Origin of the sequence: Mycobacterium sp. (genome assembly GCF_019247635.1) — a bacterium.
GTDB lineage: Bacteria > Actinomycetota > Actinomycetes > Mycobacteriales > Mycobacteriaceae > Mycobacterium.
The window spans coordinates 1-57,671 of record NZ_JAFBAR010000107.1 but is presented as its reverse complement, the minus strand read 5'-3'; the positions used below and the strand labels follow the sequence as shown (position 1 = coordinate 57,671).

Below are 57,671 nucleotides of genomic sequence, written 5' to 3'. Positions count from 1 at the left end.
GGCGTCAGGCGCTACGCGTGATGCGTTCCAGTGCAATTGATTTGGAAAAGCGATGGCGGGAGATTCTCGGACAGCGCCGGCTTGCCGAGCTGCGCAAGACTCTGGAGCTGTTGCTGGCGGCGTCCGACGACGCGACGGGATGAAAGGGCACGGCCGTTGACTCTGCGTCCAGGGTGGAGAAGTTCGAGTAGACCCCGCCGTCAGCGCAGAGCCAACGCCACGCCCGGCGGGATAGGCCCGCCGCGCAGGCGCACTAGGGCGTTTTGAGGAAGATGTCGTTGAGCGTGGCGGTCCGCAGGTTGCGCGACCGGATGACGTCGATGAGTTGCGGGTAGACGTGCGTGACGGGCAGGTGGTTGAGGTGTCCGATAACGATGGCCTGGGGGGTGAAGTACTCGTTGGCCATCTTCACAATGTAGTCCTCGGTGATCAACGTCGAGTCCGACAGCGATCCCGACCACAGCACCGGGACGGTATAGCCGAGGTCGGCGGCCACCGCATCGACGGTCGCGTTGTGCTTTGCGTAGGGGGGCCGCCAGTACGGTTTCGCGCCGATGCCGTAGGTCTTCTTCAGGAACTCGTCGTTGCGCGCCAGCTGCTGGGCGATGTCGGTCTTCGACAGCGTCGTCAAATCCGGATGTGACCAGGTGTGGTTGCCGAGCTGGATCTGCCCGGAGTCCACCAGTGGCCGCAGCAACGCGAGGTTGTCGGTCCAGGAGTTGTAGGTCCCGTTGACGAAATACGTCAGCCGCACGCCGGTGTCTTTGGCGAACTGTGTGTAGGCCCGCACCACCTCGCTGTTGACGCCGTCGTCGACGGTCAGCGCGAGCAGATCGCCCTGACCGGGGATCTTCATCAGGGCCCCACCGCCGGGCAGCGGGATGCGGGCGCTCTGCGGCAGCGGAGGGAGCATGGCGGATGGGGCCGTGGGCCCGGACGTCGGGATGGCGGCGGTAGGCGTCTGGGCGAATGTCCGCGGTTGCGGGTCGACCACCACTCGGGCCAATCCCACACCGGCGACTACCGCCGCGGCCAGGCCACCGAGGAAGCGACGACGGTTCAGTTCGGACCCGGCAGGATCCCGTCTGCGGGAGGGAGCGGCGTGGCGTCCACGAGACGAACCCGCGGACGGGGTTCCCCTGTTGATAGGTGACGCGGCCACGACAGCGAACCGTACCATGAGCAGCCACGATATGCCGGATGCCCCTGCGTAGCCTGGGTCTCGGTTAGGTAACGGCGGACGGGACCGGACCAGAAACCGGATCAGTGCGGTGTGCCGCCGCCGCGCTGCGGCAACGGCACGGGCTCGGTGTTGGGTGTGCGCACCGCCGCGGCCAGCCACGGCAGCGACGCGGCGAACGCCCGGCCCGCGAACGGCCAGTCGTGCTTGCCCGGGTGACTGGCCACCGCGCAGCTGATGCCATTGGCGGTGGCCAGATCGCACAACGAGTGGGCGGCGGCGTTTTCGCGTTCCAGGGCCGCGGGCGGCTCCGCACCGGCAACGGGTGAGGGACCGGCCGCCTGGGCGACGTTGCGAGGACCAGTGGCTGCTACCACATCGAACCATCCCGATACCCCGGCATAGTGACCATGCCGGGTGATGACGCCGATTGGGTCGAAAGCGGCCCAAGCGGCGGGGTTGCCCCCGAACAGCCGCGCGATGGTTTGGTCCTTGGTGCCCAGGTTGGGCCGCAGATCGCCAGCGATATCGACGAACGCGCCGAAGAGGTCCGGGTGCATGACGGTCAGGTCGACGGCGCACGTGCCGCCCATCGACCATCCAGCCACGCCCCAATTGGCCCGCTCAGCGCTGATCCCGAAGTTGGAGACCATGAAGGGCACGACGTCTTTGGTCAGGTGATCGGCGGCGTTGCCGCGGCTTCCGTTGACGCACTCGGTGTCGTTGTCGAATGCGCCGGTGGCGTCGACGAAGACCAGCGCCGGGGCATAGCCCTGATGACCAGCGGCGAAAGCGTCGACGGTGTCCACGGCGTCGCCGGCTCGCAGCCAGTCGGCGGGGGTGTTGATAGCGGCGCCGATCATCATCACCGCCGGCAGCCGCGGCGGTGGATTGGAGGAGAACCACGCCGGAGGCAGATACACCAGCTCCTGGCGGTGCGGAAATCCCGAGGCACCCGCGTCGATCGTCACCGGCACCACGACGCCCGTCGTGGGCCTGGTCCCGGCGAGCTGCATGGCGGTGACCGTCAGACGATCCGTCTGGTGCGGCAGCGGGCCGGCGGTGAGCTGGTTCCACGCGGCGTGCACGGTGGGGAAGTAACCGACCCAAAGGTTCAAGGCCAGCGCCGCGCACAGCCCGCACAGGGGCACCGACAACACGGCCAGACCGCGGCGCCACCAGTGGGCGCGTGGCCAACCCAGCGGGACCACGGCGATCGCAAGGCCGCTCATCGCTAGCCACAGCCACAGCGACGCCGGCGCGGGGTCTCCGGCCACCCCCACCGAGGCGATGTACCAGTACGAGAGCGATGTCACCGCGGCCGCGACGGCCAGCGCCACGGGCAGAGCAAACCCGCGCCAGCGCCGCCGGCGCCAGTCAATCGCGCCGAACACCACCAATAGGGCGCACACCTGGGCCGTCGCGGGCAGCCAGCCGTGCAACAAGGACAGCTGTCCGATCAAGTGACGCAACAATGCTGCTTTCCGTTGAAAATCCGATGGCCGCGCGGATGTGGCCCCGGAACACGATAGACGGAATCGTGACTACCGCCAACGGGATCCGGCTGGGTCTCGCCGGGCCTTGTGGCCGGCTAGCTTCGTGTTGTCGCGGAACGGGGCTACCCTGGGCACCATGACTGTTACCGTCGTCGACGCCGGACCGCGACGGGTGAGCCGATCGGTTGAGGTGGCCGCGCCGGCGGCCGAGCTGTATGCGATCGTGGCCGATCCTCGCCGCCATAGCGAACTCGACGGCTCGGGCACCGTGCGCGCCAACATCGAAATGCCTTCGGAACTGGTTGTGGGATCGAAGTTTTCGACGAGGATGAAGGCATTGGGAGTGCCCTACCGCATCACCAGCACCGTGACGGCCCTCGAGCCGGGCGAATTGGTCGAATGGCGCCACCCGTTGGGCCACCGCTGGCGGTGGGAATTCGAATCGCTTTCCCCGACACGGACCCGGGTCACCGAGACCTTCGACTACAGCGATGCCGGCGCGGTGAAGAACGCGCTCGGGTATTACCACCTGATCGGTGCCACGAGGTCCAACGCGTCCGGGATCGAAGCCACGCTGGCCAAGCTGCGCGATCGCTGCGGTGCGACGTAGCTCAGGACCGATCGTCGGCGTCCCACGGGACCACGCCGGACACCCAGTGGCTCAAGCCCTCGACCTCGTCGTTGCGGTGCAGGTGGCGCGGCGGCGTCGCGAAGGTGGAATAAGGGCGGCACCGGATTACGACGCGGTTCTCCCGGTCGCACATCGCTGCGACGGCTGGGCGTGCCTCGTCGTCGAGAGGTTGACCGGACATCCGGCCGGCCACAGCCATCATCACGTCGATGGCCAGTTCCCGGTCGCGCTCCATCGTCGCATCGGTATAGACCTGCAGGTAGCTGAAGGGCCACCGCTCGTCGAGGACGCACAGGCTGACCTTGCCGTCGCGTTCGACGATACGGGCTTTGCCGCGCCCGGCCATCGTGGCTACCAACAATTCGTCGTCATCGGTCGGGATGTAGTAAACGATCGACATTGCCGGGCCGTCGTTGCGGCGACGGTAGCCGTACACGCAGGTGCGATGCGTACGCACGAATTCGCGCCGCTCGGAGGGGAGCATGTCGCGATCGGTGGGGGCCGTGAACGGCTCGGCAGACAACGGCAGGAGCATAGCGAAACATCCTTGGTTAACCGGGGACGTTGATCCTATGCCTAACGATGCTGCTGGACAACGGGTTTCCACCGGCCGTAGCCGCACGCAGCTTCGCCGCCCTGTCCCGTTGGTTCGCGGTCGGGCTGCGGCTCATCCTCGCCGGGTTTGGAGACCAGCTTTCGCCGAGCGTGACGCCGCTGCGAAGATCCGCCGGCGATTTTTTCGCAATGGCGTTACGGCCGTGGTCCCACCGTGGGTAATCGGGCACGCTGTTCGCACACCTATCCCGTTGCTAGGATCAACCGATCGATTACGGAGTCGGGGATGGCTTGACCGAGACTGTTCGACTGACATTGAACGTCGATGCGTTGCGCCAGAAATACGCCGAAGAGCGGGCACGGCGCCTGCACCCGGATGGGATCGCGCAGTATGTGGAGATCGCCGGCGAGTTTGCGCGCTTCGCCGAGGATCCTTGGGCGGACAAGGATTTCACGCGCGAGCCACTCACCGACGAGGTCGAGGTGGCGATCGTCGGCGCGGGCTTCGGTGGATTGTTGACCGGCGCCCGGCTGCGTGAGCGCGGTGTCGAGAGCATCCGGCTGATCGACCGCGCCGCCGATGTGGGCGGCACCTGGTATTGGAACCGATACCCGGGTATCGCGTGCGACGTTGAGTCGTATGTGTACTTTCCGCTGCTGGAAGAACTCGGTTACGTGCCCACTGAGAAGTACGCCAAGGGTGCCGAGATCTTTGCGCATTGCCGGCGCATCGCCGAGCGTTACGACCTGTACCGCGAGTCGTGCCTGCAGACCGATGTGCATGAGATTCGCTGGGACGCCGAGGATTCCCGCTGGATCATCCGCACCGACCGGGGTGATGAGATGCGCGCGAGGTTCGTGTCGATGGCCAACGGGTATCAGGCCAAACCCAAGCTACCCGGCATCCCGGGGCTCGGTTCGTTTGCCGGCAAGACGTTTCACACCAGCCGGTGGGACTACGAGTACACCGGCCAGAACCTGGAGAACCTGAGCGGTAAGCGCGTCGGCATCATTGGCACCGGCGCGACAGCGGTCCAGTGCGTGCCGCGGCTGGCCGCGGCGGTGAGGGAGCTCTTTGTGTTTCAGCGCACGCCCTCCTCGGTGGATGTGCGCGCCAATCGGCCGACAGATCCGCAGTGGGCCAATACATTACAGCCGGGTTGGCAGCGTGAGCGCATCCAGAACTTCCAGATCCTCACCGCCGGCGGGCAGGCGGACCAGGATCTGGTAGCCGACGCCTGGACCAGCATCACACGCAAGCTTCCCGTCATGCGGCATGACGGTGACGGTACGGCCAACCCCGAGGAGCGAACGCGCACAATCGAACTCGCTGATTTTGCCAAGATGGAGGAGATCCGGGCCCGGGTCGAGGGGATCGTCACCGACCCCGCCACGGCCGAGGCACTCAAACCGTGGTACGGCTACTTCTGCAAGCGGCCCTGTTTCCATGACGAGTACTTGCAGACATTCAACCGCGACAACGTCATGCTGGTCGACACCCGTGGGCGGGGAGTGGAGCGCATCACCGAGTCCGGGGTCGTCGTCGACGGGACGGCTTACGAGCTCGACTGCCTGCTCTTCGCGACGGGTTTCGAGGTGGGCACCGACTACTGCCGTCGTGCCGGGTTCGAGCTGATCGGGCGCCACGGCGTCACCCTGACCGAGCAGTGGCGTGATGGCGTGCGAACCTTTCAGGGCTTGTGCGCCAATGGGTTTCCGAACTGCTTCATCGAGAGCATTGCGCAGGCGGGGTTGACGGTGAACTTTCCGTACCTGTTGGACGTCCAGGCCACCCACGCCGCGTGGATCATCGCCTGGGCACTGGAGCGCGGCGTCACCGAAATCGAGGCATCGTCGGAAGCCGAGGCCGCCTGGGTCGACACCGTCGTGCAGCGCTCCGCCGTGAGCGCCGAGCGGGCCAAGACATGCACCCCCGGCTACTACAACCGGGAGGGAAAGGCGGACGCGAAGACGCGGCAGGGCAGCTTCTTCTTCGGCGCCCCCACCGAGTACGCCGACATCTTGGAGGCTTGGCGGGCCGCGGGCGATATGGCGGGATTCAATGTTCGCGGTGGCGGGGGTGGTCCGTGAAGTACCTCGTCGGTCGGCTCAGAGCGACCACCCGGCGTCGCCCCTCGCCAAAGGTGGCGATCGTCGGCGCCGGCTTCGGAGGTCTGGGTGCGGCGGTCGCGCTGCGCCGGGCCGGCGTCGACGACCTGATCATCGTCGAGGCCGACGAGGGCGTCGGAGGAACCTGGCGACGCAACACCTATCCCGGAGCGGCCTGCGACATCCAGAGCCACCTGTACTCGTTTTCGTTCGCCCTCAACAAGTCCTGGACCCGCACCTACGCGCGGCAGCCTGAAATCCTGGCCTATCTGGAGTCGGTGGCCGACGATTTCGATCTGCGCCGGCACCTCATGCTCGGCACCCGGCTGCGCACGGCGCGCTGGAACGACGACACCTGGCAGTGGGACCTACAACTGCATCGCGGCGACGAAAACGTCACGCTGGCAGCAGATGTCGTTGTCTGCGCGGCCGGCTTGTTCGGCGCGCCGAAGCTACCCGACATCGCCGGCCTCATCGATTTCAGCGGGATCCTGATGCACACCGCGCACTGGGATGGCCGCGCCGATCTCACGGGTAGGCACGTCGCGGTGATCGGCACCGGGGCCAGCGGGGTGCAGGTTGTCCCCGAATTGGCGAAGATTGCCGAGCACGTCACGGTGTTCCAACGCACCCCGCCGTGGATGGTGCCCAAGGACGACCGCCCGTACAGCGCAACCGAATTAGCGCGATTTCGAAACAACCCGGTGGCAATGCGCCGGGCCCGCTGGCAGATCTGGAAGTTCCAGCACGACAACACCGCGACGATAGCTGACGACCCGGTGGTCGCCGCCCGCAGTCAGATCGCGACCTCGTTTCTGGAGCGCACCGTGGCCGACGACGCGCTGCGGCGCGCGCTGACACCGGACTATCCGTTCCGCTGCAAGCGGGTGCTGCTCGGTGACGAGTATTACCGGGCCCTGCAGCAAAAGAACGTCGAACTCATCGCCGACCCCATCGGCCGAATCACCCAGACCGCCGTCGTCACCGCCACCGGTGCAGTCGTCGACGTCGACGCGATTGTGCTGGCCACCGGATTTGAGACGTCGCAGTACCTGTCGGGCATCGAGATCCTCGGCGCCGGCGGGGAGTCATTGCACGAGCGCTGGGGGGACGACCCGAGCGCCTACCTGGGGGTGGCCGTCGCGGGATTCCCGAACTTCTTCATGCTCTACGGTCCCAACACCAACCAGGGGGGCAACTCGATCGTGTACATCCTTGAGGCCGGTGCGCGACTGGTGGCCAGCGCCGTGAGTCGGGTGGCGCGCCACGGTGGATACCTCGATGTGCGCGCGGAGGTGGAAAGGCGGTACAACGACGGGCTTTCCGAAGTCCTGGACCGCAGCATCTGGACCCGGTGCGACAGCTATTTCCGCTCACCCTCCGGCCGCATTGTCACCCAATGGCCCTATACCGAGCTGGAATACGCGCGGCGCACCTGGCGGCTGCGGCGGCGGGAGTGGATGCACCGCACCGGCTCGGCTCCGGGAAGCCGACTGGCTGGGGCGAGGTCGAACCGCTCCGCGTCGCCGGTGTAAGTGGGTCAGTCCGTCGATGACCTTTCGACCCACTGAATTCTCAATCAGACCGCACGCCAACGGAACTCGGTGCGAGACGACAGAAGGGGAACACACGATGCCTGACGAACAGCCGGGGCCTGACGAGAAACGCGGGGACGCCCTGCTATCCGATGCTCTGACCACCAAGGGCACTGCCTTCACCCACGACGAACGCCGCAGATACGGCCTATTAGGTCTGCTGCCGACCGCGGTGAAAACACTGGAAGAACAAGTCGAGCATTGCTGGCACGAGTTTTCCACGCGCCGCGACGATCTCGACAAACACATCTATCTACGCGCGTTGCAGGACCGCAACGAAACCCTCTTCTACCGCGTGCTACGTGACCACATCCCGGAAACCATGCCGATTGTTTACACCCCCACCGTCGGTGAGGCCTGCCAGCGTTTCAGCGGGATCTACCGGCGCCCGCGTGGATTGTTCGTTTCCTATCCCGATCGCGACCGCCTTGACGAAGTGCTGCGCAACCGGCCCCGGCGTGAGGTCGACGTGATTGTGGTGACCGACGGGCAGCGGATCCTCGGCCTGGGCGATCAGGGCATCGGCGGCATGGGTATCCCGATCGGAAAGCTTTCGCTGTACACCCTTATCGGTGGCATCGACCCCGCGCGCACTCTTCCGATCGTGCTCGATGTGGGCACCGACAACGTCGAACTCCTCGACGACCCGCAGTACCTCGGCTGGCGCCACCGCCGGATCGACGACGAGGATTACCACGCGTTCATCGACGAGTTCGTGGCCTCGGTGCACCAGGAACTGCCCAACGTGCTGCTGCAGTGGGAGGACTTTGCAACCGTGCACGCACAGCCGATTCTGGCCCGTTACCGCGACAAGCTGCTCACCTTCAATGACGACATCCAGGGCACCGCCGCCGTCACGCTCGGCGCACTGCAGGGCGCGGCCAAAGTGGCCGGGCGCCCGCTGTCGCAGCAACAGGTCGTCATGCTCGGCGCCGGCTCAGCCGGCATCGGCGTCCTGGACATGATCCGACGCGAAATGGTGACGGAGGGACTAACCGAGGAGGCCGCCCTGGAGCGGATCTGGGTTGTCGACGTGCTCGGTTTGCTCACCGACGACCGCGCCGATCTCTCGGCGGCCCAACGGGAATTCGCCCAACCCGCCGCATGCGTGCGGACCTGGGACCTGTCCGGGCCCGCCCAACTGGCCGACGTCGTGCACCACGTGGACGTGGGCGTCCTGCTCGGGCTGTCCACCGCGGCGGGCGCCTTTACCGAGGACATCGTGCGCGAGCTTGCCGGCAAGACCGAACGGCCGATCATCTTCCCGCTGTCCAACCCGACGAGTCACGCCGAGGCGCATCCCGCCGAATTGGACCACTGGACCGACGGGCGCGCGCTTATCGCCACGGGCTCACCATTCGCGCCGTTGCGCCGAAATGGTGTGGAACGGCCGGTAGCCCAATGCAACAACGTCTACATCTTTCCCGCGATGGGACTCGCCGTGACCGCCGCACAGGCGACCCGAGTCACCGACGAGATGATGCGGGTTGCCGCGGCGACGCTGGGCGATGCGTCGCCCGCCCTCGCCGACCCCGACCAGCCATTGCTGCCCGCATGGTCAGACGTGCCCGGCGTCGCGGTGCGCATCGCCCAAGCCGTCGCCGCGCAGGCCGTGGCCGACGGCGTCGCCCCGAGCCGCAGCAACGACGAACTCGCCCACCGGATCGCGCAGGTGCGCTGGACCCCCGAATATCCGCCAACAGCCGCCTGAGCGGGACCGACCGGCGTTGGCGACACCGTCCCGTGCTCGCACCCCGGAGGCTTAACCGCGCCCGCAGGGCACCCGTAGTTAATCTCAGACTGATTCCCACCGCTGCCAACAGGTGTCTGGATCGTTAACATCATTGGAAATATCGGGCGGCCGGCGTGAGTCGGTGCAGTGAAAGGGCAGGTGTGGTGACGCTGCGACCACGCCGCCTGCGCATTCCCTGGTTGAACGTCATTGGCGTTGTCGCCGTCGTCTTCGCCGCGACAGCGGTCGTCGTCAAGAACAGTCCCGACCAGCGGTCCGATCAGATCCTCAACGTGTCCTACGACCCGACGCGCGAGTTGTACTCGACGCTGGACAAGGCCTTCATCACCCAATACCGGGCGCAAACCGGGATCAGCGTAAACGTCAAGCAGTCCCATGGTGGCTCGGGCCGACAAACCCGCGACGTGATCGACGGCGCTCAGAAAGCGGACGTGGTGTCGCTGGCGTTGATCAGCGACATCGACGCGCTACGCAAGCGCGGGCTGGTTGCCTCCGACTGGCAACGGCGGCTGCCGAACAATTCGGTGCCCTACACGTCGACCATCGTCTTCGTCGTCCGTAAGGGCAATCCCAAGGCCATCCACGACTGGCCCGACCTGATCAACAGCGGCGTCGCCGTCGTGTCCCCCAATCCGCGCACCTCCGGCAACGGCCAGCTCAGCGTCCTGGCCGGGTGGGGTTCGGTCACCACCCGCGGCGGCAGTCCGGCCCAGGCGGCGGACTACGTGCGCACCTTGCTGCGGCACGTCGTAGTCTCCGACGCCGGCGCCCGTGGCGCGTCCACGAGCTTCGCCGTGGAGAAGATTGGCGATGTGCAGCTGGCGTGGGAGAACGAAGCGCTGCGCGAGGTCGCCGCCAACAAGGACGAGCTCGAGATCGTCCGCCCGCCGGTCAGCATCCTGGCCGAGCCGGCGGTGGCCTGGGTGGATGCGAACGTCCGTGATCCGAAGACGGCCGCCTATTCCAAGGCTTATCTCGAGTACTTGTTCACCGACGCCGCGCAAGAGGTGATAGCACAAAGCGGCTACCGGCCGATCAAGCCGGACATTCTGGCAAGGCACGCCGACCGGCTGCCAGCCCTGGTGCTCTTTCCGGTGACAGCCATCGCCGCCGGCTGGACCGACGCGCGAGAAAAGTTCTTCGGCGACAACGGAATCCTCGACACGCTGTCGGCGCCGGTCGCCTAGCAGAAAGACTGAACCAACGTGGGGCTTGCTCTGAATTACGACTGGGTCAAAGGCCGCAGCGACGTCATCGCCGGCCTTACGGTCGCGGCCGTCTCGTTCCCTCAGGCGATGGCGTACGCCCTGATCGCCGGCGTGGATCCCAAGTTCGGGGTTTACTCGGCGATCGTGGTGACCGCGGTCGCCTCGATCTTCGGGTCGTCCTCGCACCTGATCAACGGACCGACAAGCGCCATTTCACTGCTCGTCTTCGGCGCCCTGGCCTTCGTCGACTCGGAGAACACCACCGAACTCTTCCAGGCGCTTTTTCTGCTCGGTGCCCTGGTCGGCGGGTTCCAGATCCTGATCAGCCTGTTCAAGCTCGGCAATCTGACCCGCTACATTTCCGAGGCCGTCATCATCGGCTTCATGGCGGCGGCGGCCTTGCTGCTGGCCGTGGGCCAGGTGGGCAAGGCGCTGGGTGTGCGCGACAAGGGCGACGGCCACATGCAGGTGCTACACCGTTTCTGGCTCACCGTGTTTCACGGCGATGTGCTCAGCTACCGCGCCGTGACGCTCAGTGTCACGGCCGTGCTGCTCGCGATCGTGCTGCGCAAACTCGTGCAGCAATTCCGCTGGCCGCAGATCGACATGCTTGCCGTGCTGGTCATCACCACGCTGATCGCCTATGTCGCGGGCTGGTCGATTCCCGGTGCCGGCGGCCGCACGGCGGTGTCGGTGGCCGGCAAGGTTCCGCGCAGCCTGCCCGGTCCCGAGATACCGGAGGTGCACGCCGGCTGGCTGCCCCATCTGTCGGTGGGCGCGCTGGCCATCGCCTTTGTCGGCATCATCGAGGCCCTCTCGATCGCCAAAGCCATCGCGCACGAGACCCGACAGCGGATCGACTACAACCGGCAGATCATGGCCGAAGGTCTGGCCAACCTGACGGGCGGTTTCTTCCAGTGCCTGCCGGGCTCGGGCTCGCTGTCGCGATCGGCGATCAACTACCAGTCCGGTGGGGCAACGCGGTTCTCCGGGATCGTCTCGGCCGCGACGGTCGCCGCGGCGCTGCTGCTCTTTGCGCCGCTGCTGCGGTACGTTCCCCAGCCGGCGCTCGCGGGACTGTTGCTGGTCACCGCCGCGCGCCTGGTCGACTTCAAGCGGTTGGTCTACACGCTTAAAGCGTCTCGCTACGACGCGGGTTTGGTGCTCGTCACGGCGTTTACCGGCGTCGCGATCGATCTCGACAAAGCGGTCCTGCTCGGTGTCATCCTGTCCATCCTGCTGTTCGTGCCGCGCGCGGCGAAGCTCAAAGCGAAAGAACTCATCGTCACGCCCGAACGCGTTGTCCGCGAACGCGTTCCGGGGGATGTGGCGGACCCGTCAATCATCATCTACGACCTGGAAGGCGAGCTGTTCTTCGGAGCCGCACCGGAATTGGAGCGTTACCTCGCGGCGATCACTCAGCGCCTAGAGGTCGACGACCCTAAGTTCGTCGTGTTGCGACTCAAACGGGTGCGCCATCCCGACGTCGTCTGTATCGAGCGTATCGAGCAGTTCCTGCGTTCTGCGACCGCGCGCGGCTCGACCATCCTGCTGGCCGGGGTGCGCCCGGATTTGCTTGTGGTCGCCCGCAATGTCGGCTTCCAGGATTGGTTCCCGCCAGAGCACATCTTTCCTGAGGAGGACGTGGAGTACTCGGCGACGCTCAAGGCGGTGCGCTATGCACACACCGAGCTTGCCGCCCAGGAACCCAAGCCGGGCACCGGCGAAGACGCCCCGGACCTGTACTACCTGGTCTGATACGTCACGGCAGTTCGTCCGCGTCATGTGGGGGACCGCCATGACGGAGGGCGGTACCGACGAACGGCGCCCCGATGGTGGCGATCAAGTGGCGGCGGTTGATGACGAGTCCGATGATGGCCACCGCCGCGTAGGTACCGCACAGCACCAGCCGCCCTTCGGTCGACGTTATCGGGAACTGCACGACGAACAACCCCAGCAGCGCCCAGGCGGCGGACCGGCCGAAGCGCAGGGAGAGGATCAGCGCTACGCCCATCATGGTCTGGGTAGCCGTCAGCAGAACCTCTTCGACCTGGCGGGAGTCCAGCACCAGGGCGAAATCACCGCCGCCGAGTAGATGCGCCAGCGGCAAAGACCCGATCAGCAGCGTCCACTGGTTGACCTTGGACGAGATCAGCGTGGCGATGGCGGCGGTGCCCTTGCCGCGGGAGGCGAAGATGGTCGCGATGATGAATTCGGGGGCTTCGGAGGCCAGCGGGGCCAGCCACTGCACCAGCAGGAATCGGTTGATGCCCAGCTCCGTGCCGGCAGCGACAAGATTGTCCGCAAATGGCTTGGCGCACAGCAGGATCACCACGCCGGACGCTACGAACAGACCGACGACGGCAAGACGCCGGGAGCGCTTCCTGAGGTTCCCGATGGCCGCGGCGGTGCCGACCAACTCGGGCTCTTCCACATCGCCTTGGCTGATCTTGTAGAGGTAGAAAGCGAACCAGGCGAGCAACGCCAATCCCAGCGCGAAATGGATCTGGCCGGTCGCCGGTATCGAGAACGCGACCACACCGGCGATCAGCAGGAAGCCCAGCTCCACCCGGTTGGCGGGTTCCAGAGCCAGACCGGAGGACTTGGCGTTGCCCAGCCTGCGCGCGACCACAATGCTGACCAGGACCACGACCGGCCAGCCCAACCCCATCAACAGGCGGTTGGAACCGGTCATGTTGGCGGCCGCGTACTGCGTGTAGTCCGCGTTGTGCCCGGACACAAAGGCGTAGTAGAGGTCGACGGCGTATTCGGGTAGCACCGCCACGACGGCGAGGACGGCGATCGCAAGGCCACCCGCGACATCTATCTGGGCGGCTTCGGCGGCCCAGGCCAACAGGAAGCTCGCCGCTACCACAGCCGCCCCGTAGATCAGGAGGGCGGCGACCGGGTCGGAATGCAGGCCACAGATGCGGGCCACGATCGCGGGGACGATGAAAGCGGCTGTGATCAGCGCGGAGCGGGTCAGGGTGCGTCGCCCCGAGCGGGATGGCGTCGAGGACGAGACCTTGGGCGCGTCCGTGGCGAGCATCGTCATCCTTCGGTTTGCCAGGTGAGCAGGTCGGCCAACTATCCGCCCAACCTACCTTCGCAGTCGCGGTCCAGCAACCTCACATCTTTCCCAATCCGGCCCGCCCGAGGGCCGATATTGGCTGGTAGGGATGGCCAACTCTAAAAGTTAGACCGTCCTAATCTTTAACTTTGGCAAACCACTGCAGCCGGATGAGCGGCACGGTGGACCATTGGGTTCGACCGAATTTCGGCTAGCGTCGAGGCGTGTTGAAGCAACCGTGGAACATCAATATCCACTACGACGCGTTACTGGATTCGCACGTGCCACCAGGTGCCCGCCGCGTTCTCGACGTCGGTTGTGGCGATGGCTTTTTGGCGGCCCGACTGGCTCCGCGGGTGCCGGACGTCGTCGCGCTGGACATCGATGCACCCGTCCTTCAGCGGGCGCAGGCTCGGTTCCCCGACGCACCGGTTCAGTGGCTGGATGGCGACATCATGACCACCGAACTGCCACCGGCGGGCTTCGACGCGGTGGTCTCTAATGCCGCGCTGCACCACCTGCCCGACACGGATGTCACGCTGCGGCGACTCGCAAGTCTGGTCGCGCCCGGAGGGACGCTTGCCGTGGTCACCTTTGTCCGCCCGTCGTTGCGAAATGCACTGTGGCACCTCAGAACCTGGGTGGCACGTGGCGTGATCATCCGGATCAAGGGCAAGTGGCAGCACACGGCTCCCATCAAGTGGCCGCCGTCGGACACGGTGCGACAACTGCGGTCGCACGTAGGCCATGCGCTTCCCGGCGCCGGTGTCCGCTTGCTGCCTTACGGCCGCGTCTTGATCACGTGGCGCGCACCCGGCTAATCCTGGCCCATCGTCGGCCGCCGCGGCCTGCGTCACCCAAGCCGTCGGACGCGCCCGCGACGAGCGCCCATGGTCCGCCCCTGCGCTGACTCCGCGAGCCGCTCGGGTACGGTCCGAGCCGACAGATGTTCCTATGGAGGTGGCCGTGGCCCGCGACGTTCTGGTGGTGATCGGTGGCGGCGGGATGGGGCAGGCCATCGCTCGCCGGCTGGGATCGGGCAAGACGGTCCTGGTGGCTGACAACAATGAGCTGACCCTGCAGGCGTTGACCGCGACGCTGGTCGCCGAGGGGCACCAGGTTGAGGCACGGTGTGTCGATATCACCTCAGCGGATTCCGTCGGTACCTTATCGGCCGAAGCGGCCGCTCTGGGCCCGGTCACCCAGGTGGCCCACACCGCCGGCCTGTCGCTGTCGCAGGCCTCGGCCGAAGCGATCCTGGCGGTCGACCTGCTCGGCGTCGCCCTGGTGCTGGACGCGTTCGCCACGGTGATTGCCCCGGGCGGGGCGGGAGTTGTCATCGCCAGCATGGCCGGACACCTCGTCCCGGCACTGAGCGCCGAACGGGCAAAGGTACTTGCGCACACGCCGGCCGCCGAGCTGCTCGGACTGCCCTTCGTCAGCCGTGCAGCAGTCGGCGAACCCGGGATCGCCTACGCGATTGCCAAGCAGGCCAACCACGTTCGGGTGCGTGCGGCCAGCTGCGTGTGGGGCCGCCGCGACGCGCGAATCAATTCGATCAGTCCCGGCATTATTTCCACGCCGATGGGCCAGCAAGAACTTGCCTCTCCGGTTGGAGACGGGATGCGGTCAATGATCGCGGCTTCAGCGGCGCGCCGCCTTGGCACGCCCGACGACATCGCTGCCGCGGCCGCGTTTCTACTCGGCCCTGAATCGGGTTTCATCACCGGCACCGACGTGCTCGTCGACGGCGGAGTCACCGCCGCATTGGTGATCGGACCGCCTGCGAAGGCGTGAAAGATGCCCCGGCGAGACTGGCTGTCCCGCCGGCACTTTCACAACTGAAACGTTGATTTCTCCCAGAGGAGGGACTGTACTTTTTGTCCGCCTCTGAGCGACAGGGGTCGTCGATAATCGGGCAGTCTCAGGCTGTACTTGGGACGCAAACACCTTGCCAGTCAAGCACTTCCAGCACTTCAGTGATTCCGCCCGGCGCGTGGTCGCATTCATGGAAGCGTCCTTCATAGTCGCTGGTAGCCGGGCAAAAAGTGTATCGAGTCCTGGCTGGGTACAGACGTGCCGGTTGTGACTTGGCCACCGGCCGACATCGATTGAGGCAACCCCACGCCGCAGCGGTGGCGCGCTGGTGCGAACAGCCGCCGTGGCGGCCGCACTCAGACCGCGGCCAACGCCGCGAGGGTTTGCGCGGCCGGCCTGGCCGCGGCGTGCCGGTAACCCGTTCCGGCCCAAAGGTTGACGACCTCGGGGTCGTTGGCGGCGGCGCCCGCCTTGCGTAGCGGACTGGTCAGGTAGTGCACGGCCGGGTAACCCGTCGGCGCCAAGGCCGAATAGCGCTCAGTGAATTCGTTGCGCAACCCCCGGGCCGGGCGACCGGTGAAGGCGCGGGTGACAACGGTTCCCCGTGGGTGAGAATCGGTGAGGCCGACACGGTGTGCAGACGAGGCCCCGCTTTCCGGGGACAACAGCAGCGCCGTGCCGACCGCCACCGCTGTGGCCCCGGCGGCCAGCGCGGCGGCAACGTCCGCGGGAGCCGCGATGCCGCCGCCTCCGATCATGGGAAGCCTGGTGGCTCCGGCAATCTCGCTCAGCAACTGCGGCAGCGGTATCTCGGCGGGGATGTGCTCGGGGGTCAGCGTGCCGGAATGCCCGCCCGCGGCCGAGGCCTGCACGATCAACAGCTCTGCGCCACTTTCAGCGGCCAGTCGCGCCTCGTCGGCCGAGGTTACGGTTTGCGCCACCACGCTGCCGGCCTTGCGCAGGGCGCTGAACACCGACGGGTCGGGGACGCCAAAGGTGAAGCTCACGACCGGCACCGGATTGCTGAGCAACAGATCGATCTTCTCGGGCCAGTGGTCATCGTGCTCGGTGCGGGGCACCGTGCTCAAGTCGAGTCCATAGCGGTTGGCCTCCGCCTGAATGGCCTGCCGGTATGTCTGGTAGGCACCCTCGTCGATGGGCACCGGGTTCGGCGCGAACAGGTTGACGCCGAAGGTCACCTGCGCGCCGCGCACCGCTTGGATCTCGGTGGCCAACGCGTCGGGCGTCTTGTAGCCGCCGGCCAAAAAGCCCATGCTGCCGGCAGCCGCAGCCGCGATGACCAGCTGCGGTGTCCCGGGCCCGCCCGCCATCGGGGCGGCCAGCACGGGCGACGTCACTCCCAGAGCGCCTATCGAGCTGTGCATCGTGCTGCCCCTTTCGTTGTTGCGGGCATGGTGCCTGATCAATTTAGTCAATCCCGAGCGGTGGGTGCCCTCCGCGGACTCGCGCGCGACAGGTCCTGGACGCACGCTGGTGGCCCCGCTTGACTACAGGCAAACAGGTACAGAAGGGCGACAGGTCATGACGGATACCTATGTTGTGGACCATCTTGCCCGCTTCACGGTCGATGCCACGCAGGCGGACCTCGCCGAGCGGCCGCGGGCGTTGCTGAAGCGCAACGTCCTTGACAGCATCGCCTGTGCGGTGGGAGCGCTGGACGGTGAGCTGATTCCCGCGATCCGCTCGCACACAGTGGAATTCAGCAGCCGACCGTCCGCTACGCTCGTCGGGGGTGGGCGGGTGTCGGTGGACCAGGCGGCGTTCTTCAACGCGGTGCTCGTGCGATACCCCGATCTGCTGGACACCTATCTGACGGTGGGCGGCCTGTGTCATCCCGCCGACAACTTCGGTGCGATCCTCGCCGTCGCGGAGCACGTCGACGCCAGCGGAGCAGATTTCCTGCTGGCCCTCGCTGTTGCCTACGAGATCCAATGCCGGTTCAGCGCCCAGGTTCCGGTGATGGCGCGTGGACTCAATCACGCACTGCAGCTGGCGATGTCGGCTGCGGCCGGCTCCGCAAAGCTGCTGGGGCTGGGTGTCGACCGGACCGCTGACGCCATTGCGGTCTGCGCGACCGACAACGTCTCCCTCGCAACCGTGCACGCCGAACCGGTGTCCACCTGGAAAGGCATCTCGCCCGCCAGCACCGGGATGCGCGCGGTGTACGCGACTATGCTGGCCGGACGCGGCATCACCGGACCTAAGTCGTTGTTCGAAGGTCCGCATGGCCTGACCCAGCTCTTCGACCAGCCGATCGATTTGCACACCTTCGACCGCCGACTGGCCGCCGTCGAACATACTTACCTCAAGCAGTATTGTTCGCTGATCCACGGGCAGGTCATCATCGACGCCGTGTTGGCAATCCGTGGCACCAATAGCCTGCGGGGCGAGGACGTCGAACGGGTGACCCTCGAAGTCTTCCAGGGCGCTTACGACTTTGCGGGCGGAGGAGCCTACGGCAACAAGGACCGCCCGTGGACGAAGGAACAGGCCGACTACAACCTCAAATACCTCACCGCGGTAGCGTTGCTCGACGGTGCGGTGGGACCGGAACAGCTTGAGACTGAACGGGTTCGGGGTGCCGACGTCCAGGACCTGCTGGCCCGCGTCGAAGTCGAGCCGGACGCAGTTCTGACGGCGGACTATCCACACCGGACCGCGGCTAGGGTGCATGTGGCCACCCGCGACGGGCGTGAATTCAGCTGCGAGGAATCAGATTACGAGGGATCGCCGACCCGGCCGATGTCATGGGACCGCGTCGTGGAGAAGTTCCACTGGCTGGCCGAACCGTTTTGCGGTACCGACCTGCGTAACGACATCATCGCAGCGGTCGAGCACATCGAGGAGATCCCCGTCGCTGAACTCGCCGCGCTGCTCGGCGCCGTGTCACCGGATGCCGAGCGTCCACGCGGCAGGCTGCGGCTGTGAACGCGTGTCGCCTTGCGTGATTTGCTGCCCGCGTTGAATGATCGCAAGGTGGCCAAGCGCGAAAATCGCGGCATCAACCGGTGGGAGCTCGTTAGTTGCGCGCTCGGAGGACACGTCACCTACGCGCCGGATGACAAGGCGCTCGCCGGGCGGTTGAGCGGCGAAACCGGGCTAGGTGAAGTGTGGCGTTGCCTTCGTTGCGGCGAATTCACCCTGGGCGCCCCGCACGGTCGAGGCGCCGCCGAGGATGCGCCGATGATCTTGCGCGGCAAGGCTTTACGCCAGTCCATCATCGTCCGAGCGCTCGGTGCCGAACGGTTGGTGCGGGCTGTGGTGATCGGACTGGCCGCGTGGGCGGTGTGGAAGTTTCGTGGTGCGCGCGGGGCCATCCAGGCCACCCTGGACCGCGACCTGCCGATCTTCCGCGCCGCCGGCTTCAAGGTCGACCAGATGACCGCGATACACGAACTGGAAAAGGCGCTGGCCACCAAGCCGGCCACGCTTACCCTGATAACTCTGATGCTCGCGGGCTATGCGCTGCTGGAGGTGGTCGAAGGCGTCGGCCTGTGGCTGCTGAAGCGCTGGGGCGAATATTTCGCCGTCATCGCCACGTCGGTATTTCTGCCGCTGGAGATCCACGACCTGCTCAAGGGCATCACGATGACCCGCTTGGTGACCTTCAGTATCAACATCGCCGCGGTGGTCTATCTGCTGATATCCAAACGGTTGTTCGGCCTGCGCGGCGGCCGTAAGGCGTACGACGCGGAGCGGCACGGTGAGCAACTTCTCGACGTGGAACGCGCCGCCATGACGGACGCCTGAGGGGCTGGGAGGTTTCAGGGACCGCTGTCTGGACCGGCCCCTGGCGGTCCTGCCGCTGAGCTCCCACCACGATCCCACCCTCGAGATGGGCATGTTTGGATTGGGACATGGCTGACACGGAACCCGACCGCATCGTGAGCGCCACCCGCGTGATCTCGGCGCGTGCGGACAGAATTTTCGAACTGATCGCCGACCCGTCCCGGCAACCCAGCTGGGACGGCAACGGCAACCTCGCCTCCGCCGCCCCGGGGCAGCGCGTGCGGGGGGTCGGCGACATTTTCAAAACGACGTTGACCAACGGCGATGTGCGGGAGAACCACGTGGTGGAGTTCATCGAAGGCAGCAAAATTGCCTGGCGCCCAGCCGAACCCCGGAAACAGCCGCCCGGCCATCTGTGGCGCTGGGAGCTCTCGCCGGTGAACCCCACACTGACCACGGTGACCCACACCTACGACTGGACCGCGCTGACCGACTCCACCCGGTTGGCTCGGGCTCGCGCGACGACGGCCGAGATGCTGCGCGCCTCGATGGATCGGCTGGCCGGGCTAGCACAGGCGTCCGAGGCGGACAGCCAGGGCTAGTACGGTCAACTCATGCCCCTTCCCTCTCCCGCGAACGACCGAGCTGCCGTCGTCACCGGTGCCTCGTCCGGCATCGGCGAAGAATTCGCGCAGATCCTTGCCCGGCGCGGCTACCAGGTTGTCCTAGTGGCCCGCAGCGCCGACCGCCTCGACGAGATCGCCGGACGGCTGGGAGCCCAGGCTCATCCGTTACCCGCCGACCTGTCCGACCGCACCGCCCGGGCGGGCCTGCTCGATCGCATCGCCGAGCTCGGCCTGACCCCGGACATCCTGATCAACAACGCCGGCCTTTCCACGCTTGGGCTCGTCGCGAAATCGGTTCCAGAGCAAGAACTCAACCTCGTCGAGGTTGATGTGGCCGCCGTTGTCGACCTGTGTAGCAGGTTCCTGCCGGGGATGGTCGACCGCCATCGGGGCGCGGTGCTCAACGTGGCCTCGATCGCCGCGTTCGGCCCGCTGCCGGGTCAAGCGGCGTACGGTGCCGCCAAGGCGTTCGTGTTGTCCTACACCCACAGCCTGCGCGGGGAACTTCGTGGCACCGGGGTCAGCGTGACGGCGCTGTGCCCGGGTCCGGTGGACACCGGCTTCAGCGACGCTGCCGGGTTCACCAAAGAGGAGGCCGACGCGGCGTTGCCGCGGGTCATGTGGCTTCCCGCGGATCAGGTGGCGCAGGCCGGGATCGACGGTCTGGCCGCCGGTAAGGCGGTCGTAGTACCCGGGCGGGTCAACCGGGTCGCTTCGGCGTTCTTCCGGGTCGCGCCGCCCGAGCTGATGTTGCCGCTGCTGAGCCGCAATCACCCTGCTATGAAGCGCGGGTAGGGGTGCTCCGCCAAGTACCTTTGCCGGGCTAGCCGCGCTTGGCGCGGATCCACTGGATAGTGCCCAGGTTCTTGGTACGCACGCTGGCAAAACCGTTGTCTTCCAGGATGTCGGCGATCTCGTCCTCGGTGAAGACGTGAGCCCCCACGTTCGGCAATTTCTGCCACAACCGGGCCGCGGCCCCGACCGACGGGACCATCACGGCCAGCCGGCCGCCCGGCCGCAGCACCCGACCCATCTCGGCCAGCGCGGCGGCGGGGTCCGGGACCAGCTGCAGCACGGCTAGCGAGGTCACCGCATCAACGGTGTTGTCCCGCAACGGGAGTCGTTGAGCATCGGCCCGCAGGAAGGCCACCTGCGGCCCGGCCTGAGCGCGCACCGCGCGGGCCAACATCGGCAGTGAGATGTCCACCCCCAGAGCAAGTCCATCCGGGCCCGCGGCACGCGCCAGCGACGCGGTGACGTTGCCCGGTCCGGAGCCGACGTCGAGCGCGATTCCCCCGGATGGGATGTTCAACCAGTCGGTGGGTTGTTGCCATGCGGCCAACAGCCTGCGTGCGATGGTTTGGGCGGTGTCGTAGAGCATCGAGCCGATCGGCGACGCCCACGCCGCCTGGATCGGACCGGTGTTTTTCGGCACGGCGTCGTCGGCGGGTCCATCGCCTAACAGATCGAGATAGCCCTTGCTGACGTCAGGTTTCGCCGGCGGGTCCGCGAGCAGGTGCAGCGCTCGTTGCAGCGCCAAAGGCAACGCGGCGTTCGCTTCGGTCATGGGTTTCCTTCGCTCAATTACCAAGCTGTGCAGGCGATTATCTTCGATGCGCGAAAAGCGAACCGCCCCCTGCTGGCAGCGTACGCCCCGTTCAACGGGGCTGGTTACCGTCGGACGGGCGCACGCTCTGGGACCAGCGCGTAGAGCCGCCAGCGGCCGGGCACGCCCTTGAGTGCGGTTTCGCCATGCTCGGCGAACCGATGCCACGATCCGGTGACGATGTCGCGCACGGTCGAAGACACCAGCACCTCGCCCGCGCCCGCCTGCGCGGCCACCCGCGCTCCGATGTGGACGGCCATGCCCGCGACGTCAGCGCCGCGCACCTCCACCTCGCCCGCGTGAATACCGACCCGGACTTCGATGCCGAGCACCCTTACCGCGTCGACGATTTCGTCAGCGCAGGCCAGCGCGGCACTGGGGCTGCTGAACGTCGCGACAAACCCGTCGCCGGCGGTGTTGACCTCGCGTCCCCCGAATCGCTGCAGTTCGTGGCGCACGACCGTGTCATGGTTGTCCAGCAGGTCACGCCACCGCCCGTCGCCCAGCAGGGCGGCCCGCTCGGTCGAGCCGACGATGTCGGTGAACACGATCGTGGTGAGCAGGCGCTCGGTGTCCGAACCGCCGCGCATCCCGGTGATGAACTCTTCGATCTCGTCGATCATCGGCGCGGTGTTGCCGACCCAGTACAGCGTGTCGCGGCCCGGGAGTTCGACGTAGCGCGATCCGGCGATGTGCTCACCGAGATAATGACCGTGCGCGACCGGCGTGAAGCCCGAGTCGACGCGATGCAGGATCAGCGTCGGCGCGGTGATGCGCGGCAGGCTGTCGCGCACGTCGGCTTGCCGGATGGTCTTGATCATCGCGACGGCCATGCTCGGCGAGGCGGCGCGGTTGCCGGCCATGTCCCACCAGGCGCGGAACGCGGCGTCATGGGCGACGCTGGGAGCAATGATGCCGAGCATGTCGAAGCCCTGGTCGACAGCGTCGGGGTCGATGGCGACCGTGGTAAAGGGGTCGGTGGTCTCGACCGTGGCGCCCATCGGGTAGTCCGGGGCATACAGTGTGCGGGCCGCGCCGTTGATAATGACCAGGCTGCTCACGCGCTCGGGGTAGTCAGCGGCGAGAACCATCCCGGTCATCGAGGTGAATCCCGGGGCCACAATGGTCGCCCGCTCACAGTCGATCGCATTCATGACCGCGATGACGTCTTTAGCCCACAACTTCGGGCCGAGCATGTCGGCTGAGGAAACGCGCGACGACAGGCCCATCCCGCGCTGGTCGAGCCGGATCACTCGGGCGAAGGACGCCAGCCGTCGGTGGAACCGGTACATCGAGGGCTCGGCGTCGATGGTGTCGATGGGGATTGACGGCCCGGGCAGCAGGACGAGGTCGGTCGGGCCATCGCCAAACACTTGATAGGCGATGTCGGTCTCGCCGCAACTGGCGTATCGGGTCCGCGGAGCCAGCACCACGGATCCAGGCTAGACCAGGGGTCTGACAGCGGGCTGGCCAACGATTTGATTCTGCGCTCTGGGTGAGATTGTTCGAGTGGGCCACGCCGTCAGCGCAGAGTCAACGGCCACTAAATCCGCAGCAGCCGTTCGGCGTTCCCGTGGGCGATCTTGTTCCGATCGGTGGCACTGAGCGTCGTCCGCTCGAATCCGTCGACCGCCTCCCGCGAGGACTCGTAGGGGTAGTCGACGGAGAACATCAGCGCGTCGGCGCCGACTTCCAGCACCGCGCCGAGCATGACCGCCGGTGAGAACACCCCGCTGTTGGTGAAGACGATGTTGGTGCCGAGATAGGCCGAGGGTGCGCGCGCAAGGGACGTGGGCGTCGCGAGCGTCGAGTACCTGGAGTCGATGCGGCTGCGCTGAAACGGCAGAAACTCGCCCATGTGGCCCAGGATCATCGTCGCGCTGGGATGCCGGTCGAACACCCCGGCGAACAGCACCCGCAGCGCATGGCCGCTGACTTCGGCGGCCCAGCTCCACGTCGCTCCGTACAGCTCCGGACGGCCGTCGAGGACTCGCCACCGGTCGGCCGGCGGTGCTCCGGGATGCAAATACAGCGGCACGGCAAGGGATTCCACCGCCGACCACACCTCGTCGTATTCGGGCGCGTCCAGGTAGCGACCGCCCGGTCCGCTCAGGCAGTCGTTCACCAGAGCACCGCAAAACCCGTGCTGGGTCACGGCGCGCTCCAGCTCGGCAGCTGCCTCGGCCGGGTCCTGCATGGGCAAGGCGGCAAACCCGCGGAAGCGACCGGGATGTTGACCGATGACATCCGCGAGGTAGTCATTGGCGAACCGCGCGCTGTCACGAGCCTGCTCGGCGCCGACGTCGACCTGCACACCCGGGGACGTGAGGGACAACACCTGGACGTCGATGCCGGCGTCATCCATCTCGGCCAGCCGCTCGCCCGCGAAATCGGCGAGTCGAGTTTCGTACCGCTGCGCACATTCGGGCTTGACCAATTGCATCAGGCTTTGATGCGCCGACGTCAGCCCGGCTAACGCGGGAATGGAAAACGCTTCCTCCAAGGCGATGTACCGCATGGGCCTTCCTCATTGCGGGTCGGGCGTGCCAACTACGTCAAATTCGACGGTAACCGAAGAACAACGCGCAAACCCGGGAAGGCTTCTCACTGAAGCCGATTGTTCAACGGGTCCGTCGTACGACAGGATCGTGGGTGTGGAGGCGGACTTTTCGCTGCTGGAGGTCCCGAGGACGGCGCCCGTTGACGACGCGGACGCCTACCTGCGTGCCGCGATCGCCTGGCACTTCGGTGCGGACACCGGATCACCGTTCTGGTTGCGCGCCGCCGCGACGCTCGACTTCGACCCGCTGACCGAGGTCAAGACCTGCACGGATCTGCGCCTGTTTCCCAATCTGGTCAACGAGCTACGCAACGCGCCGGTCGACGACCTCATCCCCCGCGGATATGGAACCCCACCGCCGGTGCCGCAGATATTCGAATCCGGCGGCACCACCGGCGACCCGAAACGGACTGTGCAGATGCCGGATTGGATTGCACAGGTCGTCCAGTGGCAGACCGAGGACTTCACGTCGGGCGGCTTTGTGGGGGGCCGGGGTTTCCTGTGTCTCATGCCGAGCGGGCCGCACGGCGTCGGCTACTTTTCACGCTTGGTCTCCGAACGGCTCGGGTCGGCGTTCCATTCGATTGACATCGACCCCCGCTGGGTCAAAAAACTCGCCGCCCGCGGTGCCGCCACGGAAGTCGCGTGCTACCTCGACCACGTCCTCGAGCAGGCCGTCTACGTGCTGCGGACACAGGACGTCGCGAACTTGCACACCACCCCGCCGCTGCTGGAGGCGATCGCTCGCAATGACGACCTCGTGGACCTGGTGAACAGCAAGGTCCGCTACCTGTTGCTCAGTGGCGCGCATATGGACGCCGACACCCTCGACCTGTTGCGCGAGATTTTCCCGGCCACGACGATCACCATGGCCTTCGGCAGCACCATGGTTCTTTCTCAGGCGGTCACCCGGACGGTCGAGGACTCGTTCGTCTTCGATCCGCGCACACCGTATGTCGTGTTCTGGGTAGTCGATCCGGATACCGGTGAGCAGGTGCCGTACGGAGAGCTCGGCCAGTTGGTGATGAACCACATCAGCAAGGGCATGTTCATCCCCAACAATCTGGAACGCGACCGGGCCATCCGGATGCCCGGGCCTGCGGGAGAACTCAGCGATTCGGTCAGTGCGGTGCGGCCGGTGCAAACCTTTGAGGGTGAGGCCGTCATCGAAGGCGTGTACTAGACATGGCGCTGACCGCCGACTTGATGTGCATCGACGCGCTCGGCCCCACCGGCGAATACCGGACCCGTAACCGCGAGATTGTCAAAAACGCTGCTGGTGTTCCGGTCGCAGAGCTGAGTTTGGTTCCGCCGCTGTATGTTTCGCGCACCGTCTCGGCACAGCGCAAGATCGCCCCGCTGCCCGTCGCACGGCGCGAAGCGGCGCTGGCCGATGCGGCCGATGTCTTCGAGACCGCCGTCATCGCCGGATTGGACTTCGAGGCGTATGTCGGTCTGTCCAGCCAGATTTCGGGACTGCCAATCGCGGTGACCAGGAATGGGGCGCGCGGTGTGGCGCAGGGCGTCGCCTCGGCGTTCGACGCCGTGGCCCCGGCACTGCCGACGGGTGCGGCGATGGATTGGCGCGACGAGCGCACCCGCACCGGTACGGCGGTGTGGACGCGGCGTGGGGAGGTGTTTGCGGTACACGCCGCCGGAAACGGCCCCGGGGTGCACGGCCTGTGGCCGCAGGCGCTCGCGCTCGGCTACCGGGTGGCGGTCCGGCCGTCGCGCCGCGAACCCCTGACAGCCCATCGGCTGGTGAATGCCTTGCGTCAGGCCGGTTTCCGCGCCGAGGACGCGGTGTACCTGCCCACCGACCACGGCGGGGCCGACGAGCTAATCCGTTGCGCCGACCTCGTTTTGGCGTACGGGGGTCAGGACGTCGTGGACAAGTACGCCAACGTTCCCACCGTGACGGTGAACGGGCCGGGGCGCGCGAAGATTCTGATCACCGCGGATCGGGATTGGCGCGACCACCTCGACCTCATCGTCGATTCGATCGCCGGCCTGGGTGGGGTGGCGTGCGTCAACGCCACCGCGGTGCTCTACGAGGGCGATCCTCTCCCGCTGGCCACCGCAATCGCCGAGCGGCTGAAGACGATTGAGCCGCTACCTGCCGAGGACGAGCGGGCGATTCTGCCCACCCTTTCCATCGGCCAGGCCACCGCAACGGCGGCGTACCTGTCGGAAAGGGCCGGCGGCGCGACGGCATTCCTCGGGGCCGATCAGGTGGTGGCCGACCTGGGCGACGGCCGCGCAGCACTGCGCCCGGCCGTGCACGTCACGGGCGAGCGTGACACCGAGAAGATCAACATCGAGCTGCCGTTTCCATGCGTGTGGGTGTCGCCGTGGTCGAGGGATTCGGGTGTTGGGCCGTTGCGACATTCGTTGGTGGTCAATGCAATCACCGGCGACGAGCAACTGATCGACCGCCTGCTCGCCGAACCGACGATCACCAACGTCTACTTCGGTCGCTATCCGACGTACTACGCGACGGCACAAATTCCGCACGACGGATTTTTGGCCGACGTGCTGATGCGCAACAAGGGCTTCATCAGATAGTGTGCTCCGACTTCCCCGATACCGGTATTCCGTCGCACGCCGTAGCCGGCATGACGATGGCCGAGCAGTACGAATGGCATCGGGCATACCTGCGTCGGCATCGGGTGTCCAGACGCGCGTTCCTGCAAGGATCAGCAGTGGCGGCGGCAACCGTGGGTCTGTCGCCGTTCGGCTCGCGTGCCTACGCGCAGGATGCGCCGCTGGTGGTGGCGAATCGCCGGGTCGGCTACGGCGGCGACGCCGCCAGCCAGCTGCGCCTCGCCGCGCAGCTCTCCCGAAATCCCGGGGGCGTCAAGGTCTTTGCCGATTACGGTCCCACGGCGGCGCTGGGCGCGACGGCACAGGCCGAGATCCGTGACCTGTTGACCCAGATTCCCGACAGCCGCGGCGGGGTGTTGGCCGCCGAACAGTTCTACGCCCATGTACCGGTGGACGGATTGACTGGACGCGCGCCGCTCTTCTATCGGTGGCGCACCTCCGACGGCTACACCGGCGACGTGAGCTCCGCAGCGACTGCCATGCCGACCGGACGAAAGACTCTGGCCCCGTTCAGGTTTACGATGATGGGCGACCAGGGCACCGATGACACGCCGGCATTACCGCCCGGACTTCCGCGCGGCGTCTACGACGACACGTATTACAAAACCGACAACGATCCCGCCACTCCGCACGCCGCCAACGTGTTGAGCCAGATCATCGCCTCCCGCCCCGACTTTCACGTGCTGGCCGGTGATATCGCCTACGCTGACGCGTCCGGCGGGGGCGAGCCGGGCGTGTTCGATCCCTCGGCGGCCAAGCCCCAGACCGGCTTCGACAAGTTCAATCCGTACGTGTGGGACGTGTATCTGAACTCGATAGAAGCCAGCGCGTCGACCACCCCGTGGATGTTCGCCACCGGCAACCACGACATGGAGGCGGCCTACCCCACCCATGGTTACGGCGGCCACCTGGCGCGGCTGGACTTCCCCGGCAACGGCCCGAGCGGGTGCCCGTCGGTCTACTCGTTCGGCTACGGTAACGTCGCGGTGCTCTCCCTGGACGCCAACGACGTCAGTTACGAGATAACCGCCAACACCGGTTATTCGCATGGAGACCAAAACGCTTGGGTGGAACGGACATTGGCCTTCTACCGCGGCCAGCCTGACATCGACTTCATTGTCTGCTTCTTCCATCACTGCGCCTACTCCACGACCAAGGAGCACGCCAGCGATGGTGGTTTACGCGCGGCGTGGTGCGGGTTGTTCGATCGCTACCAGGTCGACGTGGTGCTCCAAGGCCACAATCATCTCTTCGAGCGCACCGACCCCATCCGTGCCGGAACGCCCACCCGCGTGGCCGCCGACAATGCGGTCGTCTACCCCGAAACCGACGGCACTGTCTATTACACGGTCGGATCGGCAGGTCGGCCGCGATACAACTTTCAGACCGGCGAGGGGGAGAGCTACCGCGGTAACGAAGTCCCGGACACCTTCGTGCCCAACAGCTACGTATGGAACGCTCATGGTGACAAAGACAGCGAGGCCGTGGGCTGGTCGCGGGTGCGGTTTCGCAACTACGCCTTCATTCGCGTCGACGTGCGGCCCGGGTACTTCGTCAGCGAGATGGACGTCGTCGGTGTCGACGAATACGGACGGGAATTCGACAAGGTCACCTACCGACGGCCCGTACGTACTTGAGCACTCAGCCGGTTGCGCGGCCCGCAGGGCGATATGGTCTGCTTGGATATTACGAGTCGAGTGGTTCGGTAAAGCCAGAGCCGCACCCTCGGCGAACCCCTCGACAACCGGCAGTGGAAGTGAACCCGATAGCACACGCCATCAACCGACTGGCCAACCCGGCGCAGGAGTCGGATCCGGACAAGCTGCGCAGTGCGGTCGCAGGCAAAACAGTGCTGGTGACCGGCGCGTCGTACGGAATCGGCGAGGCGAGTGCCCGCAAACTGGCCGCGGCAGGGGCGACGGTGCTGGTCGTTGCCCGATCGGCGGAACGGCTCGACGACCTTGCCGCCTCGATCAACGCGGGCGGCGGGCAGGCGAGCGCCTACCCGGCCGACCTGACCGACGAGGCCGCGGTCAACGTCCTCACCAAGCAGATCACCGAGCACCACGGCCCGCTGGACATCGTGGTAAGCAATGCCGGTAAGTCGTTGCGCCGGTCGCTGCATCACCAGTACGACCGGCCGCACGACTTCCAACGCACCATCGACATCAACTACCTGGGGCCGATCTGGCTGCTGCTGGGCCTGCTGCCGGCCATGCGGGAGAGTGGCGGCGGCCACATCGTCAACGTCTCCAGTGTCGGCGTGCGCGTCGCGCCGGGTCCGCAGTGGGGCGCCTATCAGGCGTCCAAGGGGGCGTTCGACCGGTGGCTGCGCAGCGTGGCGCCGGAGCTGCACGGCGACGGCGTGGACGTCACGTCGGTCTATTTCGCCCTGGTGCGCACCCGGATGATCGAACCCACGCCGATGTTGACCAGGCTGCCGGGCCTGACGCCCGATCAGGCGGCCGACGCGATCGCGAAAGCGATCATCGACCGACCCCGGACCAACGAGCCGCCCTGGGTGAGGCCGGCAGAGCTGGCGTCGGTGCTGCTGGCGGGACCCGCTGACCAGGCCGCTCGCCTGTGGCACCGTCGCTTTTTCGCCGACTCCGGGAAGGGTTCTTGATGACCGACGGCGTGGCCGGCACGGCGGCTCGGGCGGTGCTGCGTTCAGGATTGCTCGGTCCGCCGACTCCGGCCGCGGCCGCGCGCCTGGCCCGCGAGGTGCTCCGCGGGGGCCCGAACATATATGCCCTGCTTGCCATTTCGGCAGCTCGATGGCCGGACCGGACCGCGATGATCGACGACGACGGTGCGCTCAGCTACTCCGAGCTGCAGACGAAGACGGAATCCGTTGCCCGCGAACTCTGCCGCGCCGGCGTGGCGCCGGGGCAGCCGGTCGGGATCATGTGCCGCAATGGGCGCGATTTCGTCGCGGCGGTGTTCGCGACAGGCTTGGTCGGGGCCGATATCGTGTTGGTGAACACGGAGTTTCGGACCGCCTCCCTGGCGGGTGCGCTTAGTGGACACCGGATCCGGGTGATGTTGTGCGACGACGAGTTTGCGGCGCAGGTACGCGACGCGGACGAGTCGATCACGGTGCTGGTCCCGGCGGGAGTCCAAGCGCGACAAGGTGATTCGCGGCCCAAGGTCGCAGGCTCGGGCCGAATCGTGCTTCTGACGTCGGGCACGACCGGCGTTCCCAAGGGTGTGCCGCGCACGCCGCGGATCAGCTCCGGACTCGGCGTCGGGGTAACCATCCTGGAACGCACCCGGCTTCGCGTCGGATCCCGAATCGCCTTGGCGACGCCGATGTTTCACGGCCTGGGGTTCGGCATCATGATGCTCGCCGTGAGCCTTGGCGCCACGATGCTGACGCGCCGTCGCTTCGATGCCGAGGCCATGCTCGCGCAGGCGTCGTTGCAGCGCGCCGACGCGATGAGCGTCGTGCCGATCATGCTGGCCCGGCTTCTGGACCTGCCGCAGCGGGTGCGGACACGAAATCCGATGCCTTCGCTGCAGGTGGTGATCTCCAGCGGCGATCGGCTGGATCCCAGCCTGGCGCGCCGATTCATGGACGAGTACGGCGATGTGCTCTACAACCTTTACGGCTCCACCGAGGTCGGAATCGGTTCGCTGGCAACACCGGCCGAGCTGAGGAACGCCCCGGAGACCGTGGGCAAACCGGTTGCGGGGTGCCCGGTGCGCATCTACGACCGCAGCGGGCGGCGCGTGGGACCGCGGGTGACCGGTCGTGTCTTCGTCGGCGGCGGACTGGGCGCGGAAGCCTACACGGGTGGCGGCGGCAAAGCTGTCATCGACCGCATGATCAGCACCGGGGACATGGGCTATCTCGATAATTGGGGTCGGCTGTACATCGTCGGCCGCGAAGACGACATGATCGTCTCCGGCGGCGAGAACGTGTACCCGCGCGCTTTGGAGAATGCGCTGGCCGAACACCCCGATATCGCCGAGAACGCGGTTGTGGGCGTCGCCGATCAGCAGTTCGGCCGACGCCTTGCCGCGTTCGTCGTGCTGCGACCGCAGAGCCGCATCGATGCTGCGGCGATACGAGAGTATTTGAAGGGCAAGGTCTCTCGCTTCGAACAGCCCAGGGACGTGCACATCGTCGCCAGCATTCCGCGCAATCCCGCGGGCAAGGTGTTGCGCAGAGAGCTGTCGGTGTAAGGGCACCAACCCGCTGCGCCCGGCTCCGCCGCGCTTGCGATCGCCACAGGCCGATCACAGGTCCGGCCGCTACGGTCGGGCCTATGCCACCTCGAACTGACTTGTTCACCAATCGCGAGCGGGCGAATTCGTTTGGCTCCGCCGCACAACGTTACGACGCTAACCGCCCGCGTTACCCGGATGCGTTGATGGACGACCTGATCGGACCGGGCGTTCGGACCTGCCTGGATGTGGGTGCCGGAACAGGGATCGCGTCGAAACAGCTCGCCGAACGTGGCGTCCAGGTGCTCGCCGTCGAACCCGACGAGCGGATGGCCACCATCGCGCGCGGCAAGACGATTCCCACGGAGATCGCGACATTCGAACGTTGGGATCCCGCCGGAAGGCGGTTCGACCTGGTGGTGTTCGCGGCATCGTTTCATTGGGTGGACCCGTCCGTGGCGTTGCCCAAAGTGGCGGGCATCCTCGCCGACGACGGTCGACTCGCCCTGTTGTGGAACCGGCTTCGTCCCACCCGGCCGTCCCACGAAGATCTCAGTGAGATCTACCGCGACTACCTGAACGCGGATTCGGTTGCGCGCAAACATGATCCGCATGCGGTGCTGAACACTCTGCGATCAGCCGGCTTCGAAGTCTCCCAGCACGAATATCCCCAGACGCTGCAACTCGCACGCGAGCAATGGTTGGAGCTGCTGTTCACCTATTCCAGCTATCTCACCCTGCCCAGCGAGGCCGCTGCCGAGCTGCGCGCCAGGCTCGCCGAACGAATCGGAGACGCGGGCGTCACCATCGGAGGCAACGCGCTGGCGGTGGTGGCGACACCGCCCCCACGTGGCTCAATTTAGCTTCTCGGGCGGCACGTCACTTGGCACAACTGTCACATGTGTCTTTGCGCCATTCGTCACCCGATGTGCCCGGCTCTGCGCGACAGTTTTGGTGGCGCCGTGCCGCGAATGATGTTGTCGCTCAGAGCCGGGCACATCGGGTGGTGCCTCCGACACAGGCCAGTGTTGTGGATGTGGCTAGAGGTAGCGATGTGTGAACCTGGGTGCCCGTGAGCACGGCACTCTGCGATGGCCCCGGGCGGCGGCGGGGATGGCACTACGCACCGAACAAACCGCCTACTCTGATCCGTCGGGAGCCACGATGCCCACGGTCTTGGACAACCAGTTGGGCGCCAGCACCGAGACGACGGTGGCGCCGGCCGTGGCACCGGCCACGCCGGTCCAGGCGACGGGCCCCAGCGGCGTGCACCCGAAAAAGTTGCTGACGACCGGGGTTTGGATGATGGCGACCAGGACGCCTGCGCTGCCCAGTGCCGTGGCCACCACCAGTGGGCTGTGCCGGCGCGTCAACAGCGTTTGGGCCAGCTGCGTCGTCACCAACGCGGTCAATCCCATTGTCGCCGTGCGACGTTCGGTTCCCGGCGTGTAGCGCCCGATCGCCCAGGCCGTCGTCGCGCCGGCCGCCGTGACGACGCCGCGGGTGACGATCTGGCGCATCAGCGGCGCGTCGAGCGAAGGGGTGGGCCCGGTCAAGACCTCGCGCTGGTGTGCGCGGCGCGCCTCGTCGGCCTCCTCGTCGGATTGGTACTCGTCGGGCTCCTCGTATTGCGAGGTGACCGCGACGGCGAGCGCCGGGAACATATCGGTCAGCAGGTTCACCAACAGCAGCTGACGGGTTCCCACCGGTGCCCGCCCGGAACCCAACGCGGTGCCGATGATGGTGAAGAGGACTTCACCCACGTTGCCGCCGACCAGGATGGTCACCGCGTCACGAACGCCCGCCCACATGCTGCGGCCCTCGACCAGCGCGTCGAGCAGGGCGCTCAGGTCGTCGTCGGTCAGGACGATGTCGGCGGCCCCGCGGGCGGCCGACGAACCGCGCCCGCTCACCCCGATGCCCACGTCAGCCATCCGAATGGCGGCGGCGTCGTTGGCACCGTCACCGACCATCGCCGTCACGCGCCCGCACCGCTGCAGGGCGCCCACGATTTGCACCTTCTGCTCGGGGCTGACGCGCGCGAAGACCTGCACATCGGCGACCAATTTGGCGCATGCGTCCTCGTCGAGGCCGGCGAGTTCGGCGCCGGTCACCACCCGCGCATCCGAAGGCAGGCCCAGCTGGCGAGCGATCGCGCGCGCGGTGACGGGGTGGTCGCCGGTGATCAGCACGACGTTGCGGTCGGCATCCACCAGCGCTTCGATCAACGGCCGCGACGATGGCCGTGCGGTATCGGCCAAGCCGACGTAGCCGATCAGCTCGAGATCTTGTGCGGCGGCGTCGACGGCGTCGGCATCGGTGTCGTCATCGTCGGCGGTCTCGCGTTCCCAGGCTCGTTGCGCCACCGCGAGCACACGCAGGCCCTGCTCGGCCAGGCTGTGCACCAGCGACTCCGCGTGCTCTTGGTCGGCGTCCGGGTCGGCGAAGCGGCAGCGCGGCAGGACGACCTCAGGAGCGCCCTTCAAGATCAGCAGTGGGCCGTTCGAGTCGTTGCTCAGTGTGCCGATGGCGGCGGCGAAGCCACGACTGGACTCGAACGGCACCTCCGCGAGGACCGTCCATTCCGAATCGTCTTGGCCGCCAAGCGTCTGCGCGCCCGTGACAATGGCTTCGTCGGTGGCATGGGCGTGGCCCTGTCCCTCTTGGGGTTGTGTGGATGCGCGCGCGGCGGCGCGCAACACCCGGGCGAACTGCGGATTGGAGGCGTCGGGGAAGGGATCTCCCGGCCTCGCAGTTCGCGGCACGGCGCACACCACTCGGAGCCTGTTTTCGGTCAGTGTGCCGGTCTTGTCGAAGCACACGGTGTCGACACGGCCCAAGGCCTCGACGGTACGCGGGGCCCGAACCAGCACGCCGCGCGATGTCAGGCGCTGGGCTGCGGCGAGTTGGGACAGCGTGGCCACCAGCGGCAGGCCTTCCGGCACAGCCGCCACCGCTATGGCGACGCCGTCGGCAACTGCCTGGCGCAACGAGGCCCGGCGCAGCAACGCCAACCCGCTCACGGCCGCGCCGCCGGCAAGTGTCAGTGGGAGCACCTTGCTGGTCAGCTCCCGCAACCTGGCCTGCACACCGGCCGACGTTTCGACGTCGGCGACCGCAGAGATCGCGCGCTGTGCAGCGGTGCCCACCCCGGTGGCCACGACGATTGCCCGGGCGTGTCCCGCGACGATGGTGCTGCCCTCGAACAGCATGCTGGCCCGGTCGGGGTCGTTGACGGCGACGGGCTCGACTTGCTTGTCCACCGGCAGCGATTCACCGGTGAGGAAGGATTCGTCGACCTCCAGGTCCTCAGCTACCAACAGGCGGGCGTCCGCCGGCACCACCTCCGGTGCGGCCAGGTCGATGACGTCGCCCGGCCGCAGGGACTTGGCGGACACCGTGGCCGTGCGGGTGGCGTGCTGGGCCGCTTCCAGCCGGCGCCGTGTGGTCGCCACCGCGGGGACGACGACGCGGCGCACCATCTGGTCCTGCTCGGCGAACAACTCGGCGGCCGCCGCCTCGGCCCGCAACCGTTGCGCCCCACCGGTTATCGCGTTGACGGTCATCACGCCGGCGACCAGAAGGGCGTCCACGTTGCTGCCCACGATCGCCGATGCCGCCGCCCCGACGGCCAGGATGGGAGTGAGCGGATCGGCGAGCTCGGCCCGGGTCGCGATCGCCAGGTGGCCCAGGGTGGCCAGCGGTCTGCGCAGCGGGGCCAACCCCGGGCTGTACGACAGGTCGTCGAGTCGGCGCCGCCAAGACGCTTCGGTTTCCACGGCCAGCGGTCGCTTGCCACCGGCCAGCCGCGAGTACACGATCTCGGGATCCAACGCATGCCAGGCCGTCAGCGGCTGCGGGGTGGGGTCGGGCAGCCTTAGCACCCTGACGGCCGAGAACGTTCCCGACGCCAGGGCCGTCGCGGCGGCCGCGTTGACCGGATTGAGCCAGCGACGAAAACTGGCGGGGTTTGCGGTCCGGTCCTCTTCGCCGGTGACCAGCAGCAGTCCGGCCAGCGTAGTGCCACCCTGGGCCAAGCGCACTCCCGATTCGCTGGCCGAACGGGCGACGGGCAGTGCCGACAAGATCCGCACCGCGTCCGCCAGGTCGGTGCCGGTGATGATGTCGGCGGTCCACGGAGTGGCCGCACGTGGATCGTCCAGGGCCACCCCCACGTCGGCGATCGCCAGCGCGGCCAGCGTGTCGGTCGACGCGAAGTCCCGGTGCAGCGCGGTGATCAGCAACACCGGCCCGCGGTCGGTCCGCAACTCACGCACCAGGTTCAGCAGCGGCGTGCCAGGCGGATGCGTCGCCCCCACGCTGGCGGCCAGGTCTTCGGTGCCGGCCACGTGCCGCAGCACCACCCTGGCCCCGGTGCGGTGCGCGGTCTGGAACAGCGGGATCGCGTAGGGGTCGACCTCCCAACCGACGTCGACGCTGCCGACACATTCGCCGTCGACGATCAGCTCGGCGCGTTCACGGCCCTGGGCGGGTGTGGCCGACGGCCCCTGCGACGGCACCCATCTCAGGCGGGCGCCGGTGGCGGGCAACTCGTCGGGATCGGGGTCGGGCGGTTGCTCACTGTGCAGCAGTGCGTCGACGACTTCGTAGACCCGGTCGTCGTCCCAGCCGGGCGCGTCTCCCTGCACCTGCAGGACCGCGCGGTGATCGCCCCGCAGCGCGGCGCCGTCGATCACGACCACCCGCACCCGATCCAGACGACGCAGCGCGCCCGGGTCCAGGACCATCTGTCCGGCGTTGGCCAGGCCGCGACCCAGCACCGACGCGAACGCCTGCCGGCCCATGTGCGCGGCTCTCGGCACGCCGGCCAGGACGGCACCGGCGGCGTCCTCGGTGCCACCACCGGCCACCAGCGCGCTCGCCGCCGCGATCAATGAACCGTTGGCCGCCTGGTTGACGTACTCCTCGACCGGCCCGGCGATGGACCCTTTCTCGGTGTCGATCGCCGCGTCGATGGCCCCGCCGACCACGACGTGCGATGCCTCCCCGGCCGCCGCTGCCGCCCAGCTGTGTCGCGGCTCCTGCGACTTGACCCCGGCCGACGAGATGACGGGGACCACGGGGGCCTGCGGGCGGTTGGGGGAGGCGAGCTCGGATTCTCTGTCGCGCCAGCGCTGCCGGTGGGCCGTCGCCTCGGAGAGCTGCAAACTGCGTTGCATCAAATCGAGCAACGGTGTGCCGACGGATTGGGTCAGGCCGTTCGCCGCCGCGGTGGTGGCGCTGAGCGCAATGTCGGTGCCCACCCGGCCCAGCCGCGACTCCAGGATCGCGACCATGCGCGGTTGATGATTGATGAGCGCGGCCGCGGCCTGGGTGGTTTTCGGCGCGGCCGGCAGCCGGATGGCCCACCCGGCAACGGAGGCACTCAGCGCGACGACATCCAGCGCAGCGGCGGTGAGCGGCACCAGGATCGCCAGCGGGTTGCCGGGGTCAGCGAATGGCGCAGAACGCGGCGCCGACTGCGACCCTGACGTGTCCAAGTCGGCGGCTACGGCGACGACCACGTCGCGAACCTCGTCCAGGACGGCGTCCTGGTCCCGGCCATCTTCGAGGTCGCTGTCGATCTCGACCACCAGCCGGCCCAACGAGCCCTCCACATGGGCTTTGGCCACGCCGGGAATTCTGCGCACCGGCTCCTCGACCACGGCCGCATGCTCGTGCCAGCTGGGGAACGGCAGCAGCGGATCCAGGTCCAGGTGCACCCGCTGCCCGCTCTCCCATCGAACCGGCGGCGCGACATGGTCGGCGGAGCCGTTCACTCCCGTCCCGAGCACCTTGCTGGTCGACTGGACCGCCGATTGCATCACCGGTCCGACCAGCTCGGCCATCGGGCTGGCCAGGGTCTGCACCACACCGACAGCGCCGGCGGCGCTGTTGACCCCGATCCGTAACGCCTGTACCGCTCCACCGGTCACGCCACCGGCCACACTGCCCACTACGCCGGAAAGACCCGGGATCTTCACTCAGTCACCCTTCAGCTGCATCTCTGCTCAATACTCCCGGCGTCCCCCGCACCTGTCCACATGGGAGTTGTGTATGCGGTCGATGTGGGTCCACGGGAGACACCGTGCGGGATAGGCGTCCCGCAGGCAGAGACGCTACCGGCGTGGCGGCAACCGAATGAAGCGAATAGCCGGGATCGAGAAACACGGTCATCGCGGCTATCCCGCCGACGCCGACCGTAAGGACATGTATCGAATGGGCGTGCATCACACCGTCGGCAGTGCGACGGGTTGGTCGTTTGCGGCCGTCGGGAGCATCACGACGTCGCCGGGCTCGGTGAACGCGTGCGTCGCCAGGAAGCGCAGGACGGTGTCTTTGCCGGTGAACCACATTGGCAGCGGAGGCATTTCGAGCCTGATATCCGCTTGCAGCAGCTCGGTGAGCGCGGCCATGTCCGATTGGGCGCGTTTCGCCGAATTCCTTGCTGTCACAGGGAGTTAGGGGTGTGCCGATATGCCCGTCTCTTAGCGACTGACGAGCGACACGCGACGCCGGACCGGGCGTCACAGGCTGAGTCGCTGAGTTGATGCTCAAAGCCGGACAAGACCATGGCCGGACAAGACCAATGGCCCGCTGGGCTCAAACGCGGATGGTGTTGTGGAGAAATAGTTCACGGAAACAAAACTGGATTCCGCGGCAGCCATTGATCGGCGACGCGTCGCAATAATCAGATAGGTAACTCCGCCCTACAAATATCGGTGGTGCGCCCTGCAGAAGTGATAGCCGGCCGGGAAGGACTTCTCGATTACCTGCAACTGGTGGTCAACCCGAGATTCCAGCTCGAGGACGACGCAGCTGTCGCCCAGGGCTTTTGACTCGAGAACGATGTAGCGCTGACCGCCACCGTTGATATCGGTGACCGGGTCGCCTGCGTGCAATTTTTCGACGGGCACTAATTCGGGGTTTCCGTGTGACTCCACCCAAGACACAGTAGGTCAACTCGTCGAGGGAGGGAATAGCCGCGCGCTTGGGTCGCCATTTTCCACCCGCTGCTTGAAGAACACGCTGACCCGCGCGATCAGGCCATCGCGCTGTTCGAACAGGATGCATTCCGGCCACTCGACTGGGGCACCGCCAATTTCGAAAGACTCGGTCAGCTCGACGAAGCACAACCTGTCGTTCACGTGCGAGATCCGGTGCACCTCCAGCCGATGACCCCGCAGCCGATTGAGGACCTTGCCCAAGTATGCGATGTAAGGTTCCTTGCCTTCGACGACCTCACAGAACGGACCCTCCCGGACCAAGCCCTCATCCGCGATCGTGGCTGCCAAGCCGTCCCAGTCGTGTACGGCCAGGCACGACAGGTAACGCTCGATCACTCCGTTGCTCATACGCCTAGTTCAACCACCCACGACGGATTGAGGCAAGAATGGTGCGATGACCGGCCCCAGCGCACAGCAGTCCGCGGCGGCGGCGCCGACGTGTTACCGGCATCCCGGTCGCCAGACCTACGTCCGATGCACCCGGTGTGAGCGGCCCATCTGCGGGGACTGCATGCGCAGTGCCGCCGTTGGCCACCAGTGCGTGGACTGCGTCGATGCGGGTTCGCGCACCATTCGCCAGCCGCGGACGCAATTCGGCGGGCGCGAGCGGTCCGGCACTCCGCTGGTCACCTATGCCCTGATCGCGATCAACGTGCTGGCGTTCGTCGCGGAGCTGACGTCGGTGGAAATGCGCCAGCAGCTTGCCCTGTGGCCGCCCGCTGTTGCGGACGGCCAGCTCTATCGCTTGGTGACCTCGGCGTTCATGCACTACGGCGCGCCGCACCTGCTGCTGAACATGTGGGCGCTCTACGTCGTGGGACCGCCACTCGAAATGTGGCTGGGTCGGCTGCGGTTCGGCGCGCTGTACGCGTTGAGCGGGCTGGGCGGATCGGTGCTGGTCTACTTGATATCCCCGCTCAACACGGCGACGGCCGGCGCTTCGGGTGCGGTGTTCGGCCTCTTCGGTGCGACCTTCGTCGTGGCCAAACGTCTCGCACTCGACGTCCGCTGGGCCGGCGCCGTCATCGTGGTCAACCTGGTCTTCAGTTTTGTGGTGCCCGCGGTGAGCTCGCAGCAGATCAGCTGGCAGGGGCACGTCGGCGGGTTGGTAACGGGCGTACTGGTCGCCGCGGCTTACGTGTATGCGCCGCGCGAACGTCGAGACCTGGTCCAGGCCGCCACGACGATCATCGTCATGGTCGCGTTCGCGGGGTTGATTTGGTGGCGCACAGCCGCTCTCCTGGCGAGATTCGGTGGCTGACTCCCTACCGCGAGCAGACGTGAAAGCACCGTTTTCGACACGAAAACGGTGCTTTCACGTCTGCTCGCGCAGGAGCCGCGCCTGGCCGCGCCTGCGCCGCCTGCGCCGCGCCTGCGCCGCGCAGGAGCCGCGTGGGCGCCGCTAGGTTTTCCCTATGAGTTGGTGGATCGCCCACGCCGAGCGCACGGTTTCCGAAGAGGTGCCCGGGCCGCCCGACGAGGTCCGCGACTTCTACGTCGACCTGGACAACATCAGAATCGTGCATCCGCTCATCGTGTCCGTGCAGGTGCTATCGCGCACCGATACCCCGGAGGGTTACTGCCAGAGCTATCGAGTGGTGGATCGAATTTCGTTGGGGCCGTTCACCATAAAGATCGCCTATCGCGCTCGGCTGGATGTCCGGCTGCGAAACCCGGATTTGCGGGTGCACACCGAGGCGGATCAGAGCCCGGGTGTGCGGCTGCGCGGGACTGTGAGCTTCGCGCCGATCGACGGCGGCACCCGGGTCACCGAGCGGATCCGGTTCGCGGCGCCGCGGCCGCTGGCTCCGTTCACCGTCCGCGAGGGTGTCAAGGCACACATCGAGATGCTGGCCGGCATCCGGCGTCACTTCGAATCACGTTGAACGGGAGTCCATTCCGAGCTCAGCGCGAACTCCGAAAGGTACTTCGTGGAGCTCCACCCACCGTCGACGACTATCGTCTGCCCGTTGATGAAGGCGGCTCCCGGCGAACATAGGAACGCCACGGTGCTGGCGACGTCGTCGACCGTGCCCAACCGTTGATGCGGCGTCATCTCGGTGTTGATCCGCCTGAACCGCCGATCCTGTAGGCGCTGTTCGGTCATCGCCGTCTGAATGACCCCGGGAGCGACGGCATTGCAGCGGATGCCCTGTGCTCCGTACTGGCAGGCGATGTGTGTGGTCAGTGCCGTGAGCCCGCCCTTGGCCGCCGAGTAGGCCCCGCCGCGGAGGCCGCCCACCACAGCGAAGGTCGAGGTGATGTTGATGATCGCCGAGCCCGGTCCCAGATGTGGCAGCACCTCGCGCATCAGCCGGAATGGCGCACGCAGCATCAAACGCAGGAAGTGGTCCAGGGCTTCGTCGTCCGTCTCGTGCAGCGGCTTGGGGCTGCCCACGCCGGCGGCGTTGACCAGCAAGTCGATTCGACCCCATCGGTCATTGGCAGCATGCACGATCTGCCGGGGTGCGTCGTCGTCGGTGAGATCAACGGGATAGCTGGCCAGTCGGTCTGGGTCGTTGACGGCCTGCGTCAACTCGGCGAGCTTGCCTTCGTCGCGGCCCGTCGCCAGCACCGCGATGCCCATCTCGGCAAGCTTTGTCGCGCAGCCGAACCCGATCCCACCGGTCGCTCCCGTTACAATCGCTACCTTCATGTCAGGAGCCTGCTTCCATCAGTGTCGCCTTGATTCGGTGCTTCAGTATTTTTCCCGCGTCGTTCTTTGGCAGGACATCCCAGATAACCACTTGCTCCGGCGCTTTGAATCGGGCGACGCCGGCCTCGGCGAGGAAGTTGCCCAGGCTGGTCACGTCCGGGCCGGCCTCCCCGGAGGGTACGACGACCGCGCATGCCCGCTCGCCGGTGCGGTCGTCGGGCAGGCCGATGATCGCGATCTCGGCGATGTCGGGATGGCCGGCCAGGACGTCCTCGACCTCCTTGGGTGAGATGTTTTCACCGTTGCGGATGATGATCTCCTTGGCCCGCCCGGTGACGACGAGATATTCGTCGTCGACCCAGCGTGCGAGATCCCCGGTGCGGAAATATCCCTCCGCGTCGAACGACTCGGCTTCATCCTCAGGATGCTGGTAGCCGACCAGCATCTGCGGGCCACGGGCGTAGATTTCCCCGGCGACGAGCTTGACGTCAACGACTCCGAGGCGCCCGTCGGTGTCGGCGGCGCGGTCGGGGTGTTCGGGCGCTCCGACGGTGGTGACCGGCACTTCTGTCGAGCCGTAAACGCGGGTGACCACCGCGGAGGCTAAATACGCTGCTGCCCTGCGGATCAACGGCGGCGAGACGGAGGCACCACCACAGATGAACAGCCTGAGATCGGGGAGTCGAGTGTCTGCGCGCTGTGCCGCGCCGAGCAGTTGCTCCAGAAACGGCGTTGCTCCGGCCATGTAGGTGCAACGTTCGTCACGCATGCGTTGCACCGCTTCGTCGGCGTTCCAACGCTCCATCAGGATGGCGGTGGTACCTAGCAGCAGCGGGGTTTCGAATGCGTAGATGGAACCGCCGATGTGCGCGATCGGCGATGCGACCAAGGTGCTGTCGCCCGGACCCACCTTCCAGTGGTCTCGCATCTGACGGATCAAGGCGTGCAACGAATTATGGGTGTGTAGAACGCCTTTCGGACGACCGGTGGTACCGGAGGTATAGAGGATCATCCGCACCGCGTCAGGATCCAATGCCGGCAGCCGCCGCGATCCAGCCTGGTCCGCAAGCAGCGACGCAAACGGGATCCGGTCCGAACCCGGATCCCCGCGCACGACAACGACTTCCGGCGGCGACTCCAGCCGTGCGGCGACCCGATTCAGCATGGCTGCGTAGTCATGACGACCGAAAGTTGATGGGACGAAGATCATCCGGCTATCGGCGTCTTCGAGGATGAAACGCAATTCACGGTCGCGCATCGACGGCAGGATGGGGTTGGCCACCATGCCCGCCAGCGTCGAGCCCAAGTAGATCACCACGGCCTCGTGCCAGTTGGGCAGCATGAACGACACCACGCTGCCCGGGGGGATGCGCTCGTGCAATGCGTGCGCCAGCGTCGTCGCCTCCCGGTAAAGGGTCTGGCAATCCAGCCGACGGTCACCGTCGATCACCGCGACGCGCTGCGGCGTGAGCTGCGCGGCGTCGCGCAGCGCATCCGCCAGGGTGGTGCGGACCCACAGGCCGCGCGCGTAGGCATCGGCGGCGCGTTCGTCATCCCAACGGACCCATCGCCCGGCTTTGAGTTTTCGATCAGGCATGGTTTTCATCGGCTCAAGTTCTTACGCTGGTTAGCCTTTCATGCGGCGCATCGTCATCGAGTGACGGAAGCGCGACGCGGGATGGGTATTGATGGTGACCTGGGCGACCCGTCCGTCAGATGTCGTGTAGGTGCGTCGCACCTGTAGGCCCGGTGTGCCGGGATCGACGTTGAGCCCGTCCGCCAGAGCGGGGGAAATGAGTACTGCCGTGATTTCCTGATGAACCTCAACGATACTCAGCCCGAACAGGTCTTCGATCAGGGGGAAGATGGGTCCCTCGTGGCGTTGCAGCAGCCTTCCGACGGCCGCGAACGCGCGGTTGATGTAGTACTCCGTGCGGCACAGCGTCGCGCGCTCGACATCCTTGTCCTGCCGGAAGCCCCGCACGGCCAGCCACTGCTCACCACGGCTTAGCCCGGTCCGCGAAGCCAGTTCGTTGTCGACGGTGACCATGGTGATGGATTCGATCGCGAATCGCGCGCCGCGGGCAAACGCCATCAGGTCGTTGATCGACATGACGTGCTGGACGTAGGAGTCAGCCGGCGGGCGCGGTACCACCAGGGTCCCGGTTCTCGGGCGTGACGACACCAGGTTGTCTTCCCGCAGGCGGCGCAATGCCTCACGAATGGTGTAGCGGCTCACCGCGAATCGCTCGGACAACTCGTGCTCGGTCGGCAGCTGCGACCCCACCGGGTAGACGCCGTCGACTATCTCTTTGCGTAGAGTGCGGGCGACCTGGAGATAGCGATGCTCGACCAGCCTGGCTTCCGACATCGCCACCCTCAGGTTCTCCTGCGCAACGCGAGCACGCTGCCGTCCGCATCCGCCGAAATGTAGAGCGTGCCGTCCGGTCCGGCGGTGATGCCGGCAAAGGGACCTTGCGGCCCGGAGAACGGGGGCATTCCCCGCAGGGGTTTGGGGATCACGCCGGGTGGTGCGCCCACCGGCAGGTCGGACGCTATGGTGTGTGGCGCCCCCGGGCCATTACCGTCCAACTCCACCGCGATCAGCTCTTTGGCGCCGGCGTCGACGACATAGACCCAGCCGTCGAGCACGACGATGCCCTGCGGTCGCTGCAGTCCGTCCAGCAGCGGGCCGGTGCCGTCCAGCCTGACCACCCGCCCGGCCTCCGAGACCAGGCACGTCCCGTCGGGGGCGATCGCCACGCCCACCGGCTCGTCTAGGCCCGACGCCAGCACCTCGACCGAACCGGACCTGATCGCCAATACCCTGCCCGTGCCGAGTTCGGCGACCACTACCGCGCCGTCCGGAGCCACCGCCACGCCGTAGAGTTGGTCGAAACCCTTTGCCAGCACCTCGCTTTCGGCATCGGCCGGTCGGTAGCGCGCAACCTCACCGTTTGAGGTGGTGACGACGAACTCGCCCGGCCCGACGGGTGTGACGCCGCGCAGAAAGCCCGGATACCCAGGGGAGAAAAGCATTCCGGCGGTCGTCAGGGTGCCGTTGTCGCACAACGTGTAGAAGTACGTTCCGTCCGCGATGTAGAGGCGACCGTCAGCGCCGACGGCCAGATCCAGCGGCCAGTTCAACCCGCCCGCCAGCACCGTCCGGTTCTCGCCGCCGCCGAGGATTTCGGTGATCTCGCCGGCGAAGTTCGAGACGAACAACCGCTCACCCACGAAGGTCAGGTTGTCCAGCCCGGGATTCAGCGTCGCCAACACGGTGCGCTCCCCACTGCGTGGATCGATACGCAGCACCTGACCGCTGTGCGCCTGGGTCGACACGAGGTGGCCGTGCGAGTCGAACTTCACCGCGTCGGGGACGCCCAGATCAGCGGCCACCCGCTCGGGGGCACCGCCGTCGGGGTCGATACGCCAGATCTCGTTGGCCCCCATCACCGGGAAATACAGCAAACCGTCAGGGCCGACTTCCATGGCGTTGGGCAAAGGCACGTTCTCGGCCAATACCCGCGGGGCACCCCCGGCCAGGTCCAGTTCCAGCAGGCGTCCGCCGTCGCGGCATTCGCCGATGAATAAGCGGCCCTGGTGAAAGGTGATGCCATTGGCCGACGGGATATCGTCGCGAAGCACCCGGGTGCGGCCCGCGGTATCACGCACGCTGACCCGGCCGTCCATCACCTCGGTGGCGTAGAGGTTGCCAGCTGCGTCGAAGGCCACGTCGTCGGGCGCGATGATCTCGCCGCCCTTCGCGCTGATGGTGTCCAGTTGGCCGGAGTCGAGGTCAAGCGCGCTGATCTGGCTGCCGGTCACCTGTGCGATGTAGACCCGGCCGTCCGGTCCCGTCCGCAGACCGTTGGCACCGAAGAGCCGACTCGGCGGCACGAGCCGCGTCAAGGTCCAGTCCTGGTCGACGCTGGGCGCCAGCCCGGCGGGGTGGCGACCCTGCTGCTGGGAGAATCCGGCGATCACCGCTGGACGATAGCAATGACTCTCTGGTCCAGACAATAGCTACGACGAAAACTTGGAACCGTGCTTGACGTGCTGGGCTAGGTGAGAGAATCATGCTCTCTGATGAGTGCACATCATTATCTTGTCCGGACAATTCAGTGACTGACGATCTGCTGAGGCTGGACGGGCGCGTCGTCGTGGTCGCCGGGGCCGCGGGCGGTGGCATCGGCACCACCCTTGCCCGTATGGTCGCGCGGGCCGGGGCGGCCGTAGTCGCGGTGAGCCGGTGTCGGGACAATCTCGACCGGCACATCGGTCCGCTGGTGGCCGAGGGTCTGTCGGTCGTGCCGGTAGCGGCCGACGTATCCACCGACGACGGCGTCCTGGCCACGATGGAGGCAGTGCGTGAGGCTCAGGGCGAGCTGCACGGCCTGGTCAACGTCGCCGGCGGCGCCGACCCGTCATCCTGGATGCCATCGACGCGAGTGACGCGCGGAGACTGGCAGGAACTGTTCACCCGCAACCTCGAGACGATGTTCTTCATGAGCCAGGCGGTGGCCGAGGAATTAAGGAGCAGCAACCGGCCGGGTTCGATCGTGTCGATCTCGTCGATCAGCGGGATGAACACCGCTCCGTTCCACATCGCCTACGGCACAGCCAAAGCCGCGATCGTGGCGGTCACCCGCACGATGGCGGTCGAACTGGCGCAAGCGAATATCCGCGTCAACGCGGTGGCGCCCGGGGTCACCGAGACGCCCGCATCGCGCACCTACACCGAGGACGACCCCGAGCGCGACGGTCGGGCGATCGCGATGGGACGGCGCGGCCGTCCGGAGGAGGTCGCGGGCGCCATCCTGTTTCTGCTCTCGGACCTGTCGAGTTACATCACCGGCCAGACGCTGCTGGTCGATGGCGGCGTGAACCTGCGATGGACGCACCTGGGCGGCGACAACACCTCGTTGTTCCTCAAGGACGACGGGTTTCGTGCTGCCATAAAGCGTTGGGAGAGTGAGGTTTCAGATGGAAACTCGTGAAGAACTGACCGCGCCGGTCACAATCGGGGTCGAGGCCTACATCTCCGAGGAGTACGCGCGCGCCGAACGCGACAAGCTGTGGCGGAAGGTCTGGCAGCAGGTCGGTCGGGTCGAAGACCTGCCCAAGGTCGGCAGTTACCTCACCTACGACATCCTCGACGACTCCATCGTGGTGGTGCGCACGGGGGACGACACGTTGCGGGCGCACCACAACGTGTGCATGCACCGCGGCCGTCGTTTGGTCGACGTGCCCGCGGGTGCCAAAAGCGCTTGCGGCCACAAGAAGTCGTTCGTGTGCGGCTTTCACGGCTGGACCTATGACCACGACGGCAACTGCATCCACATACCGGAACAGCAGGACTGGCAGGGCGCGCTGACGCCCGAGAACACGCACCTGTCGACGGTCAACGTCGACACCTGGGGCGGCTGGATCTGGATCAACATGGATCCCGCGGCCGAGCCGTTGCGCGACTACCTCGAGCCCGCCGCCACAATGCTCGATCCCTTCGGCCTGCAGGACATGCGCTGCAAATGGCGCCGGTGGCTGCATTTCGACTGCAACTGGAAGGTCGCCATGGAGGCCTTCAACGAGACGTACCACGTCGCGACCACCCACCCACAGTTCAACAAGTTCGGCAACTTCCGCGGCTGGGCTGCCGCGCACGGAAAGCACAGCAACATCGGCTACGACGCGCCGAAGGACTTGGAGGAAACCCGATCCAAGATCCGCCTCGGCTCGGGTGCGGACCCACGCGTCTCGACGGCCGAGATGCAGATCTACACGCTGGAGGAAACCAACGCCACGACCACGAAAACCCTTGTGGAGGCGGCGCGCCGACTAGTCGACGAGCTACCCGAGGACGCGCCCGCCAACGAGGTGCTCGAACACTGGCTTACCTCCGCGCGTCGCGACGACGCCGAGCGGGGAGTGATCTGGCCGACTATCGACCCCGAACATCTGGCCAAGAGCGGCACCGCATGGCAGATATTTCCCAACTTCCAGATCGGCCAAGGCCTGACGACCGCGCTGTGCTATAGCGCCCGGCCTGACGGCTACAACCCCGACAAGTGCATCTTCGAGGCATCCTGCTACGAGCTGTACCCGGAAGGCCAAGAGCCGCACACGGAATGGGAGTATCTGGCACCTGGCGATCCGAGCTGGCGCAGCGTGCTGCCGCAGGACTTCTCCAACATGGCCGCCGTGCAGCAAGGCATGAAATCCATGGGGTTCCGCGGTCCGAAGCCTAACCCCTACATGGAACGCAGCACTGCCAACCTGCACCGCAACCTCGCCGAACACATGGGCACGGGGGCACCCAAAGAACTCAGCACCGAAATAGAAAGAGTGAGGGAACGATGAAAGTCAACCTTGGGTTCGGATCGCACAACTCTCACGACTGGGACCGCGTGCTGGCCGAGGATTTCAGCCGCCCGCCCGCGACCGCCGATGCCGACTGCGTCCAGGCCACGCTCGCGATCGCAGATCTGGCCGAGCCGCTCGGGTTCGACGGCATCTGGATGCCGGAGCACTGCGGCACACCATATGGTATGACCCCCAACCCGATTCAGGCGTTGAGCTACTTCGCCGGACGCACCGAACGCGTCGGACTTGGCACATTCGTCGTCGTCGCACCGTGGTGGCACCCGGTCCGCCTGGCGCATCAGATCGCCTATCTCGACATCCTTTCCAACGGGCGGTACACGACGATCGGCATCGGGCGCGGAGTCTCGAAGGGTGAGTTCGACGCCGTCGGGGTGCCCCGCGAGGAAAGCAGGCAACGATTCAACGAGACCCTCGACATCTTGGAGTTGGCGCTCTCCGGGCAGAGGTTCTCCTACGAAGGGGAGATCTTCACGGTCCCGGAGATGTCACTTCGCCCCGAACCCCTTAGCCAGGACCTGTTCTCGCGCATTTATAGTTCCTCGTCAACCGCCGAGTCACTGGAGATCCTGGCCCGCCGCGGCATGGTTCCGCTCTTTGTCGGGAACAAGCCGATCGAAGACGCCGGGCGAGAAGTCCAACAGGTCAACACGTTCCGCAAGGAAGAAGGCCTGCCGCCCTGCCAGCCGAAGAACGTGATGTTCATGTATTGCACGACCGACGACCCCGCCAGATCCGAAGAATGGATATGGACCGCTAACCGCGACGTCACCGTCCACTACGGATTCGCCGACGCTTCGAACTTCAAGGGTGTCAAAGGGTATGAAGCCTACGCGGCCAGGGAAGCCTCCGCGACCGCCGTTCTCGCCTCAGAGGTGACCGGCCCCAGCGCCGGATCGGCCAAGGGCGCGCCCAAGACGCCGGGGTACCACGCCTCCAACCTGCTGATCGGAACACCTGAGGACATCTTCAACCGGATCGTCGCCGCGCAAGATGCCTGCTCGTTCTGCGAGCTGACCATCGTTCCCCAGTTCGGCACGATGCCCTACGACGACGCGATGGCAAGCACCGAGTTGTTCGCCAAAGAGGTGCTGCCCGCCGTGCACAAGATGGAGGCGCCGCTGCATCCCGCGGCGCTGCCGGAAGACGCTTTGGCATGACCGGCATCCCGGAGTGCGCACCGACCGAGACCCCGGACGACATCGACCTGTCGGCGCTGCGTGAGAAGTACCGTCGTGAGCGCGAAAAGCGGTTGCGGCCCGAAGGATCACAACAATACATCGAACTCACCGACGACTTCGCGGGCTACTACGAAACCGACCCGCATTCGCCGCCGCTGGTCCGTGACCCGATATCGGCGGACATCGATGTGGCCGTGCTCGGCGGCGGCTTCGGGGGTCTACTCTCGGCCGCATACCTGAAGAAGGCCGGTGTCGATGACGTGCGGCTCATCGAGCTGGGCGGCGACTTCGGCGGAGTCTGGTACTGGAACCGCTACCCCGGGCTGCAGTGCGACAACGAATCCTACTGCTACATACCGTTACTAGAAGAGCTGAACTTCATCCCGTCGAAGAAGTTCGCCGATGGCACCGAGATCTACGAACATTGCCGGCGCATCGGAAAACACTTCGGCCTCTACGACTCCGCGATCTTCTCCACCCGGGTCCGCGCGCTGCACTGGGACGAGGAGATCAAACGTTGGCGGGTGGGCACCGACCGCGACGACGACATCCGGGCCCGTTTCGTGGTCATGGCGTCGGGTCCGTTCCACCGGCCGAAGCTGCCCGGCATTCCTGGGATCAAGAATTTCCGGGGGCACAGCTTCCACTCGTCGCGGTGGGACTACGAGTACACCGGCGGGGACAGCAGCGGCGGACTGGAGAAGTTACGCGACAAACGCGTCGGGGTGGTGGGCACCGGGGCGACCGCCGTCCAGATCGTGCCATTCCTGGGCCGGGATGCCAAGCACCTCTATGTCTTTCAGCGCACACCGTCGTCGGTCGGTCCGCGCAACAACACCCCGACCGACCCTGAATGGGTGAAGTCGCTCAAGCCGGGCTGGCAAAAGGAGCGGCAGCGCAACTTCCACGCCTGGACCTTCGAGGGGATGGCGCTGGGCCAGCCGGATTACGTGTGTGACTTCTGGACCGAACTCGGCCGCAACACTGCCGCACGGGTTCTCGCGCTGGACGATCCCGCCTCGATGACCCCGGAGCAGTTCATGGCCATCCGCGAGGAGGAAGACTACAAGGTGATGGAGCGGTTGCGGCGCCGCGTCGACGGCATCGTCGACGACACCGAGACGGCCGAGGCACTCAAGCCCTACTACCGGTTCCTCTGCAAAAGGCCATGCACCAACGACGACTACCTGCAGACCTTCAACCGCCCCAACGTCACGTTGGTCGACGTGTCGGGGACTAAGGGGGTCGAGCGGGCGACCGAAAAGGGTCTGGTCGCCAATGGCGTTGAATACGAACTCGATTGCCTCATCTACGCCAGCGGGTTCGAGATCACGACGGAGATCAGCCGCCGGTATTCCATCGACGCGATCGAAGGCCGCGGCGGCCTGTCGCTCTACGACCACTGGCGCGAGGGCTACAAGACGCTGCACGGCTTTACCAGCCGCGGATTTCCCAACCAGTTCTTCACCGGGTTCACGCAGGTCGGTATCTCGGCGAACATCGCGGCCAACTACGAGTTGCAGGGCGAGCACATCGCCTACGTCATCTCCGAAGCGCTGGCTCGCGGTGTCCAAACCGTCGAGCCCAGCCAGGAGGCGCAGGACCAGTGGTGCAGGACCATCCGGGAGACCGCGATCGACAATACCGCGTTCGACTTGGAGTGCACACCAGGCTATTACAACAACGAGGGCGGCGGCCCCGGAAAGGGAGCGGGCGAGGGCATCCGGTCGCACCTCGGCGAGCCGTACGGGCCCGGCTTCTACGCCTTCGGTGACCTGTTGTCCGCGTGGCGGAACAAGGGTGATCTGGACGGCCTCGTGTTGGGATCATGATGGCAGAGCTCAGGTTTGATAACCGCGTTGCCGTGATCACCGGTGCGGGTAGGGGTTTGGGCCGGGCGTACGCGCTGCTGTTGGCATCCAGGGGTGCCAAGGTCGTGGTCAACGACACGGGTGGCGCAGCGTCCGGCGAGGGCACCGACTCCACGCCTGCGGACCAGGTGGTAGCCGAGATCGCCGCGGCGAGCGGTGAAGCCGTCGCATCGACGGACTCGGTGGCTACCGCGGCGGGCGGACAGGCGATCATCGGGGCCGCGCTGGATCAATACGGCCGTATTGACATCCTCGTGCACAATGCCGGCAACGTGCGGTACGGGTCCCTAAAGGAGATGAGCTATGAGGACTTTGACGCCGTCGTCGATGTGCATCTGCGCGGTGCCTTCCACGTGGTGCGGCCGGCGTTCCCGCTGATGTGCGACGCGCGCTACGGCCGCATTGTGTTGACCTCGTCGATCGGCGGTCTGTACGGCAATCACCGGGTGGCGAACTACGCCGCGGCCAAGGCGGGCGTGATCGGCCTGGCCAACGTCGTCGCTCTGGAAGGCGCCGCCGACGGCGTGCTGTGCAACGTCGTCGTCCCCTCGGCCGTGACAAGAATGGCTGATGGCCTCGATATTTCACAGTATCCGCCGATGGGCGCCGAGCTGGTGGCGCCGTTGGTGGGCTGGCTGGCGCACGAATCCTGCCCGCTCACCGGCGAAATGCTGATCGCCATCGCGGGCCGGGTGGCCAGGGCCGTGGTCACCGAAAGCCGTGGCGTGTACCGACCGTCGTGGTCGATCGAGCAGGTGGCCGACGAGATCGACGCCATCCGTGACCTGGCCGCACCGCTGGTGTTTCCCAGCGTGCCCGACGGGCATGCCGATCACATCCGGTATAGCTTCCAGAGGGCTGCCCAGCATGCCTGACAGCCCTGGAAACGGCCCCCTGTCAGGGGTGCGCGTCGTCGACCTCACCGCGATGGTGATGGGGCCCTATTGCACTCAGATCATGGCCGACATGGGCGCCGACGTCATCAAGGTGGAACCGCCGCAGGGCGATGACACCCGTTATGTCTCGGTTGGGCCGACGCGCGGCATGAGCGGCGTCTTCGTCAACGTCAACCGGGGTAAGCGGGGTGTGGCCCTCGATCTGAAATCCGACTCTGGAAAGACGGCGCTGCGCGCGCTCGTCGAGCACGCCGACGTCTTCATCCACTCGATGCGGTCCAAGGCGATCGGCCGGCTCGGATTCGGCTACGCCGACGTCGCGGCAATCAACCCGACCATCGTGTACACCAACTGTTACGGGTACGGACGCCGCGGGCCCAACGCGGACCTGCCCGCCTATGACGACACCATCCAGGCGGCCTGCGGATTGCCGTCGGTTCAGGAGCAGCTGACGGGCGAGGCGAACTATGTCGGAACGATCTTGGCCGACAAGGTCGCCGGGCTGACGGCGCTCTACGCGACCATGATGGCCCTGTTTCACCGCGAGCGCACCGGCGAAGGGCAGGAGGTGGAGATCGGCATGTTCGAGGCAGTGGCTTCGTTCATGTTGGTCGAACACGCCAATGGCGCCATGTTCGACCCACCCCTCGGCCCGGCGATCTACCCGCGCACGGTGGCCCCCAACCGGCGGCCCTATCGCACCAGTGACGGCTACATCGCAGCGCTGATCTACAACGACAAGCATTGGGCCGCATTCATGAACGCTGTGCGCCCGGCCTGGGCCAGCGACGCGTATGCCACCCTCGAGCAGCGAGCGTGCCAGATCGACGCCGTGTATTCGCTGCTGGCCGAAACGATGCAACAGCGGACGACCGCGGAGTGGCTCGAACTGTTCCGTGAGCTGCAGATCCCCGCCGCGGCGTTGTCCAGCCCCGCCTCGCTGTTCGACGATCAGCACCTGAATGCCGTCGGCTTTTTCGAAACCGTGGACACTCCACACGGCCGGGTCCGCTTTCCGGGTGTGCCGGCCTGGTTTTCGCGAACACCAGGTCGAATCGCCGGGCCGGCACCGGAACTGGGCGCCGATACCGATGATGTGCTCGAACAGCTCGGGCTTACGGGCGCAGATATGCAACCGCGCAGCCAGGTCTAGAACTCTCCCACCCACGGTAGAGTTCCGCTAAAGATCACGGCTTGAGCGAAGTGACTCGCAACCTCTAGGGGTCTAGAGAGCGAGAGCCGAGGCTCGTTGGATCATGGCGCGGCCCATACTATAAAGCCTTCTAACCCCCGCCGGTCGCGATCCTCTACTGACAAGTTTCGATGCCTCGGTGCATCCACGCGGTAGAACTGGGCGGAGTTTGACTGCTTGGGTCGCGACTGTTGCGCCGCAATCTCCTTCGCTTGAGTGCCACCTGCCTGGACAATCGCGAGACGTTGTCCGATTAGTGACGCCGCCAGGCCTGAAACCCAAAACCTGCCTGCGTGTCTCCGGGGGATCCGGCCACACCCCTCTTAAGCTGGCGGGGATCAAGAGGAGGGGACCGACGTATCGGCATCAACTACGGCGCCGGACGACAACGTGGTCAGGGCGCGCTAACCACTGAGCCGGGCGGGAGTCACCCCGCACCGGCACGTTCTGCACCGCGGCGCCGGTGGGTTGCCCCGGTCCGCCGGATAGGTCGGCTGGCGGCCTGGGATCGGCCCGAGAAGCACGGTGCCTTTCAAGGCATTCCCGCGTTGGACGGGCTTCGCGCGATCGCGGTTGCGCTGGTGCTTGTCGGGCACGGCGGCATTCCCGGGGTGGGCGGCGGATTCATCGGCGTCGACATTTTCTTTGTGCTCAGCGGATTCCTGATCACCTCGCTGCTGCTCGACGAGCTGGGCCGCACCGGTCGTATCGGGCTGACCGGCTTCTGGATCCGGCGCGCGCGACGACTGTTGCCGGCGCTGGTGCTGATGGTGCTCACCGTGACCGCGGCACGCGAACTGCTGCCCTATCAAGCGCTTAACGGGTTACGCAGCGACGCGATCGCCGCGTTCCTGTGGATGGCCAACTGGCGGTTCGTGGCTCAGAAGACCGACTACTTCACCCAGGGTGCGCCGCCCTCGCCCTTGCAGCACACCTGGTCGCTCGGGGTAGAGGAGCAGTATTACTTCGTCTGGCCGCTCCTGCTGATCGTGGTGACTCTGTTGCTTGCGGCGCGGGCCAGACGCTTTTTCGCCAAAACCACCGTGGGTCACGTTCGGTTCGCCACGTTCGTGATCGCGACCCTGGGCGCCGTCGCTTCCGCCGCGGCCGCCATCGTGTTCACTTCGGACGCCACCCGCGACCGGATCTACTTCGGCACCGATACCCGTGCGCAGGCGTTGCTCATCGGAGCAGCGGCATCGGCTCTGCTGGTTCGGGATTGGCAATCGCTGAACCGTGGGTGGTGCCTGATCCGGACGCGGTGGGGACGGCGGGTCGCCCGCCTGTTGCCGCTCGTCGGGTTGGCGGGGTTGGGCGCACTGGCTCACTACGCGACGGGAAGTGCCAGCGAATTCCGCCATGGTCTGTTGATCACGGTGGCGACCGCGGCCGTTCTCGTCGTCGCCCCGGTAGCGCTGGAGCAGCGCGGGGCGGTGGCCCGGGTACTGGCCTGGCGACCGTTGGTGTGGCTGGGCACGATTTCCTATGGCGTCTACCTGTGGCACTGGCCAATCTTTTTGGGGCTCAACGGCGAACACACGGGCTGGACCGGACTCCCGCTGTTCGGCGCGCGGTGTGCCGCCACGCTGGCGGCGGCGGGCGTGTCGTTCTGGTTGATGGAGCAACCGATTCGGCGCTGGCGGCCGGCACGAGTGCCGCTGTTGCCGTTGGCGGCGGCGACGGTGGCTAGTGCCGCCGCGGCGACAATCCTGGTGGTTCCGGGGGGAACGGGTCCCGTCCTGCGCGAAGTTGGTCTGCCGCCAGGGGTCTCGGCGGTGGCGGCCGTCTCGCCGTCGCCCCCCGCTCCGCTTCGCCCTGGTCAATCACGAGACCCCAACCGGCCCTTCACCATTTCGGTGTTCGGCGATTCGATCGGCTGGACGATGATGCATTTCCTGCCGCCGACACCCGGATTCGCGTTCGTCGACCACACGGTGATCGGCTGCAGTCTGGTGCGTGGCACGCCATACAGCTATATCGGCCAGACGCTGGAGCAAAGGCAGGAATGCGACGGTTGGCCGATCAGATGGTCGACGCAGATGAGCCAGGACCAGCCGGACGTCGCGCTGCTGATCATCGGCCGCTGGGAAACGGTGGACCGCGTCAACGAGGGCCGGTGGACCCACATCGGCGATCCGACCTTCGACGCGTACCTCAACGGCGAGCTACAGCGGGCCCTTGATATCGCGGGCTCCACCGGCGTGCGGGTGGTAGTGGCGACCGTGCCCTACAGTCACGGCGGTGAAAGACCGGACGGCCGCCTGTATCCCGAGGACCAGCCGGACCGGGTGAATCAGTGGAACACCATGTTGCGCAACACGGTTAGCCAGCGCCCTAACGTGTCGATCCTCGACCTAAACAAAAAGCTCTGCCCAGATGGCGTTTACGCCGCCAAGGTTGACGGCATCAAGGTGCGCAGCGACGGCGTCCACCTCACCCCGGAAGGTGTGAAGTGGCTGATACCGTGGCTCGAGGATTCGGTGCGCAGTCGTTAATCTACTGTGCGACAGCTGATTTCCATGCTATCACTATCCCGAACCAGAAAATTGAAGCTCACGTACCCGTTGCCTGGATCACGCACGTAGTCCAGGTAAGGCGCCATGTCCGGCGCGCTGGCGTTGTCGGCGACAACGAGCACACCGGCGGGCATACGCGGTTCAAGCAGCTCGATCACCGGGCGGTACAGGTCTTTCCACCCGTCGAGCAGCACGAAATCAACCGAGCCGTCCAAATCCGTCAGCGTGGAAAGCGCGTCTCCTTCCAGAATCGTGATCACATCGTCTAGTCCGGTCGTCGCGAATGTCTGCTTCGCGGAGGCGATCTTGGTTTCGCTGAGCTCGGTGGTCACCACCCGGCCGGTGCCGTTGTCGCGGACCGCCGACGCCAGGTGGATCGCGGAGATGCCGAATGACATGCCGAATTCGACGACCGTCGCGGGTCGGCTAGCTCGCACAAGCGAATAGAGCAGGCGGCCGGATTCGGGAGTCACCGGGATGTAGAACTCGCTCATCGCCTCGGCGCGTTCCTGTGCGGTCATCGGCCGACCGAGCTTGTCGTGCATCGCGCGCAGCTGTGACATTTGATTCTTCGACTCGGTGTACATTCGGTCGAGCTCCGCCGCGACGGCGGGATCCTGCAAAGTGTTCGCCATGCCTCCGAGGGTAGGCCCCGGCTTCCTGGCCGACGGCGGTGGACACCACGCAGCGTTTGACGAGCCATAGGGTGCGGTGTCACCATGGGTTTTGCAAAACACCTCGGTAGGTGAGGCGTCTGCATGGATATAGGCCACTGACCCCGAACGTCGAGAGACGCCCCGGGTCAGGACAGCTCTTCCCGGCTTAAGGGTTGAGCCCAAGTGGCTTCCGGATGTAATTCGGATACGCCGTGCAGTGCCAAAGCTCCGACGAGAGGGGTGTTGGTCGGGTCAGCCCCGCATCCGCATTCCTCCGGTGACGTGACGACACCCGCGCGTGTCCTGGTCGTGAGGAGGTGAGGGCGTGATGAGTCCCGGCGACAGTCCCTATCCCAAATCCGTCTTGTCCCGATCCGATTCCGGCGTCCTTTCTGCCACCTGAGCTTCTGCAGCCACACGGTCCAGTGAGCTTGCCGGAGTCCGGTCGGGCTGTTGGCAGGAGAAGACCATGACCTTTGTTGTTGCACACCGTCTTAACCCCTTTACCTTGGCCTACCGTGCGACTCATCCTTCGGGCATGCGCCGCCGGTCGGCACTGCGTGCGGGTCGGCGGATGATCGACAAGCTGCGCGCGCGTTGGGACATGACTCCGCAAGAGCGGGCCCACCGGTATGTGTCGCAGATGCCCATCGCCGTGCTAGGTACGACGGCCGAACTCCGGTGATCCGTTCTGGCACCGGCTAATTCGGGCCCGGCCAATCAGCGGTGGGCGCCCCACCCGGTGCCCACCGCTGCCCGGTGACGTCGCCGATCCGCCGCGGGCCGATATGAGCTAGTCGTTGGGGCCGGTTGGCACCAGGACGATCTTGCCGTGCGTGTGGCGCTCCTCTAGTTCTGCGAAGGCGTCGGCGACCCGGTCCAATGGATACGTCGCGGCGATGTCGAATTCGATTGCACCACTTACGATCAGGTCGGCGATTTCACTGAGCACCTCCTGCGTGGAAGCCTCGGCACTGCCCTCGGTCTTGGCGCCGACCTCGGCAGCCTTCTGAAACGAGATGATGGTGTCGATACGCTCCGGCGCCACTCCGAGATCCACGGCGAGCTGCACGTAGTCCGGCCCGAACAAGTCGATGAACGCGTTGATTCCGTCCGGCGCCGCGTCACGCAACCGGTCGGCCAGCCCGTCACCGTAGGCGATCGGGGTGACACCGTGTCCGCGCAGCCAGTCGGCGTTACCCGGACCCGCGATGCCCAACACGCGCGCCTCCTGCCGGACCAGCAGTTGCACGACGATGCTGCCGACCCCGCCCGCCGCCGCTGAAACCGCGACGGTCTCGCCCGGTTGCGGGTTCACCGAGCGGACGGCGGCATACGCCGTTGCGCCCACGACGTATAGTGAACCTGCTGTCTCCCAAGATAATTCGTCGGGCTTGTTGATCAGTTGTCCGACCGGGACGGCGGTGTGGGTGGCATGGCTAGATCGGCGGAAGCTGAATCCCAGCACCTCGTCACCGACGGCGAACTCGGTGACCCCTGGGCCGACCTGAGTGACGACACCCGCGAGGTCGCTGCCCTCGCCACACGGAAACGTGGCGGGGAATATGTCGTGCAGCGCGCCGGATCGGATGCCGGCCTCGCCGGGGTTGATCCCAGCGGCGCGAACCTCGACGACCACCTCGCCCGGCCCTGCGGTCGGCATGTCGATGTCCGTCACGTACAACACATCACGACCCCCGTAACGGTCGAAACGTACGGCGCGTGCTTTCGTGTCGGTCATGTCAAACTCCTGAGCCGGTGCGTATGTTCTGGCGTCCCACGCCAGCATAGGCAGATCCGCGCAACCGACCGGGTCCGGCCGGCGCAGTCGGGCAAGCTCCCGTCAGTGGCAACGCGACAGGCCCCGAGGGTTCGCGAGCGTAACGGCACCGCGATTTCCGGGCCGGTTTTTCGCAGTGTGGGTACGCTCGCGGACCTGGTTTGCCGGACCCACCGGGTTGTCGCTGAGAGCCGGGCACAACGCGCCCCCTCCGTAGGCTGAGGCCAATGTGAAAGCTGGGATCAGAGAAGCAAACCTACCGTCGTTAAAACAGACCCAGCAACTGCAGATCTGTGACGTACTTGTCGATCAGGCCGGCCGACAGGTGTGGAATATCTTTGTCAGCACCGATTTTCGCGTCCTGCACAGCGGCGCGGAACACGTCCGTCGGGGCCGGCGCACCATGTAGCGGTCCCGCCGGCTCTTGGTAGGCGTTCAGCAACGGTAGCACCGAATATTGACGCTGCTGTTCCGGCAATGCGCGCAGCGCTGTTGTGAATCGCCCGAGCCACTCGTCGTACTCGTCGATGCGCCGGACATCGTGTCCGGCCTCGACCAACCAGTCCACGAATGTGTCCAGGGATACGCCATCGTCGTGCGGGTTCATCACGTCGAACGAGTGGTAACCGCCGTAACCATCAGCAGCGCTGGCGATTTGCGTTCCGATCGTGGTGACGGCCTCGGCGACGAAGTCGACGGGCAGGCCGTCGTAATGCGCCCGCGCCCGTACGCCAGGCGTGGCGGGCTGGTAGAACGACCACGGCGCGATGCCGGTTGCCAAGATGCTGAAGATCAACCGGGTGA

Annotated in this window: 47 protein-coding genes, 1 pseudogene and 1 riboswitch (1 of these 49 running past the window's edge); of the genes and pseudogenes, 29 read left to right on the top strand and 19 right to left on the bottom strand. The window is 66.2% G+C overall.

Features of this window, described 5'->3' with window-relative positions:
- Positions 1-143: the end of a MarR family winged helix-turn-helix transcriptional regulator gene (locus JO236_RS18250; protein WP_293333618.1), read on the top strand. 313 nt of this gene lie to the left of the window's left edge; 143 of the gene's 456 nt are visible here — the last part of the coding sequence; its start codon lies off the left edge, out of view; the stop codon is at positions 141-143.
- Positions 144-253: 110 nt separating this feature from the next.
- Here JO236_RS18250 and JO236_RS18245 read toward each other — a convergent pair whose 3' ends face one another.
- Positions 254-1,063 carry a polysaccharide deacetylase family protein gene (locus JO236_RS18245; protein ID WP_293333615.1) on the bottom strand — a complete coding sequence of 270 codons (810 nt, stop codon included), beginning with the start codon at positions 1,061-1,063 and terminating at the stop codon, positions 254-256.
- Between the two features lie 200 nt (positions 1,064-1,263).
- Entirely contained in the window at positions 1,264-2,652 is a 1,389-nt protein-coding gene (locus JO236_RS18240; RefSeq protein ID WP_293333535.1) for an alpha/beta hydrolase, read from the bottom strand.
- Between the two features lie 160 nt (positions 2,653-2,812).
- On the opposite strand from JO236_RS18240, the gene JO236_RS18235 reads away from it, so the two are divergent.
- Positions 2,813-3,286: an SRPBCC family protein gene (locus JO236_RS18235; RefSeq protein WP_293333532.1), complete on the top strand. Its 474-nt coding sequence runs from the start codon at positions 2,813-2,815 to the stop codon at positions 3,284-3,286.
- Position 3,287: 1 nt separating this feature from the next.
- Here JO236_RS18235 and JO236_RS18230 read toward each other — a convergent pair whose 3' ends face one another.
- A complete protein-coding gene (locus tag JO236_RS18230; RefSeq protein ID WP_293333529.1) occupies positions 3,288-3,842 on the bottom strand; it encodes a pyridoxamine 5'-phosphate oxidase family protein in 555 nt (184 codons plus the stop codon).
- 311 nt (positions 3,843-4,153) lie between these two features.
- Here JO236_RS18230 and JO236_RS18225 point away from each other — a divergent pair, with 311 nt between their 5' ends.
- The 5 genes from JO236_RS18225 (at position 4,154) to JO236_RS18205 (ending at position 12,285) form a co-directional block, all read left to right on the top strand.
- Complete coding sequence (locus JO236_RS18225; RefSeq protein ID WP_293333526.1) at positions 4,154-5,953, top strand: flavin-containing monooxygenase; 1,800 nt, start codon at positions 4,154-4,156, stop codon at positions 5,951-5,953.
- Entirely contained in the window at positions 5,950-7,506 is a 1,557-nt protein-coding gene (locus JO236_RS18220) for an NAD(P)/FAD-dependent oxidoreductase (RefSeq protein ID WP_323802175.1), read from the top strand. Before JO236_RS18225 ends, JO236_RS18220 begins: the two co-directional genes overlap by 4 nt.
- A 97-nt stretch (positions 7,507-7,603) precedes the next feature.
- Positions 7,604-9,277, top strand: coding sequence for an NAD-dependent malic enzyme (locus JO236_RS18215; RefSeq protein ID WP_293333523.1), 1,674 nt, complete (start codon positions 7,604-7,606; stop codon positions 9,275-9,277).
- Positions 9,278-9,432: 155 nt separating this feature from the next.
- Positions 9,433-10,506 (top strand): sulfate ABC transporter substrate-binding protein, encoded by a 1,074-nt coding sequence (locus JO236_RS18210; protein ID WP_416362283.1) that lies wholly within the window; start codon positions 9,433-9,435, stop codon positions 10,504-10,506.
- Positions 10,507-10,524: 18 nt separating this feature from the next.
- Entirely contained in the window at positions 10,525-12,285 is a 1,761-nt protein-coding gene (locus JO236_RS18205; protein WP_293333517.1) for a SulP family inorganic anion transporter, read from the top strand.
- A 4-nt stretch (positions 12,286-12,289) separates the two neighbouring features.
- Here JO236_RS18205 and JO236_RS18200 read toward each other — a convergent pair whose 3' ends face one another.
- Positions 12,290-13,582: a sodium:proton exchanger gene (locus tag JO236_RS18200; protein ID WP_293333514.1), complete on the bottom strand. Its 1,293-nt coding sequence runs from the start codon at positions 13,580-13,582 to the stop codon at positions 12,290-12,292.
- A gap of 242 nt (positions 13,583-13,824) precedes the next feature.
- Between JO236_RS18200 and JO236_RS18195 the strand changes: the two genes are divergently transcribed.
- On the top strand, positions 13,825-14,418 hold the full coding sequence (locus tag JO236_RS18195; RefSeq protein ID WP_293333610.1) for a class I SAM-dependent methyltransferase: 594 nt from the start codon (positions 13,825-13,827) through the stop codon (positions 14,416-14,418).
- Positions 14,419-14,563: 145 nt separating this feature from the next.
- A complete protein-coding gene (locus JO236_RS18190) occupies positions 14,564-15,394 on the top strand; it encodes an SDR family oxidoreductase (RefSeq protein ID WP_293333607.1) in 831 nt (276 codons plus the stop codon).
- A 377-nt stretch (positions 15,395-15,771) separates the two neighbouring features.
- Here the strand turns inward: JO236_RS18190 and JO236_RS18185 are convergent, their stop codons facing one another.
- Entirely contained in the window at positions 15,772-16,800 is a 1,029-nt protein-coding gene (locus JO236_RS18185) for a nitronate monooxygenase (RefSeq protein WP_293333511.1), read from the bottom strand.
- 175 nt (positions 16,801-16,975) lie between these two features.
- On the opposite strand from JO236_RS18185, the gene JO236_RS18180 reads away from it, so the two are divergent.
- From JO236_RS18180 to JO236_RS18165, 4 genes are all read left to right on the top strand, one after another.
- Positions 16,976-18,364 (top strand): MmgE/PrpD family protein, encoded by a 1,389-nt coding sequence (locus JO236_RS18180; protein WP_323802176.1) that lies wholly within the window; start codon positions 16,976-16,978, stop codon positions 18,362-18,364.
- Positions 18,365-18,412: 48 nt separating this feature from the next.
- Entirely contained in the window at positions 18,413-19,186 is a 774-nt protein-coding gene (locus tag JO236_RS18175; RefSeq protein ID WP_293333505.1) for a DUF2127 domain-containing protein, read from the top strand.
- A gap of 107 nt (positions 19,187-19,293) precedes the next feature.
- Complete coding sequence (locus tag JO236_RS18170; protein ID WP_293333502.1) at positions 19,294-19,767, top strand: SRPBCC family protein; 474 nt, start codon at positions 19,294-19,296, stop codon at positions 19,765-19,767.
- Positions 19,768-19,779: 12 nt separating this feature from the next.
- Positions 19,780-20,586, top strand: coding sequence for an SDR family NAD(P)-dependent oxidoreductase (locus JO236_RS18165; RefSeq protein WP_293333499.1), 807 nt, complete (start codon positions 19,780-19,782; stop codon positions 20,584-20,586).
- A gap of 28 nt (positions 20,587-20,614) precedes the next feature.
- On the opposite strand, the gene JO236_RS18160 is transcribed toward JO236_RS18165, so the two are convergent.
- From JO236_RS18160 to JO236_RS18150, 3 genes are all read right to left on the bottom strand, one after another.
- A complete protein-coding gene (locus JO236_RS18160; protein WP_293333496.1) occupies positions 20,615-21,358 on the bottom strand; it encodes a methyltransferase domain-containing protein in 744 nt (247 codons plus the stop codon).
- Between the two features lie 104 nt (positions 21,359-21,462).
- Positions 21,463-22,830, bottom strand: coding sequence for an adenylate/guanylate cyclase domain-containing protein (locus tag JO236_RS18155; RefSeq protein ID WP_293333493.1), 1,368 nt, complete (start codon positions 22,828-22,830; stop codon positions 21,463-21,465).
- Between the two features lie 110 nt (positions 22,831-22,940).
- Entirely contained in the window at positions 22,941-23,915 is a 975-nt protein-coding gene (locus JO236_RS18150; protein WP_293333490.1) for an amidohydrolase family protein, read from the bottom strand.
- A gap of 136 nt (positions 23,916-24,051) precedes the next feature.
- Here JO236_RS18150 and JO236_RS18145 point away from each other — a divergent pair, with 136 nt between their 5' ends.
- The 6 genes from JO236_RS18145 (at position 24,052) to JO236_RS18120 (ending at position 31,594) form a co-directional block, all read left to right on the top strand.
- Positions 24,052-25,140 carry a phenazine antibiotic biosynthesis protein gene (locus tag JO236_RS18145; protein ID WP_416362284.1) on the top strand — a complete coding sequence of 363 codons (1,089 nt, stop codon included), beginning with the start codon at positions 24,052-24,054 and terminating at the stop codon, positions 25,138-25,140.
- A gap of 20 nt (positions 25,141-25,160) precedes the next feature.
- The gene (locus JO236_RS18140; protein ID WP_293333601.1) at positions 25,161-26,522 is read left to right on the top strand and encodes an aldehyde dehydrogenase family protein; all 1,362 of its coding nucleotides are present in this window, start codon (positions 25,161-25,163) and stop codon (positions 26,520-26,522) included.
- A 50-nt stretch (positions 26,523-26,572) separates the two neighbouring features.
- The gene (locus tag JO236_RS18135; RefSeq protein ID WP_293333599.1) at positions 26,573-28,198 is read left to right on the top strand and encodes a metallophosphoesterase; all 1,626 of its coding nucleotides are present in this window, start codon (positions 26,573-26,575) and stop codon (positions 28,196-28,198) included.
- A 119-nt stretch (positions 28,199-28,317) separates the two neighbouring features.
- A complete protein-coding gene (locus tag JO236_RS18130; RefSeq protein ID WP_293333487.1) occupies positions 28,318-29,187 on the top strand; it encodes an SDR family NAD(P)-dependent oxidoreductase in 870 nt (289 codons plus the stop codon).
- Positions 29,184-30,749 carry an AMP-binding protein gene (locus JO236_RS18125; RefSeq protein ID WP_293333484.1) on the top strand — a complete coding sequence of 522 codons (1,566 nt, stop codon included), beginning with the start codon at positions 29,184-29,186 and terminating at the stop codon, positions 30,747-30,749. Before JO236_RS18130 ends, JO236_RS18125 begins: the two co-directional genes overlap by 4 nt.
- An 83-nt stretch (positions 30,750-30,832) precedes the next feature.
- On the top strand, positions 30,833-31,594 hold the full coding sequence (locus JO236_RS18120) for a class I SAM-dependent methyltransferase (protein ID WP_293333481.1): 762 nt from the start codon (positions 30,833-30,835) through the stop codon (positions 31,592-31,594).
- A gap of 276 nt (positions 31,595-31,870) precedes the next feature.
- Here JO236_RS18120 and JO236_RS18115 read toward each other — a convergent pair whose 3' ends face one another.
- The 4 genes from JO236_RS18115 to JO236_RS18100 form a co-directional block, all read right to left on the bottom strand.
- Positions 31,871-36,715 (bottom strand): cation-translocating P-type ATPase, encoded by a 4,845-nt coding sequence (locus JO236_RS18115; RefSeq protein WP_293333478.1) that lies wholly within the window; start codon positions 36,713-36,715, stop codon positions 31,871-31,873.
- Positions 36,716-36,961: 246 nt separating this feature from the next.
- Positions 36,962-37,147, bottom strand: a complete 186-nt coding sequence (locus JO236_RS18110) for a hypothetical protein (RefSeq protein WP_293333475.1) — start codon at positions 37,145-37,147, stop codon at positions 36,962-36,964.
- A 294-nt stretch (positions 37,148-37,441) separates the two neighbouring features.
- Positions 37,442-37,675: a hypothetical protein gene (locus JO236_RS18105; protein WP_293333472.1), complete on the bottom strand. Its 234-nt coding sequence runs from the start codon at positions 37,673-37,675 to the stop codon at positions 37,442-37,444.
- A 15-nt stretch (positions 37,676-37,690) separates the two neighbouring features.
- On the bottom strand, positions 37,691-38,086 hold the full coding sequence (locus JO236_RS18100) for a nuclear transport factor 2 family protein (protein WP_293333469.1): 396 nt from the start codon (positions 38,084-38,086) through the stop codon (positions 37,691-37,693).
- Between the two features lie 46 nt (positions 38,087-38,132).
- Here JO236_RS18100 and JO236_RS18095 point away from each other — a divergent pair, with 46 nt between their 5' ends.
- Entirely contained in the window at positions 38,133-38,999 is an 867-nt protein-coding gene (locus JO236_RS18095; protein ID WP_293333466.1) for a rhomboid family intramembrane serine protease, read from the top strand.
- 154 nt (positions 39,000-39,153) lie between these two features.
- Complete coding sequence (locus tag JO236_RS18090) at positions 39,154-39,624, top strand: SRPBCC family protein (RefSeq protein WP_293333463.1); 471 nt, start codon at positions 39,154-39,156, stop codon at positions 39,622-39,624.
- Here the strand turns inward: JO236_RS18090 and JO236_RS18085 are convergent.
- The 4 genes from JO236_RS18085 to JO236_RS18070 are packed head-to-tail and all read right to left on the bottom strand — an operon-like array spanning position 39,606 to position 44,336.
- On the bottom strand, positions 39,606-40,394 hold the full coding sequence (locus tag JO236_RS18085) for an SDR family NAD(P)-dependent oxidoreductase (RefSeq protein WP_293333460.1): 789 nt from the start codon (positions 40,392-40,394) through the stop codon (positions 39,606-39,608). The genes JO236_RS18090 and JO236_RS18085 overlap by 19 nt on opposite strands.
- Before the next feature lies 1 nt (position 40,395).
- A complete protein-coding gene (locus JO236_RS18080) occupies positions 40,396-42,000 on the bottom strand; it encodes an AMP-binding protein (RefSeq protein ID WP_416362282.1) in 1,605 nt (534 codons plus the stop codon).
- A gap of 21 nt (positions 42,001-42,021) precedes the next feature.
- Entirely contained in the window at positions 42,022-42,765 is a 744-nt protein-coding gene (locus JO236_RS18075; protein ID WP_293333457.1) for a GntR family transcriptional regulator, read from the bottom strand.
- An 8-nt stretch (positions 42,766-42,773) separates the two neighbouring features.
- Positions 42,774-44,336: an SMP-30/gluconolactonase/LRE family protein gene (locus JO236_RS18070; RefSeq protein WP_293333593.1), complete on the bottom strand. Its 1,563-nt coding sequence runs from the start codon at positions 44,334-44,336 to the stop codon at positions 42,774-42,776.
- A gap of 182 nt (positions 44,337-44,518) precedes the next feature.
- On the opposite strand from JO236_RS18070, the gene JO236_RS18065 reads away from it, so the two are divergent.
- From JO236_RS18065 to JO236_RS18035, 7 genes are all read left to right on the top strand, one after another.
- On the top strand, positions 44,519-45,394 hold the full coding sequence (locus tag JO236_RS18065; RefSeq protein WP_293333454.1) for an SDR family NAD(P)-dependent oxidoreductase: 876 nt from the start codon (positions 44,519-44,521) through the stop codon (positions 45,392-45,394).
- Positions 45,381-46,754, top strand: coding sequence for an aromatic ring-hydroxylating oxygenase subunit alpha (locus JO236_RS18060; RefSeq protein ID WP_293333451.1), 1,374 nt, complete (start codon positions 45,381-45,383; stop codon positions 46,752-46,754). Before JO236_RS18065 ends, JO236_RS18060 begins: the two co-directional genes overlap by 14 nt.
- Positions 46,751-47,935 carry an LLM class flavin-dependent oxidoreductase gene (locus tag JO236_RS18055; protein WP_293333449.1) on the top strand — a complete coding sequence of 395 codons (1,185 nt, stop codon included), beginning with the start codon at positions 46,751-46,753 and terminating at the stop codon, positions 47,933-47,935. The genes JO236_RS18060 and JO236_RS18055 overlap by 4 nt, the downstream gene beginning before the upstream one ends.
- Entirely contained in the window at positions 47,932-49,788 is a 1,857-nt protein-coding gene (locus tag JO236_RS18050; protein ID WP_293333446.1) for a flavin-containing monooxygenase, read from the top strand. Before JO236_RS18055 ends, JO236_RS18050 begins: the two co-directional genes overlap by 4 nt.
- Positions 49,788-50,702 (top strand): SDR family NAD(P)-dependent oxidoreductase, encoded by a 915-nt coding sequence (locus JO236_RS18045; protein WP_293333443.1) that lies wholly within the window; start codon positions 49,788-49,790, stop codon positions 50,700-50,702. The genes JO236_RS18050 and JO236_RS18045 overlap by 1 nt, the downstream gene beginning before the upstream one ends.
- Positions 50,695-51,876 (top strand): CaiB/BaiF CoA transferase family protein, encoded by a 1,182-nt coding sequence (locus JO236_RS18040; protein ID WP_293333440.1) that lies wholly within the window; start codon positions 50,695-50,697, stop codon positions 51,874-51,876. The genes JO236_RS18045 and JO236_RS18040 overlap by 8 nt, the downstream gene beginning before the upstream one ends.
- Before the next feature lie 524 nt (positions 51,877-52,400).
- Positions 52,401-54,410, top strand: coding sequence for an acyltransferase family protein (locus JO236_RS18035; protein ID WP_293333590.1), 2,010 nt, complete (start codon positions 52,401-52,403; stop codon positions 54,408-54,410).
- Here the strand turns inward: JO236_RS18035 and JO236_RS18030 are convergent.
- Positions 54,407-55,066 (bottom strand): O-methyltransferase, encoded by a 660-nt coding sequence (locus JO236_RS18030; protein WP_293333437.1) that lies wholly within the window; start codon positions 55,064-55,066, stop codon positions 54,407-54,409. The two genes, JO236_RS18035 and JO236_RS18030, sit on opposite strands and share 4 nt — an antisense overlap.
- A 95-nt stretch (positions 55,067-55,161) precedes the next feature.
- Positions 55,162-55,334: riboswitch (M-box (ykoK) riboswitch) on the top strand.
- Between the two features lie 291 nt (positions 55,335-55,625).
- Here JO236_RS18030 and JO236_RS18025 point away from each other — a divergent pair.
- Positions 55,626-55,772 carry a hypothetical protein gene (locus tag JO236_RS18025; RefSeq protein ID WP_293333434.1) on the top strand — a complete coding sequence of 49 codons (147 nt, stop codon included), beginning with the start codon at positions 55,626-55,628 and terminating at the stop codon, positions 55,770-55,772.
- A 108-nt stretch (positions 55,773-55,880) separates the two neighbouring features.
- Here the strand turns inward: JO236_RS18025 and JO236_RS18020 are convergent, their stop codons facing one another.
- The gene (locus tag JO236_RS18020) at positions 55,881-56,828 is read right to left on the bottom strand and encodes an NADP-dependent oxidoreductase (protein WP_293333431.1); all 948 of its coding nucleotides are present in this window, start codon (positions 56,826-56,828) and stop codon (positions 55,881-55,883) included.
- 304 nt (positions 56,829-57,132) lie between these two features.
- A pseudogene (locus JO236_RS18015) lies at positions 57,133-57,671 on the bottom strand (oxidoreductase); the annotation flags it as partial.

What these genes read in the sequence shown, in the direction of transcription:
- JO236_RS18170 (WP_293333502.1), top strand. Translation starts at nt 19,294, where the DNA reads ATGGCTGACACGGAACCCGACCGCATCGTGAGCGCCACCCGCGTGATC.
- JO236_RS18020 (WP_293333431.1), bottom strand. Translation starts at nt 56,828, where the DNA reads ATGACCGACACGAAAGCACGCGCCGTACGTTTCGACCGTTACGGGGGT.
- JO236_RS18085 (WP_293333460.1), bottom strand. Translation starts at nt 40,394, where the DNA reads ATGAAGGTAGCGATTGTAACGGGAGCGACCGGTGGGATCGGGTTCGGC.
- JO236_RS18090 (WP_293333463.1), top strand. Translation starts at nt 39,154, where the DNA reads ATGAGTTGGTGGATCGCCCACGCCGAGCGCACGGTTTCCGAAGAGGTG.
- JO236_RS18185 (WP_293333511.1), bottom strand. Translation starts at nt 16,800, where the DNA reads ATGCACAGCTCGATAGGCGCTCTGGGAGTGACGTCGCCCGTGCTGGCC.
- JO236_RS18150 (WP_293333490.1), bottom strand. Translation starts at nt 23,915, where the DNA reads ATGCGGTACATCGCCTTGGAGGAAGCGTTTTCCATTCCCGCGTTAGCC.
- JO236_RS18230 (WP_293333529.1), bottom strand. Translation starts at nt 3,842, where the DNA reads ATGCTCCTGCCGTTGTCTGCCGAGCCGTTCACGGCCCCCACCGATCGC.
- JO236_RS18215 (WP_293333523.1), top strand. Translation starts at nt 7,604, where the DNA reads ATGCCTGACGAACAGCCGGGGCCTGACGAGAAACGCGGGGACGCCCTG.
- JO236_RS18120 (WP_293333481.1), top strand. Translation starts at nt 30,833, where the DNA reads ATGCCACCTCGAACTGACTTGTTCACCAATCGCGAGCGGGCGAATTCG.
- JO236_RS18060 (WP_293333451.1), top strand. Translation starts at nt 45,381, where the DNA reads ATGGAAACTCGTGAAGAACTGACCGCGCCGGTCACAATCGGGGTCGAG.
- JO236_RS18100 (WP_293333469.1), bottom strand. Translation starts at nt 38,086, where the DNA reads ATGAGCAACGGAGTGATCGAGCGTTACCTGTCGTGCCTGGCCGTACAC.
- JO236_RS18135 (WP_293333599.1), top strand. Translation starts at nt 26,573, where the DNA reads ATGACGATGGCCGAGCAGTACGAATGGCATCGGGCATACCTGCGTCGG.
- JO236_RS18055 (WP_293333449.1), top strand. Translation starts at nt 46,751, where the DNA reads ATGAAAGTCAACCTTGGGTTCGGATCGCACAACTCTCACGACTGGGAC.
- JO236_RS18160 (WP_293333496.1), bottom strand. Translation starts at nt 21,358, where the DNA reads ATGACCGAAGCGAACGCCGCGTTGCCTTTGGCGCTGCAACGAGCGCTG.
- JO236_RS18165 (WP_293333499.1), top strand. Translation starts at nt 19,780, where the DNA reads ATGCCCCTTCCCTCTCCCGCGAACGACCGAGCTGCCGTCGTCACCGGT.
- JO236_RS18095 (WP_293333466.1), top strand. Translation starts at nt 38,133, where the DNA reads ATGACCGGCCCCAGCGCACAGCAGTCCGCGGCGGCGGCGCCGACGTGT.
- JO236_RS18050 (WP_293333446.1), top strand. Translation starts at nt 47,932, where the DNA reads ATGACCGGCATCCCGGAGTGCGCACCGACCGAGACCCCGGACGACATC.
- JO236_RS18045 (WP_293333443.1), top strand. Translation starts at nt 49,788, where the DNA reads ATGGCAGAGCTCAGGTTTGATAACCGCGTTGCCGTGATCACCGGTGCG.
- JO236_RS18200 (WP_293333514.1), bottom strand. Translation starts at nt 13,582, where the DNA reads ATGACGATGCTCGCCACGGACGCGCCCAAGGTCTCGTCCTCGACGCCA.
- JO236_RS18080 (WP_416362282.1), bottom strand. Translation starts at nt 42,000, where the DNA reads ATGAAAACCATGCCTGATCGAAAACTCAAAGCCGGGCGATGGGTCCGT.
- JO236_RS18075 (WP_293333457.1), bottom strand. Translation starts at nt 42,765, where the DNA reads ATGTCGGAAGCCAGGCTGGTCGAGCATCGCTATCTCCAGGTCGCCCGC.
- JO236_RS18025 (WP_293333434.1), top strand. Translation starts at nt 55,626, where the DNA reads ATGCGCCGCCGGTCGGCACTGCGTGCGGGTCGGCGGATGATCGACAAG.
- JO236_RS18040 (WP_293333440.1), top strand. Translation starts at nt 50,695, where the DNA reads ATGCCTGACAGCCCTGGAAACGGCCCCCTGTCAGGGGTGCGCGTCGTC.
- JO236_RS18235 (WP_293333532.1), top strand. Translation starts at nt 2,813, where the DNA reads ATGACTGTTACCGTCGTCGACGCCGGACCGCGACGGGTGAGCCGATCG.
- JO236_RS18110 (WP_293333475.1), bottom strand. Translation starts at nt 37,147, where the DNA reads ATGGCCGCGCTCACCGAGCTGCTGCAAGCGGATATCAGGCTCGAAATG.
- JO236_RS18030 (WP_293333437.1), bottom strand. Translation starts at nt 55,066, where the DNA reads ATGGCGAACACTTTGCAGGATCCCGCCGTCGCGGCGGAGCTCGACCGA.